The 56,566-nt window shown below is 62.4% G+C and carries 53 protein-coding genes (1 of these 53 cut by a window edge); 19 read left to right on the forward strand and 34 right to left on the reverse strand.

The features are described 5' to 3' along the window. Positions 1-217 precede the first annotated feature (217 nt). Positions 218-1,966 carry a cation:proton antiporter domain-containing protein gene (locus tag CKO42_RS04740; protein ID WP_200239966.1) on the forward strand — a complete coding sequence of 583 codons (1,749 nt, stop codon included), beginning with the start codon at positions 218-220 and terminating at the stop codon, positions 1,964-1,966. Here the strand turns inward: CKO42_RS04740 and ribD are convergent. The 12 genes from ribD to mobB form a co-directional block, all read right to left on the reverse strand. Next, positions 1,946-3,094 (reverse strand): bifunctional diaminohydroxyphosphoribosylaminopyrimidine deaminase/5-amino-6-(5-phosphoribosylamino)uracil reductase RibD, encoded by a 1,149-nt coding sequence (gene ribD, locus CKO42_RS04745; protein ID WP_242479136.1) that lies wholly within the window; start codon positions 3,092-3,094, stop codon positions 1,946-1,948. The two genes, CKO42_RS04740 and ribD, sit on opposite strands and share 21 nt — an antisense overlap. A 2-nt stretch (positions 3,095-3,096) precedes the next feature. Then, the gene (gene nrdR / locus CKO42_RS04750; protein WP_200239968.1) at positions 3,097-3,609 is read right to left on the reverse strand and encodes a transcriptional regulator NrdR; all 513 of its coding nucleotides are present in this window, start codon (positions 3,607-3,609) and stop codon (positions 3,097-3,099) included. A 55-nt stretch (positions 3,610-3,664) separates the two neighbouring features. Further along, the gene (gene glyA / locus CKO42_RS04755; protein WP_200239970.1) at positions 3,665-4,921 is read right to left on the reverse strand and encodes a serine hydroxymethyltransferase; all 1,257 of its coding nucleotides are present in this window, start codon (positions 4,919-4,921) and stop codon (positions 3,665-3,667) included. Positions 4,922-4,977: 56 nt separating this feature from the next. Further along, positions 4,978-5,394, reverse strand: coding sequence for a CBS domain-containing protein (locus tag CKO42_RS04760; protein ID WP_200239972.1), 417 nt, complete (start codon positions 5,392-5,394; stop codon positions 4,978-4,980). A 219-nt stretch (positions 5,395-5,613) separates the two neighbouring features. Beyond that, positions 5,614-5,835: a (Na+)-NQR maturation NqrM gene (locus tag CKO42_RS04765; RefSeq protein WP_200239974.1), complete on the reverse strand. Its 222-nt coding sequence runs from the start codon at positions 5,833-5,835 to the stop codon at positions 5,614-5,616. Between the two features lie 24 nt (positions 5,836-5,859). Then, positions 5,860-7,080, reverse strand: a complete 1,221-nt coding sequence (nqrF, locus tag CKO42_RS04770; RefSeq protein ID WP_200239976.1) for an NADH:ubiquinone reductase (Na(+)-transporting) subunit F — start codon at positions 7,078-7,080, stop codon at positions 5,860-5,862. 127 nt (positions 7,081-7,207) lie between these two features. Continuing rightward, a complete protein-coding gene (nqrE, locus tag CKO42_RS04775; RefSeq protein WP_200239978.1) occupies positions 7,208-7,816 on the reverse strand; it encodes an NADH:ubiquinone reductase (Na(+)-transporting) subunit E in 609 nt (202 codons plus the stop codon). 94 nt (positions 7,817-7,910) lie between these two features. Then, entirely contained in the window at positions 7,911-8,573 is a 663-nt protein-coding gene (locus CKO42_RS04780; protein ID WP_200239980.1) for an NADH:ubiquinone reductase (Na(+)-transporting) subunit D, read from the reverse strand. Positions 8,574-8,601: 28 nt separating this feature from the next. Beyond that, complete coding sequence (locus CKO42_RS04785) at positions 8,602-9,381, reverse strand: Na(+)-translocating NADH-quinone reductase subunit C (RefSeq protein WP_338034847.1); 780 nt, start codon at positions 9,379-9,381, stop codon at positions 8,602-8,604. Between the two features lie 58 nt (positions 9,382-9,439). Next, positions 9,440-10,660 carry an NADH:ubiquinone reductase (Na(+)-transporting) subunit B gene (locus CKO42_RS04790; RefSeq protein ID WP_200239982.1) on the reverse strand — a complete coding sequence of 407 codons (1,221 nt, stop codon included), beginning with the start codon at positions 10,658-10,660 and terminating at the stop codon, positions 9,440-9,442. A gap of 96 nt (positions 10,661-10,756) precedes the next feature. After that, entirely contained in the window at positions 10,757-12,202 is a 1,446-nt protein-coding gene (locus tag CKO42_RS04795) for a Na(+)-translocating NADH-quinone reductase subunit A (RefSeq protein WP_200239984.1), read from the reverse strand. Positions 12,203-12,327: 125 nt separating this feature from the next. After that, complete coding sequence (mobB, locus tag CKO42_RS28230; RefSeq protein ID WP_200239986.1) at positions 12,328-13,425, reverse strand: molybdopterin-guanine dinucleotide biosynthesis protein B; 1,098 nt, start codon at positions 13,423-13,425, stop codon at positions 12,328-12,330. Between the two features lie 140 nt (positions 13,426-13,565). On the opposite strand from mobB, the gene ettA reads away from it, so the two are divergent. The 3 genes from ettA (at position 13,566) to CKO42_RS04815 (ending at position 17,106) form a co-directional block, all read left to right on the forward strand. Next, positions 13,566-15,233: an energy-dependent translational throttle protein EttA gene (gene ettA, locus CKO42_RS04805; RefSeq protein WP_200239988.1), complete on the forward strand. Its 1,668-nt coding sequence runs from the start codon at positions 13,566-13,568 to the stop codon at positions 15,231-15,233. A gap of 183 nt (positions 15,234-15,416) precedes the next feature. Next, a complete protein-coding gene (locus CKO42_RS04810; RefSeq protein ID WP_200239990.1) occupies positions 15,417-16,025 on the forward strand; it encodes a hypothetical protein in 609 nt (202 codons plus the stop codon). 160 nt (positions 16,026-16,185) lie between these two features. Beyond that, complete coding sequence (locus CKO42_RS04815; RefSeq protein ID WP_200239992.1) at positions 16,186-17,106, forward strand: ATP-binding protein; 921 nt, start codon at positions 16,186-16,188, stop codon at positions 17,104-17,106. A 7-nt stretch (positions 17,107-17,113) separates the two neighbouring features. On the opposite strand, the gene CKO42_RS04820 is transcribed toward CKO42_RS04815, so the two are convergent. Beyond that, positions 17,114-18,730 carry an MFS transporter gene (locus CKO42_RS04820; protein ID WP_200239994.1) on the reverse strand — a complete coding sequence of 539 codons (1,617 nt, stop codon included), beginning with the start codon at positions 18,728-18,730 and terminating at the stop codon, positions 17,114-17,116. A 423-nt stretch (positions 18,731-19,153) separates the two neighbouring features. Here CKO42_RS04820 and CKO42_RS04825 point away from each other — a divergent pair, with 423 nt between their 5' ends. Next, positions 19,154-19,795 (forward strand): bacteriohemerythrin, encoded by a 642-nt coding sequence (locus CKO42_RS04825; RefSeq protein WP_207148655.1) that lies wholly within the window; start codon positions 19,154-19,156, stop codon positions 19,793-19,795. Positions 19,796-20,108: 313 nt separating this feature from the next. On the opposite strand, the gene CKO42_RS04830 is transcribed toward CKO42_RS04825, so the two are convergent. Together CKO42_RS04830 and CKO42_RS04835 are read right to left on the reverse strand one after the other, a co-directional pair. Further along, a complete protein-coding gene (locus tag CKO42_RS04830) occupies positions 20,109-20,744 on the reverse strand; it encodes a lasso peptide biosynthesis protein (protein ID WP_200239998.1) in 636 nt (211 codons plus the stop codon). Positions 20,745-20,820: 76 nt separating this feature from the next. Then, the gene (locus tag CKO42_RS04835) at positions 20,821-21,246 is read right to left on the reverse strand and encodes a hypothetical protein (protein WP_200240000.1); all 426 of its coding nucleotides are present in this window, start codon (positions 21,244-21,246) and stop codon (positions 20,821-20,823) included. Positions 21,247-21,493: 247 nt separating this feature from the next. On the opposite strand from CKO42_RS04835, the gene CKO42_RS04840 reads away from it, so the two are divergent. Beyond that, a complete protein-coding gene (locus CKO42_RS04840) occupies positions 21,494-22,705 on the forward strand; it encodes an AI-2E family transporter (RefSeq protein ID WP_200240002.1) in 1,212 nt (403 codons plus the stop codon). Between the two features lie 124 nt (positions 22,706-22,829). Here CKO42_RS04840 and CKO42_RS04845 read toward each other — a convergent pair whose 3' ends face one another. The 4 genes from CKO42_RS04845 to sufB all read right to left on the reverse strand — a co-directional run bounded on the left by CKO42_RS04845 (position 22,830) and on the right by sufB (position 27,185). Further along, positions 22,830-23,267 (reverse strand): SUF system Fe-S cluster assembly protein, encoded by a 438-nt coding sequence (locus CKO42_RS04845; protein WP_200240004.1) that lies wholly within the window; start codon positions 23,265-23,267, stop codon positions 22,830-22,832. 58 nt (positions 23,268-23,325) lie between these two features. After that, the gene (gene sufD / locus CKO42_RS04850; protein WP_200240006.1) at positions 23,326-24,696 is read right to left on the reverse strand and encodes a Fe-S cluster assembly protein SufD; all 1,371 of its coding nucleotides are present in this window, start codon (positions 24,694-24,696) and stop codon (positions 23,326-23,328) included. Next, positions 24,693-25,445: a Fe-S cluster assembly ATPase SufC gene (gene sufC, locus CKO42_RS04855; RefSeq protein ID WP_200240008.1), complete on the reverse strand. Its 753-nt coding sequence runs from the start codon at positions 25,443-25,445 to the stop codon at positions 24,693-24,695. The genes sufD and sufC overlap by 4 nt, the downstream gene beginning before the upstream one ends. A 255-nt stretch (positions 25,446-25,700) precedes the next feature. Then, entirely contained in the window at positions 25,701-27,185 is a 1,485-nt protein-coding gene (gene sufB, locus CKO42_RS04860) for a Fe-S cluster assembly protein SufB (protein WP_200240010.1), read from the reverse strand. Positions 27,186-27,524: 339 nt separating this feature from the next. Between sufB and CKO42_RS04865 the strand changes: the two genes are divergently transcribed. The 3 genes from CKO42_RS04865 (at position 27,525) to CKO42_RS04875 (ending at position 31,863) form a co-directional block, all read left to right on the forward strand. After that, positions 27,525-28,589, forward strand: coding sequence for a Fe(3+) ABC transporter substrate-binding protein (locus CKO42_RS04865; RefSeq protein WP_200240012.1), 1,065 nt, complete (start codon positions 27,525-27,527; stop codon positions 28,587-28,589). Positions 28,590-28,918: 329 nt separating this feature from the next. Further along, positions 28,919-30,598, forward strand: coding sequence for an ABC transporter permease (locus CKO42_RS04870; RefSeq protein ID WP_200240014.1), 1,680 nt, complete (start codon positions 28,919-28,921; stop codon positions 30,596-30,598). Positions 30,599-30,777: 179 nt separating this feature from the next. Next, on the forward strand, positions 30,778-31,863 hold the full coding sequence (locus tag CKO42_RS04875) for an ABC transporter ATP-binding protein (RefSeq protein ID WP_200240017.1): 1,086 nt from the start codon (positions 30,778-30,780) through the stop codon (positions 31,861-31,863). 166 nt (positions 31,864-32,029) lie between these two features. Here the strand turns inward: CKO42_RS04875 and CKO42_RS04880 are convergent, their stop codons facing one another. Both CKO42_RS04880 and CKO42_RS04885 read right to left on the reverse strand, forming a co-directional pair. Continuing rightward, positions 32,030-32,218: a hypothetical protein gene (locus tag CKO42_RS04880; RefSeq protein ID WP_200240019.1), complete on the reverse strand. Its 189-nt coding sequence runs from the start codon at positions 32,216-32,218 to the stop codon at positions 32,030-32,032. 94 nt (positions 32,219-32,312) lie between these two features. Next, entirely contained in the window at positions 32,313-32,963 is a 651-nt protein-coding gene (locus tag CKO42_RS04885) for a L,D-transpeptidase (RefSeq protein ID WP_242479137.1), read from the reverse strand. Positions 32,964-33,078: 115 nt separating this feature from the next. Between CKO42_RS04885 and CKO42_RS04890 the strand changes: the two genes are divergently transcribed. Continuing rightward, positions 33,079-33,471 (forward strand): nitrous oxide-stimulated promoter family protein, encoded by a 393-nt coding sequence (locus tag CKO42_RS04890; protein WP_242479138.1) that lies wholly within the window; start codon positions 33,079-33,081, stop codon positions 33,469-33,471. Positions 33,472-33,563: 92 nt separating this feature from the next. Here the strand turns inward: CKO42_RS04890 and CKO42_RS04895 are convergent, their stop codons facing one another. Then, positions 33,564-34,136, reverse strand: coding sequence for an NnrU family protein (locus tag CKO42_RS04895; RefSeq protein ID WP_200240022.1), 573 nt, complete (start codon positions 34,134-34,136; stop codon positions 33,564-33,566). A 334-nt stretch (positions 34,137-34,470) separates the two neighbouring features. On the opposite strand from CKO42_RS04895, the gene CKO42_RS04900 reads away from it, so the two are divergent. Then, the gene (locus tag CKO42_RS04900) at positions 34,471-35,517 is read left to right on the forward strand and encodes a M14 family metallopeptidase (RefSeq protein WP_200240023.1); all 1,047 of its coding nucleotides are present in this window, start codon (positions 34,471-34,473) and stop codon (positions 35,515-35,517) included. Positions 35,518-35,535: 18 nt separating this feature from the next. Here CKO42_RS04900 and CKO42_RS04905 read toward each other — a convergent pair whose 3' ends face one another. Further along, on the reverse strand, positions 35,536-36,081 hold the full coding sequence (locus tag CKO42_RS04905; RefSeq protein WP_200240244.1) for an NUDIX hydrolase: 546 nt from the start codon (positions 36,079-36,081) through the stop codon (positions 35,536-35,538). 310 nt (positions 36,082-36,391) lie between these two features. Between CKO42_RS04905 and phoB the strand changes: the two genes are divergently transcribed. Both phoB and phoR read left to right on the forward strand, forming a co-directional pair. Then, positions 36,392-37,072: a phosphate regulon transcriptional regulator PhoB gene (gene phoB / locus CKO42_RS04910; RefSeq protein ID WP_200240025.1), complete on the forward strand. Its 681-nt coding sequence runs from the start codon at positions 36,392-36,394 to the stop codon at positions 37,070-37,072. A 13-nt stretch (positions 37,073-37,085) separates the two neighbouring features. Next, entirely contained in the window at positions 37,086-38,456 is a 1,371-nt protein-coding gene (gene phoR / locus CKO42_RS04915) for a phosphate regulon sensor histidine kinase PhoR (protein ID WP_200240027.1), read from the forward strand. Here phoR and CKO42_RS04920 read toward each other — a convergent pair. The 4 genes from CKO42_RS04920 to CKO42_RS04935 form a co-directional block, all read right to left on the reverse strand. Then, positions 38,422-38,655 carry a BolA family protein gene (locus CKO42_RS04920; protein ID WP_200240029.1) on the reverse strand — a complete coding sequence of 78 codons (234 nt, stop codon included), beginning with the start codon at positions 38,653-38,655 and terminating at the stop codon, positions 38,422-38,424. The genes phoR and CKO42_RS04920 overlap by 35 nt on opposite strands. Positions 38,656-38,865: 210 nt before the next feature. Next, positions 38,866-40,182 (reverse strand): homoserine dehydrogenase, encoded by a 1,317-nt coding sequence (locus CKO42_RS04925; RefSeq protein ID WP_200240031.1) that lies wholly within the window; start codon positions 40,180-40,182, stop codon positions 38,866-38,868. A 51-nt stretch (positions 40,183-40,233) separates the two neighbouring features. Next, complete coding sequence (gene alaC / locus CKO42_RS04930) at positions 40,234-41,445, reverse strand: alanine transaminase (protein ID WP_338034848.1); 1,212 nt, start codon at positions 41,443-41,445, stop codon at positions 40,234-40,236. Positions 41,446-41,705: 260 nt separating this feature from the next. Next, complete coding sequence (locus tag CKO42_RS04935; RefSeq protein WP_200240035.1) at positions 41,706-42,767, reverse strand: Sfum_1244 family protein; 1,062 nt, start codon at positions 42,765-42,767, stop codon at positions 41,706-41,708. A gap of 174 nt (positions 42,768-42,941) precedes the next feature. On the opposite strand from CKO42_RS04935, the gene CKO42_RS04940 reads away from it, so the two are divergent. Further along, positions 42,942-43,496, forward strand: a complete 555-nt coding sequence (locus CKO42_RS04940) for a hypothetical protein (RefSeq protein WP_200240037.1) — start codon at positions 42,942-42,944, stop codon at positions 43,494-43,496. 104 nt (positions 43,497-43,600) lie between these two features. Here the strand turns inward: CKO42_RS04940 and CKO42_RS04945 are convergent, their stop codons facing one another. Next, entirely contained in the window at positions 43,601-44,398 is a 798-nt protein-coding gene (locus CKO42_RS04945; RefSeq protein ID WP_200240039.1) for a DNA-formamidopyrimidine glycosylase family protein, read from the reverse strand. Between the two features lie 70 nt (positions 44,399-44,468). Here CKO42_RS04945 and lpxD point away from each other — a divergent pair, with 70 nt between their 5' ends. Together lpxD and CKO42_RS04955 are read left to right on the forward strand one after the other, a co-directional pair. Continuing rightward, entirely contained in the window at positions 44,469-45,695 is a 1,227-nt protein-coding gene (gene lpxD / locus CKO42_RS04950; RefSeq protein ID WP_200240041.1) for a UDP-3-O-(3-hydroxymyristoyl)glucosamine N-acyltransferase, read from the forward strand. Positions 45,696-46,410: 715 nt separating this feature from the next. After that, positions 46,411-46,758, forward strand: coding sequence for a Fis family transcriptional regulator (locus tag CKO42_RS04955; RefSeq protein WP_200240044.1), 348 nt, complete (start codon positions 46,411-46,413; stop codon positions 46,756-46,758). 32 nt (positions 46,759-46,790) lie between these two features. On the opposite strand, the gene CKO42_RS04960 is transcribed toward CKO42_RS04955, so the two are convergent. Then, positions 46,791-47,492 (reverse strand): SDR family oxidoreductase, encoded by a 702-nt coding sequence (locus tag CKO42_RS04960; RefSeq protein WP_200240046.1) that lies wholly within the window; start codon positions 47,490-47,492, stop codon positions 46,791-46,793. A 286-nt stretch (positions 47,493-47,778) separates the two neighbouring features. On the opposite strand from CKO42_RS04960, the gene CKO42_RS04965 reads away from it, so the two are divergent. After that, a complete protein-coding gene (locus tag CKO42_RS04965; protein WP_200240048.1) occupies positions 47,779-48,714 on the forward strand; it encodes an NAD(P)H-binding protein in 936 nt (311 codons plus the stop codon). 31 nt (positions 48,715-48,745) lie between these two features. Here the strand turns inward: CKO42_RS04965 and CKO42_RS04970 are convergent, their stop codons facing one another. The 4 genes from CKO42_RS04970 to CKO42_RS04985 form a co-directional block, all read right to left on the reverse strand. Next, positions 48,746-49,222, reverse strand: coding sequence for a rhodanese-like domain-containing protein (locus CKO42_RS04970; RefSeq protein ID WP_200240050.1), 477 nt, complete (start codon positions 49,220-49,222; stop codon positions 48,746-48,748). 107 nt (positions 49,223-49,329) lie between these two features. Then, positions 49,330-49,977 carry a response regulator gene (locus tag CKO42_RS04975; protein ID WP_200240052.1) on the reverse strand — a complete coding sequence of 216 codons (648 nt, stop codon included), beginning with the start codon at positions 49,975-49,977 and terminating at the stop codon, positions 49,330-49,332. Then, positions 49,977-51,602: a GAF domain-containing sensor histidine kinase gene (locus CKO42_RS04980; protein ID WP_420844264.1), complete on the reverse strand. Its 1,626-nt coding sequence runs from the start codon at positions 51,600-51,602 to the stop codon at positions 49,977-49,979. Before CKO42_RS04980 ends, CKO42_RS04975 begins: the two co-directional genes overlap by 1 nt. Positions 51,603-51,865: 263 nt before the next feature. Beyond that, on the reverse strand, positions 51,866-53,677 hold the full coding sequence (locus tag CKO42_RS04985; protein WP_200240054.1) for an ABCB family ABC transporter ATP-binding protein/permease: 1,812 nt from the start codon (positions 53,675-53,677) through the stop codon (positions 51,866-51,868). 406 nt (positions 53,678-54,083) lie between these two features. On the opposite strand from CKO42_RS04985, the gene CKO42_RS04990 reads away from it, so the two are divergent. Both CKO42_RS04990 and CKO42_RS04995 read left to right on the forward strand, forming a co-directional pair. Beyond that, positions 54,084-54,494, forward strand: coding sequence for a S24 family peptidase (locus CKO42_RS04990; protein ID WP_420844265.1), 411 nt, complete (start codon positions 54,084-54,086; stop codon positions 54,492-54,494). An 80-nt stretch (positions 54,495-54,574) separates the two neighbouring features. Then, positions 54,575-55,612 (forward strand): efflux RND transporter periplasmic adaptor subunit, encoded by a 1,038-nt coding sequence (locus CKO42_RS04995; protein ID WP_200240248.1) that lies wholly within the window; start codon positions 54,575-54,577, stop codon positions 55,610-55,612. Positions 55,613-55,661: 49 nt separating this feature from the next. On the opposite strand, the gene pepN is transcribed toward CKO42_RS04995, so the two are convergent. Continuing rightward, positions 55,662-56,566, reverse strand: partial view of an aminopeptidase N gene (gene pepN, locus CKO42_RS27145; protein WP_242479139.1) — the 3' end only. Its footprint extends 2,038 nt past the window's final position; the window shows 905 of its 2,943 coding nt (coding positions 2,039-2,943); the start codon falls outside the window, past its right edge; it ends in the stop codon at positions 55,662-55,664.

Raw genomic sequence — 56,566 nt, forward strand, 5'->3', positions numbered from 1 at the left:
CTCGCGGGTCGCTGAGGGGAGCAAAGTGCTCGACAAGACTGGCAGACATGGGAAACTCCTAGGGTTCGTTTCCCGATAGACTGCCGCAACTGATTCTATTCGCAAAATTTTATACGCGCTCGCCCTGGCCATCGGCGGTGTCCGCAAGCCGACAGAAGATCACTGGTATATCATCAACGGGTGTAGACCTCGATCCCATTGGAGCCTTTGTTCGCGCATGGAACCCGAAGCCTTTGTCCAATCGTCCGTCCTCTTGCTGCTTGCCGCTGCAGCGGCTGTGACGCTGTTCAAACACTTCGGTCTTGGCTCGATCCTCGGTCTGCTGGTCGCTGGCATCTTGATTGGACCCTATACACCAGGTCCATCGGTGACGGGTAATGTCGATGACCTGCGCCACTTTACCGAGTTGGGCGTGGTGCTGCTGCTCTTCGTCATCGGCCTGGAGCTGCATCCGAGCCGACTGTGGGAAATGCGCCGCACGCTGTTTGGGCTCGGCTCCTCGCAGATCATCCTCTCGGGCCTGGCGTTGGCGCTCTATTTTCGCCTCTTTGTCGAGACCTGGCCGGTCGCGTTGTTGATCGGCCTAAGCCTGGCGCTGTCGTCGACGGCGCTGGTGATGCAAATGCTCTACGAGAAGGGCGAGATCGCCACGCCGCGTGGGCAAACCGCCTTCGCGGTCCTGCTGATGCAGGATATCGCCGTCGTGCCGATGTTGGCACTGTTGCCGCTGGCAGCCAGCACCGGCGCGAGCCTGCCGGGCCCGCCGCTGTGGGAGCAGCTCGGCCTCATCCTACTGATGCTCGCCGGAGTGATCGTCTCCGGTCGCTATCTGGTGCCGTTAGTCTTAGACCTGCTGGCGCGACAAGGCAACCGCGAGGCCTTCTTTCTGGTCACCCTGGCCTCGGTCTTCGTCGCCGCCTGGGCGATGAACCGCGCTGGAATGTCGATGGCGCTAGGCGGCTTTCTGATGGGCATGATGCTCTCCGGCTCGCGCTACAGCGTCCAGATCCACGCCAGCATCGAGCCGCACAAGGGTCTGTTGATGAGCGTGTTCTTCGTCACCGTGGGCATGTCGCTCGATTTGGGCGTGCTAACGACGCAGCCGCTGCTCTTCGGGCAGCACCTGTTGGCCCTAGTCGCCATCAAGGTATCACTCCTGTTTGTGCTCGCGCTTGGCTTCTGCAGCACGCGCAGTGGTGCGCTGCAGGTCGCCTTCATGCTCGGGCAGGCCGGCGAGTTCGGTTTCATTCTATTTGGGGCGGCGAAGCTGCTCGGCATCATCGATGCTGAGACCTTCACCATGGCGGCGGCGCTCATCTCCGGCAGCATGCTGATTACGCCCTTGCTCGTGCGTCTCGGCGGCTTCCTAGCCGATCGTTTCCCGAGCTCAGACCCGCAAGTCGACGACCGCTTCCGTTATCAGCCGAGCCAGGAGCAGGCACCGCAAGCGGTGATCGCTGGCTATGGGCGAGTCGGCCATACCATTGGCACAGTGCTGTCCAGCCATGGCATTCGCTTTATCGCCTTCGATCAAGATCCGGGGCTGGTTGCGCGCTGGCGCGCCGAGGGCCAGCCGGTGTTCTATGGCGACATCCGCAATCCAGCATTGCTCGCCGCGGCCAAGGTAGAGCAAGCCAAAGTGGTGGTGCTGACCATCGATGATCCGCACGCGAGTATTGAAGCGACAACCCTGGTCCGACACTATGCACCGGAGATCATCATCGTCGCGCGCGCGCGCGACCTGACCGCCTGCGATGCGCTGTTTCGAGCCGGCGCCAGCCGCGCCTTTCCAGAGGCGGTCGAGGCCAGCCTGCGCCTAGCAGCGGAGACCCTGGATGGGCTTGGCATCACCGACGAGGACGCCGAGCAGATGGTACAGCAGGCACGCGGCAAGGACTATGCGCTGGTGCGCTCGGAGATTACCGAGAAACCGCCAATGACGGACTCAGGAACCCCGAAGACCTGATTCGGCAACGCGGGCGCGTAACCGCAGATCAGGGCCGATTTGACGGACATCGAGGAGGTCTAGCGGCACGCGCTCGCTCATGCTCGCGAGGGGCCCGAGCTGGAACAGGCCACGCGCATCACTGCCCATCAGATGCGGCGCCAGGTAGAGCACCAGCTCATCGACCAGGCGTTGCTGAACCACTGCGCCAGCCAGCGTTGGCCCCGACTCGATCAGCACCTCGTTGATCTCGCGTTTGGCCAGGTAGCGCAGCAGGGCCTCGAGATCGACCCGCCCGGACGCATCCGGCGGGCCGACCCAGACCTCAGCACCCGCGGAGGTGGCGGCAGCGATGCGCCTGGCATCTTGCACACAGGTTGCCACCAGGGTGGCGCCCGGCAGTGGCAACATCTTCGCTGCGAGTGGTAGGCGCAGCGCGCTGTCGAGGATCACACGCAGCGGTTGCCGCACTGGCTCGCCCACGTCCAGCGCAGGGATCAGTTCCGGTGCAAGCCGCACATTGAGCGAGGGATCATCGGCCAACAAGGTGCCGATACCTGTGACGATCGCCGAGGAGCGAGCACGCAGCCATTGCACATCGGTGCGCGCTGCCTCTGAGGTGATCCATCGACTCTCGCCGTTGGCGAGTGCCGTGCGTCCGTCGAGACTGGCCGCGAGCTTGACCCGCACAAACGGCAAGCCGAAACGCATCCGCTTATCGAAGCCGGGGTTCAGCGCGCGGCAGTCATCTTCGAGCACACCGGTGATGACCTCCACCCCACCCGCGCGCATCCGCTCTAGACCACGGCCATGCACGAGCGGATTTGGATCTTCCATGCCAACCACGACACGACTGACCCCGGCCTCGAGCAAAGCATCAGTACAGGGCGGTGTACGACCATGATGGCAGCAAGGCTCCAGGGTGACATAGGCGGTCGCGCCCCGAGCAGCCTCCCCCGCCGCATCGATCGCCAGACGCTCGGCGTGCGGCTCACCGGCGCGTCGGTGCCAACCTTCACCGACGATCTGCCCCGCCTTCGCCAGCACACAGCCAACGCGCGGATTCGGATCGGTCGTATAGAGACCGCGCTCGGCGAGCCGAATAGCGCGAGCCATCAGCGTCAGGCAAACCGCACCCTCGGCACCCATACTCAAGACTCTTTGTCGAGCGCGTCGAGCAGATCGAGCTGGGCGCGCCGAACCTCAGGCGCCTGATGGCGTTCGAGGCGCTCGATCTCCTCACGAAACGCCGCGACATCTTCGAACTTGCGATAGACCGAGGCAAAGCGCACATAGGCCACCTGATCGAGACCGCGCAGTTCCTCCATCACCAGTTCGCCGATCTTGCGCGCGCTGATCTCGCCCTCAGCGGTGCCGAGCAGCTGACGATGGATGCGGGCAATGGCGGCCTCGACCTGCTCGGTGCTAATCGGGCGCTTCTCAACCGCGCGCATCAAGCCAGTACGCAGCTTGCGCCCATCGAACGGAACCCGAGTGCCATCGCGCTTGATCACCCGCGGGAGGTTCAGCTCAGCGGCCTCATAGGTGGTAAAACGCTCGCCGCAGGCGCCACAGCGGCGCCGACGACGCACCTGATCGCCGTCGCCAGAGAGCCGGGAATCCATCACCTTGGTGTCTTGCGCACCACAGTAGGGACAGCGCATCTAGGGACTCGGCATCAGGAGCGGTGCCGGCCGCTGCGCCCAGCGGTCAACAGGCTCAACGCGCGTAAACCGGAAACCGCTTGCACAGCTCAAGCACCTTGGCCTTGGTCTGCTCGATCACCGCCTGATCGCCGCGGCCATCGATCACATCGCACATCCAGCCCGCCAGATCGCGTGCCTCGTCGAGGCCAAAGCCGCGGGTAGTGATCGCTGGGGTACCAACGCGGATTCCGCTGGTGACGAAGGGCGACTGCGGATCATTCGGCACCGCGTTCTTGTTGACGGTAATGTTGGCGGCACCCAGCCAGGCATCGACATCTTTACCGGTCAGGCCCTGCTCAATGAAGCTGACCAAATACAGGTGATCGTCAGTCCCGCCAGAGACCACATCGTAGCCGCGCGCGAGGAAGGTTTCGGCCATGGCTTGGGCATTGAGGATGACCTGCTTCTGGTAGTCCTTGAAGGCAGGCTCCATGGCCTCCTTGAAGGCGACGGCCTTAGCGGCGATGACATGCATCAGCGGGCCACCCTGGGTGCCAGGGAAGACCAGCGAATTGAACTTCTTCTCCAGCTCCGGATTGGACTTAGCCAGGATCAGGCCACCGCGCGGACCGCGCAGGGTCTTGTGTGTGGTGGTGGTGGTCACATCGGCGATCTGCACTGGGCTTGGGTAGACGCCGGCCGCGACCAATCCGGCGATATGGGCCATATCGACCAGCAGGTAGGCACCGACCTCGTCAGCGATATCACGGAAGCGCTGCCAGTCGACAACGCGTGAGTAGGCCGAGAAGCCGGCAATGATCATCTTCGGCTTGTGCTCGCGCGCCAGCGCTTCGACCTGGGCGTAGTCGATCTCGCCGGTGGCGGGATCGAGCCCATATTGGACCGCGTGGTAGAGCTTGCCAGAGAAATTGGGCTTGGCGCCGTGGGTGAGATGGCCGCCGTGGGCCAAGCTCATACCGAGCACGGTGTCGCCAGGCTGACAGAGCGCCATGAACACCGCGGCGTTGGCCTGCGAGCCCGAATGCGGCTGCACGTTGGCATAGTCAGCGCCAAACAGGTCCTTGGCGCGCTCGATCGCCAAACGCTCAGCCACATCGACGTACTCACAGCCGCCGTAGTAGCGCTTAGCGGGATACCCTTCGGCGTACTTGTTGGTCATCACCGAGCCCTGCGCCTCCATCACGCGCGGACTGGCGTAGTTCTCGGACGCAATCAGCTCGACATGCTCTTCCTGGCGGCGCTCCTCGTCGCGAATGGCCTGTGCGAGCTCGTCATCGTAGCCGGTGATCTGCATGCTGGCGTCGAACATAAGGAACACTCCCGGAAATCAAAAGCCGCTCAGTATAGCGCGGATCGTATTGGGTTTCAGATCCGATGCCGATCGGGCTGCCAGGCGGCTTCGAGCTGCTTGAGGACGTCGCGGCGGCTGATGATACCGATCAGGCGGCCCTGCTCCATCACCGGCAGGCGGCGGAAATTGCTGTTCGCGAAGCGCTCAGCGACCTCGGTGACGGGCGTATTGGCATCGATAGTGACCACCGAGCGGGTCATGAAGTTCTCGACACGGCCACCATCTTCGCTGTGGTAGCCAGCGCCGAGCGCAATCTGCATGCAGTCGCGCTCGGTCAGGATGCCAACCAGGTTGCCGATCTGATCCACCACTGGCGCCCCGGACAGCCGCCCTTCGACCAGGATGCGTAACGCCTCCAAGACATCCATTCCCGGCTGTAAGGTCACGAGTCCCCTAGACATCGCCTGCTTAGCCGTCTTGGTTTCTTTCATCGCTGCTGGCTCCTGACCGAAACGATCGGATCGTGTGGGTACCTCGCTCTGCCTTCAGCTTAGGCGATTGCCGGAAAAGATCATATCGAATTGCGCAGGATTTTCGTTTGCCTTCAAGGAGCGTCGCCGGGAGCTTAGCCGGGCTATGTGACCGGCGGCGCGACGCAGAAGGGGAGCGAAAAGACCAGCAAGGCGGTATGAGCTTTGACAGAAATCGCCTTAGGCCAAATCGCCGCTGTGCGTGGGCGTCTCCGCGTGCTCGGCCTGATTCGGACAGACCTGTCCGCGACTGCAGGCACCGCCGCAATCAGCGTGGAGCCCGGGAATCTGATTCAGACCGCCGCAGCTGCCCTTGAGCGCAGCGCGGCCGTTGAGCACGCCGAGCGCGAGGCCAACGAAGGCGAGCGAGAAGATCGTCAGCGCAAAGCCGAATTCAAGCATGCTTGCCTTCCAGAAACCTGATGGCTAGCCGCCAAAATCATCGAGCAGGATATTGTCGCGCTCGACACCGAGACTGTGCAGCATGCCAATCACCGCTGCTGACATCATCGGTGGTCCGCACATGTAGAACTCGCAATCCTCGGGCGCCGGATGATCCTTCAGGTAGCGCTCATAGAGCACGGTATGGATGAAGCCGACCTCGCCAGTCCAGTTATCCTCCGGCTGCGGCGATGAGAGCGCGATATGCCATTTGAAGTTATCGTGCTCGCGGGCCAAGGCATCGAACTCCTCTTGGTAGAAGATCTCGCGCTTGCTGCGGGCGCCATACCAGTAGGACATCTTGCGCTTGGTGTTCAAGCGCTTGAGCTGATCGAAGATGTGGCTGCGCATCGGCGCCATGCCCGCACCGCCACCGACGAAGATCATCTCAGCACCGGTCTCTTTGGCAAAGAACTCACCGAAGGGGCCAGAGATGCTGACCTCGTCGCCAGGCTTGAGGCCAAAGATGTAGCTCGACATGATGCCAGGCGGCACATCCGGATGATCCGGCGGCGGCGTCGCGATGCGCACGTTGAGCATGATGATCCCGGCCTCGCCGGGATAATTGGCCATCGAGTAGGCGCGTGTGACCGGATGCTTAGTCCCCGCCTTGAGGCTCCAGAGGTTGTACTGATCCCAGTCGCCGCGCAGATACTCGGGGATCTCGATATCGCCATAGTCGAGCTTGTAAGCCGGGCATTCGATCTGGATGTAACCGCCGGCGCGAAACGCCACGTCTTCCCCCGGCGGCAGCTCGAGCACCAGCTCCTTGATGAAGGTCGAGACACTGCGGTTGGAGCGCACCCGGCAGTTCCAGCGCCGCACGCCAAAGACCTCGCGCGGCACCTCGATGCGCAGATCCTCTTTGACCGCGACCTGACAGGAGAGACGATAGCCCTCCCCCGCCTCGCGCCGGTTGATCAGGCTCGACTCGGTCGGCAGCAGCTTGCCGCCGCCTTCGAGCACCTTGACCCGACACTGACCGCAGGTGCCACCGCCACCGCAGGCAGAGGGCACAAAGACATCGGCATCAGCCAAGGCGCCGAGCAGCTTACGCCCGGCGCTGGTGACGATGTCGCGCTCTTCATTGATGTCGATATGCACATCGCCGCTCGGCACCAGCAGGCGCCGCGCACTCAGGATCACTAACACCAGCGCCAGCACCACACCGGTGAAGACCAGGACGCCGAAGGTCAGGTCTAGCATGCGACAACCTCCTTCATCCCTTTAAACAGGTGCTTCATCGGCCTGGTCACAAAGAAACCCGCCAACAGAGACACAGACACAGCGCCACCAGCAACGCAGCTCGGCAGCGAGCAGTCAAGGGCGCCGTTCACAATTGGATACCTGAGAAGGACATGAAGGCCATGGCCATCAGCCCGGTCGTGATAAAGGTGATGCCGAGCCCTTGCAGCCCGTTCGGCACGTCGCTGTATTTGAGCTTCTCGCGGATGCCGGCCAGCAGCACTAGGGCGAGCGCCCAGCCGACGCCGGTACCGAAGCCGTAGACGGTACTCTCGGTCAGATCGTAACCACGCTCGACCATGAACAGGGAGCCGCCGAGGATCGCGCAATTCACCGTGATCAGCGGCAGGAAGATACCCAGGGCTTGGTAGAGCGCCGGGAAGTAGCGGTCGAGCAGCATCTCCAGCATCTGCACCATGGCCGCGATCACGCCGATATAGGTGATCAAGCCAAGGAACGAGAGATCCAGCTCCGGCAGGCCCAGCCAGGCCAGCGCCCCCTCCTGCAGCAGATGATGATAGATCAGGCCATTGACCGGCACGGTAATGGTCTGCACCACCACCACGGCAATGCCAAGCCCGATCGCGGTCTCGACCTTCTTCGACACTGCGAGAAAGGTGCACATGCCCAAGAAGAAGGCCAGCGCCAGGTTCTCGACGAAGATCGCCTTGAACAGCAGTGACAGATAATGCTCCATCAGCCGCGGCCCTCTGAGCAAACCACCGCAACCTGCCTCCTTGATGAGCGCTTACGCATAGGCATCGGCATTGGTATCGGCATCGGCATCAGCATCACTGCGCCTCCGTGCGATGGACGACGTGGATGCGGTATTCAGGCTTCTCGAGCTGATCCGGCTTCCAGGTGCGAATCGCCCAGATCATCAGACCGATGATGAAGAAGGCGCCGGGCGCCAACAGCATCAGCCCATTCGGCTCGTACCAGCCGCCCTCCTTCAGTAACGGCAAGATCTGCACGCCGAGCAGGCTACCAGAGCCCAATAGCTCGCGAATCACGGCGACACCGATCAGAATGACGCTGTAGCCGATGCCATGCCCGAGCGCGTCGATAAAGCTCGGCCAGGGCGGATTCTTCGACGCAAAGGCCTCGGCGCGGCCGAGCACGATACAGTTGGTGATGATCAGCCCAACGAAGACCGAGAGCTGTTTCGAGAGCTCATAGGCGAAGGCCTGCAGCACCTGATCGACGACGATCACCAGCGAGGCGATGATGGTCATCTGGATGATGATGCGAATGCTGCTCGGCATGTGCTGCCGGATCAGGCTGATGATGACACTCGAGCCGACCAGCACCACGGTCAAGGCGATGCTCATGGTGATGGCCGGCGCTAGCTTGGTGGTCACCGCCAAGGCCGAGCAGATGCCAAGGATCTGCAGGGTGATCGGATTCTTGTCGACGATCGGCTCGAGCAGCAGCCGGACGGATGTGTTTGCCATCGTGTGCGTACCCCTAGTCGTCCCGGCGTCAGCCGCGCTCACGACCGGACAATGTTGCCAGGAACGGACCATAGCCCTGTGGTCCAAGCCAGAACCGCATCAGGTTGGTGACACCATTGCTGGTCAAGGTGGCGCCAGAGAGGCCGTCGACGCGGTGTTCAGCATTCGGTGCATTCGGATCGACATCGCCTTTTGCCACCTCAATCACTGGCTTGCCTGATGCGTCCAGCACGACCTTGCCCGGCCATTCGGAGAGCCAACGCTCGCCGGCGACCTCACTGCCGAGTCCGGCGGTCTCGCGCTGCTCATAGAAGGTCAGGGCCTTCACCGTGCGTCCGTCCGGGGCCAGCGCCAGCAGCCCATGCATGGTCGACCAGAGTCCAGCCCCATAGATCGGCAGGATGATGGTGTCGAGCTGCCCAGCATCGCGCACCAGATAGACCGGCATGCGATCTGGGCGTCGGATGAGTCCGGCCGGATCAGCCTCGCTGAGCGAGGTGCTTGCCGCCGGGTCCTTCGCCGCATCGCGATAGGAGTAGCTCAGCGGGTCGGCACCCTCTACGAAGGCACCGCTGTCGAGATCGACCAGCCGTGTCTCGATCTGGGCGAAGGCCTCGTCGAGGTCAAGCTCACCCGAGTCGAGTCCAGCGACCTCAACGATCTCCGACTTGAGCGCCAGCGCCGCCTTACGCTCCTGCAGCGGCCGCAGACTCACCGCGGTGGCCGAGACCACCATCGAGCAGGCCAGGCAGAGCACGAGCGCAACGGCCAATGTCTTGCGCGGATCATCATTCGGCAGCTTAAACACCGCTTTGATCGAGGCGACAAGGCCTGTCAGGCCGGCTCCAGCAGCTTGCGATCGCGAATCAGCTGACACGGCGACGGGCCCTCCTGCGGACGTTGGCCTGAACCACGAACCAGTCGATCAGCGGCGCGAACAGATTGGCGAACAGGATCGCCAGCATCACACCCTCTGGATAGGCCGGGTTCAGCACCCGGATCAGCACCGTCATGAAGCCGATCAGCGCCCCGTAGACCCACTTCCCGGTATCGGTCATCGAGGCTGAGACCGGATCAGTGGCCATGAATACCAGTCCGAAGGCGACGCCGCCAAGCACAACGTGCCATTGCCAGGGGACGGAGAAGGCCGGGTTGGTCTCGCTGCCAATCACATTGAACAGGAGCGCTGTACCGATCACACCGATCAGCACCCCGAGCATGATTCGCCAGGAGGCAACGCCGGTAAACACCAGGAAGATCGCCCCGAGCATGATCAGCAGGGTCGAGGTCGACCCGATCGATCCTTGGACGGTGCCAAAGAAGGCGTCCCACCAGGTCACACCCACGGCCTGGATCGCACCCACTCCACCCTCAGCCGCCAACATCAGTGGGGTCGCACCGCTGAAGCCATCGACCGCGGTCCAGACCGCATCGCCGGAGATCTCGCTCGGATAGGCGAAGAACAGGAAGGCACGGCCGGTCAGCGCCGGGTTCAGGAAGTTCTTGCCGGTGCCGCCGAAGACCTCCTTGCCGATGACAATGCCAAACGAGATACCCAGCGCCACCTGCCACAGTGGGATATCGGGCGGCAGGGTCAGCGCGAACAGGATCGAGGTGACGAAGAAGCCCTCGTTGACCTCATGATTGCGCACGGTCGCGAACAGGATCTCCCAGAAGCCGCCCGCGGCCATGGTAACGATATAGATGGGCAGGAAATAGACCGCGCCATGCCAGAAATTGGCCCAAACGCTGTTGGCATCGTAACTGCCGGCCCCGACCAGCCAGAGCAGGCCACCACGCCAACCTTCGACCTGCTCCATGCCCATCGCGGCCATCGCGGTATTGGCCTGCAGACCGACATTGATCATCCCGAACAGGGCGCAAGGCAGCACCGCGATCCAGACGAAGATCATGACCCGTTTCAGGTCGATGCTATCGCGCAGATGCGGTGTCCCGGCGGTGACCGTCGAGGGTGTATAGAGGAAGGTATCGACCAGCTCGAACAGGGCGCCGAAACGCTCATAACGGCCGCCTGCCAGGAAGTGGCGCTCCTGCCGGTCTAGGTATTTACGCAATGCCTTACTCATGCGGGCCTCGAGTGCTGCGGAGTAGCCACCGCTGAGTGCCACGGAGACGTGCCACGGGGACGTGACCACTGACAGAGGTGGAAGAGCATCATCGGGTCAGTGATTCTCATGCCAGATCTTGTCAAGATTGCGCCGCAAGATCGGCCCGAAGTCATGCTTGCCGCAGTCGACAAAGCTGCAGAGCGCCAGGTCTTCCTCGTCCAACTCGAGCGCGCCAAGCGCCTCGGCCGTTTCGATGTCGTCGACGATCAGGGCGCGCAGCAGCTGGGTCGGCAGCAAGTCCAACGGCATCACACGCTCATAGGCGCCAATCGGGACCATGGCGCGTGGGCTGCCGTGTAATGAGGTGCCCAGTGCCAGCGTCTCGCCCTTCTCACGTCGAGACCAGAACATGTTCAGCGCCGAAAACTGGCCACGGCCCGGCTTGAGCCAGCCGAGCCATTCGCGCTCGCGGCCCTCGGCTAGCACCGTGATCTGATTGTGGAAACGCCCCAGGAAGGCACTGGTGCCGACCGCGTGCCGACCGCTCAGCGGAGAGCCCGAGATCACGCGCGCCTCATGGCGACCGCTCAGCTCGGCTTGCACCAGATCGTTGGTACTGGCCCCAAGCCGGGTACGAATCAGCCGCGGATTGGCAACCATCGGCCCGGCTAAGGAGATGATCCGCGTCGGATCGATGCGCCCGGTCCGAAACAATCGACCGATCGCAATCACGTCTTGATAACCGATCGACCAGACCGTTCGCTGCAGACTGGCTGGCGCGAGCAGGTGGATGTGGGTACCGGGCAGCCCTGCCGGATGCGGCCCCATGAACTCCGCCACCTGAAAGCCTGAGGCCGCCGGCACCGGCAGGCCCGCATCGGGCCGCTGGCAGCAGTAGCAAGGCCCATCAGACAGCTTGCTGATCACCCGCAGACCGTCGGCGAAGGCATCGCCGGCCGCGTCGATGATGAGCTTGGGGTCGGGCGCTAGCGGATGGCTATCGATCGCCGTCACGAACAGCGCGGCCGGCGCCGTCTCCGGCGACGGGATCATGCTGAAGGGTCGCGTTCGGAATGCCAGCCAGGCACCGGCCGCAAGCAGATTCTCGCGCACCTGATCGCGGCTCAGGCCATCGAGCTCGCTCGCCTGATAGGCATTGAAGGTCTCTTGCTCATCGGCCGGTGGCAGCGGGTCGTTGCCATCGCGCGGCCGATCGAGTCGGATCACAATGGTCTCGAGCACCCGCCGTGGTCCACGATGGATGGCCTCGACGACGCCGCTCCCAGGCGCGGTGGCGGCGACCTCTCGGTAGGCCTTGCGACGGCTGATGGGCTGACCGAGCCGTACCCGATCGCCAACCTCGATCTCAAGGGTTGGCAGGCGCTTGACGCCGACGCAGTCGTAGCCAATGTGGGCCACGCGGCTGACGACAGGGCTGGCATCGATCTGCGCACTGGGAGCACCCGCGAGCGGGATGTCCAGGCCTTTCTTGAGCCGAAAACGCCGTGGGCGACCGTCGTCTGACTGGCCCTGGGCTACAGAGGGTCGGAATAATGCCACTGCGAGTCGGAGCGTGCTGCTGAAGTATCTGCTGATTGACCTATACGATCCCTTGCTAGCCGGCAAGCGTCAAGGCCCAATATAAAGAAGGTGCTTGAAGATGACGGATGCGCTTGCGACCTGCTCTAGCGCGTGGACGCCGCGCGAGCAAGTACAGCAATGCGGGCCGAGAGTTCCAGCATCATGGTCCGGCGTTGGGCATCAGAGATCTTAGCGCCGCACGCATAGATCCCGTGCCCTGCAACGATGCAGATCGAATGCGAGGCCAAGGCCTCCGCGACCCGGGCGGGCGTATGGTCTCGATGCTGATCCGGGTCCAACCGCAAGACCGGAACAGTGCCAAGCAGCCGCGCACCGCCCAAATCTGGCGGCTCGAAGTCGCAACCAGCAAAGCTGATCGCCACCGAGTGCGGCCCATGCGAGTGCAGCACAGACCCAATCTCCGGCTGCTGCCGGTAAACCTCGCGATGGATCGGCGCATCCAAGGATGCGGCCTCGGCAAGCGGCGCATCGAGCGCACAGGCGACGAGGTCATCCGGCACCAGCGCACCGAGCGACGCACCGCTCGGGGTGATCCAGAAGCGTTTACCCTGCCGCACCGAGGCATTTCCGGCCAAACCGCCGATGTCACCCTCGGTAGGCAAGCGCTGGAGATGCTGGATCAGGGCGACGCGTGGATCTTCTGGAGCCACAGCGCTGTCACGCACCAACTTGCCGATGAAGTCGGCCAAGGCCTGCGGATCGCTGAGCGGCAAGACCGGTGGATGCGGCGCGACTGGGAGTGGGTCATCGCTGACCACGGCGACGATACCATCGTCATCCGGATAGAGCGGTGTCTTGCCGGTGGCGGCGCGAAAGACCTCGATCTTCGGCACCGCCGCCGAGCGGAAGCCCTCGATGAGCAGCAGATCCAGGCTACCGGCATCGAAGCGCGCGCGCAGCGCATCGAGCCCGGCGGGATGGTCTTCGGCGCGCTCGTTGGTGCGGCTGAGCAGTGCCCAATGCTCGCCGGAGACCAGCATCACCTGGCGCGCACCGGCCGCAGCTACCTCATAGCTATCCTTGCCGGGCCGATCCAGCGCGAAGCCATGGTGGGCATGCTTGAGATAGCCAATCCGCAGCCCGCGCTGACGCAGCAGGGGCACCAACTTGCGTAACAGGGTGGTCTTGCCGCTGCCGCTCGGCGCTACGAATCCGACGGCCGGGATCTGTTCTGCGCCCATGAAGCATGGCTCTCCAAATTAACTGCTGAGCTTGGTGCGGAGCTTGCGAATCTGCGCGCTCGCCTTGGACATTCTAGCCGAGAGGGGGCAGAATCGCGGCTCATTTCCTGACCAATATGGCTCAACGACATAGGATCGAGATGGCGCAATACATCTACACCATGAACCGCGTCGGCAAGATCGTGCCGCCGAAACGCGTGATCCTGCGCGACATCTCCCTCTCGTTCTTTCCCGGCGCCAAGATCGGCGTGCTCGGCCTCAACGGCTCCGGCAAGTCGACGCTGCTGCGCATCATGGCCGGCATCGACACCGACATTGAAGGCGAAGCGCGGCCACAGCCGGGCATCAACATTGGCTATCTGTCGCAGGAGCCGCAGCTCGACGAGAGCAAGGACGTGCGCGGTAACGTCGAGGAGGCCGTCGCGCCGATCAAGCAGGCGCTGGAGCGGCTGGATGCAGTCTATGCCGCCTACGCCGAGGAGGATGCCGACTTCGACGCCCTGGCCAAGGAGCAGGCGGAGCTGGAAGACCTGATCGAGGCCACCGATGGCCATAATCTCGACCGCACGCTCGACCAAGCCGCCGACGCGCTGCGGTTGCCACCTTGGGACGCCGCGGTCAGCACCCTCTCCGGTGGCGAGCGCCGCCGCGTCGCCCTCTGCCGGCTGCTGTTATCCAAGCCGGACATGCTGCTGCTCGACGAGCCGACCAACCATCTCGATGCCGAATCCGTCGCCTGGCTCGAGCGCTTCCTCAAGGATTACAGCGGCACCGTGGTGGCGGTCACTCATGATCGCTATTTCTTGGATAACGTCGCTGGCTGGATCTTGGAGCTCGACCGCGGCCACGGCATCCCCTGGCAGGGCAACTACTCGAGCTGGCTGGAGCAGAAGGAGAAGCGCCTGGAGCAGGAAGAGAAGTCCGAGCAGGCACGCATCAAGGCGATGAAACACGAGCTGGAATGGGTGCGCACCAACCCCAAGGGCCGGCAGTCGAAGAGCAAGGCGCGCTTGGCCCGGTTCGAAGAGCTGCAATCGCAGGACTTCCAGAGCCGCAACGAGACCAACGAGATCTACATCCCGCCTGGCCCCAGGCTTGGCGACCTGGTCATCGAAGCCAACGGGCTGCGTAAGGGCTATGGCGATCGGCTGCTCTACGACGATCTCTCATTCAACCTGCCCAGAGGCGGCATCGTCGGCGTCATCGGCCCGAACGGCGCCGGCAAGACGACCATGTTTCGCATCATCACCGGCCAGGAGCAGCCTGACGGCGGCGAGATGCGGGTCGGCGAGACGGTCGAGATCGCCTATGTCGATCAGAGCCGTGATGCGCTCGATGGCAAGAAGACGGTCTGGGAGGAGATCTCCGACGGTCTCGACACTATCGTGGTCGGTCGCTACGAGATGCCCTCGCGCGCCTATGTGAGCCGCTTCAACTTTAGGGGCTCCGATCAGCAGAAGCGCATCGGCGATCTCTCCGGCGGTGAACGCAACCGGGTGCATCTGGCCAAGCTGCTGAAGAGCGGCGGCAATCTGTTGTTGCTCGACGAGCCGACCAATGATCTGGATGTCGAGACCCTGCGCGCGTTGGAAGAGGCGGTGCTGAACTTCCCTGGCTGCGTGGTGGTGATCAGCCATGATCGCTGGTTCCTGGACCGCATTGCGACCCATATCCTGGCCTTTGAGGGTGAATCGCAGGTGACCTGGTTCGAGGGCAACTATGCGGACTATGAGGAGGATCGTCACCGGCGTCTGGGCACCGAAGCCGATCAGCCACATCGCATCCGTTACCGGCCGCTAAAGGCCTGAGGCTGCGGCTTATGGCGGAAACGCTGCGCTCAAGTACGCTGGCGCCCTTCCCTCATGCCCGAGCCGCTCGAAATCGACGCTATCCTCGGTGATGACGACTGAGGATCGCGTTAGAATCCCGTGATTGTTTTAGAAGCCTGCTAGTCTTATGGAACGGAAAGTCTCGCCCCCAGAGGTGATCTGATGCGGCATCTGTTACCTTTTTGTTGTGCGTCAGCGCTGTTCGTCACCAGCCTAGATGCTTTGGCGGTCGAGACCGCGCCGCGCATCTCGGACCGCGAGATCATCGAATCCCTCACTCGACTAGATGCTGGCCAATCGACCTTGGAGCAGCGCTTAACGGCACTGGAACAACGCATGGATCAGCGCTTCACTGCCATGGAGGAAACGATGAATCAGCGCTTTGCCGCGATGGAGAGCGCCATGGACCGGCGCTTTATCGCCATAGAGAAAGACATGGACCAACGCTTTGGCGCCATGGAAAACTTGATGGATCAGCGCTTTGCCGCCGTCGAGAAGCGCCTCGATGATCTCTTTGCGATGATGTTGACCATGTTCTCCGCGCTGGTGCTGCTGATCGTCTCGCTGTTTGGCTACATCGTTTGGGACCGTCGCACGGCGCTGCGTCCGCTCGAATCACGCCTCGCCAGGCTTGAGCAGGATCTGGAGCGCGACCTGCAGCTGCGCCATGAAGAAGGCTCATTGCTGACCCGCTTGCTGAAGGCGCTGCGCGAGTTGGCTCGCGAGGATGAAAGGCTCGCCAATGTGCTGCGCAGCTTTTCAGTGCTCTAATCAGCACAGCGAACGACCATAGCGCGGCGCGACCCCAGACAATGAATGGCGTGAGATTCAAATTAACGGTGGGCCGCCGCCGCTTCGCCATCGCCGCTTATGCACAGATGCCCAGCAGTCAGATCACGGCCTGTGACAGCTTGAATCGCCTTGCTGACTGATGAGCGCCAACCTCGAGCAACTGCTCTCCCGCATCGACGCCCTGCTCGACCGCGTCGAGCCCTGGCTGCCGGCGCCGACCGCGACCGACTGGACTGCAGTCGCCTGGCGCTGGCGCAAGGATCGCGCCCAGGGACCGCGAGGCAGGGGCTGGATGGAGCCGATCCGCCGGCCGCATCAGTTGCGGCTCGAAGATCTGCTCGGTATCGACGCACAGCGCGCTGAGATCGACCGCAACACGCGCCAGTTCCTCGCCGGCGGCGGCGCCAACAATGTGCTGCTCTCAGGCTCGCGCGGCACCGGCAAGTCGTCGCTGATCAAGGCGCTGCTCAATACCTATCAAGACCAAGGCCTGCGGCTGATCGAGGTCGACAAGGACGATCTCACCGACCTGCCCGAGATCATCGACCAGATCGGCGGCCGCAGCGAGCGCTTCATCCTCTACTGTGACGATCTATCCTTTGAAGCCTCCGAGTCCGGCTACAAGGCACTGAAGGCCGCGCTCGACGGCTCACTCAGCGCCCCACCAGACAACCTGTTGATCTACGCCACCTCCAACCGTCGTCACCTGCTGCCCGAGTATCAGCGCGAGAACCAGGACGCACGCATGATCGACGGCGAGATCCATCAAGGCGAAGGGGTCGAGGAGAAGATCTCGCTCTCGGATCGGTTCGGGATCTGGCTCTCGTTCTACCCGTTCAGCCAAGCCGAGTACCTCCGCGTTGTTCAGCACTGGCTCGCGCAGCTCGGCGCAACCAGCGCGGACCCTGCCGAGACCGAACGCCAGGCGCTGCAATGGGCCCTGCGGCGCGGCTCGCGCAGCGGTCGCACCGCTTGGCAATTCGCCCGCGACTGGGCTGGACGTAACGCGGTCCTGAGCCAAGCCTCGTCGCTGAGCCAGTCCGCGCCTTCTCTGGCCTAAACAGGCTTCAGGCGCTGCGGAGCCTCGATAAGCGAACGAAGATGATCGCGGCAAAAGGCAGCACAAGCCCGAGCGCCATCACCGTCCACAGCAGCCAGCCCAACTCCGAGTAGTCGGCTGGCACCGTCACAACGCCATCGACCCGAACCTCGCGCGTCACCGCATAGAGTTGATTCAGATACTTGGTGCCGAGCTGGCCCGCCGAGAGCGCCAAATTGGTGAACGAGGCCATCACCGCGAAAAAGGTCGCCTTGAGATGCGCCGGGGCGGAGTTGGCGATCCAGGCCAGCATCGGGATCATCGCGACCTGGCCGAGCGGCGACTCCAGCGCGGTGTCGATCAGCGCGATGAAGCGAGCGTCAACGATCCCGGCCGTGTGCGCTGCGCTCCACTCGTGGAAGCCGTAGTAGAGGGCCAGGTTCGGCAGCGAGAGCAAGGTGCTGAGGATGGTGAGGAAGGCGATGATAGTGACGATCGAGTGATCGGCCATGAACCGGCGGAAGATGAACATGGCGGCCAGCGCCATGCTGCTGCCAACGAGGGACAACACCGAGATGAACTGCTGATCGAAACCGAGATCATCGATCATCCACCAGGTGTTGCCGGCGCCGGGGCTGGGTACCGCGCGGAAGACAAAGATGACGATCGCGGTGCCGAGCAGCACCCGCCCGGCCTCGGGCGTGAGTTCCCGAAGCAACCGCCAGATGAGGAAACTGACGATCCCAAGCGAGCCGATAAACACGATCTCTTTGTTGTTCGGGACATCGCCAAGCCCGACCGCCAGTGTGAAGAGCACAAAGGCCAGGCTGCCACCGAGAATCCAAGGATTAGGCTTGGTCGGCTCGGTGCCACCCTGGACGAGCCGCGCTGCGGCCTCGGTTGCGCCAAGCGCCCGAAGCCGGTTCAGTTCGCGCCGCTTGAGCAGGCTGCCGAGGACGACCCCGGAGACGGAAACGACGGGGATCAGCAACGCCAGCGCGAAGATATCGATGTAGGTCGCTAGCTGTGCGGCCTGATCCATGGCGCCGACATCGCGGAACAGCCACACATTCAGCAAGGCCACCGCGACGCCGCCGCCGATGATGGCGACGCGCCCCAGCGTCTGCATGGTGGTGTGCATCAAGCGCCGCTGCTCGGCATCGATAGGCTGGCCCTGCTCGTCCAGGGTCGGCACGGCCTCGACCGTCATCGCGTCTGCGACCACGTCCTGGACGACGTAGCCCAAGGGCGCCAACAGCACGCTGAACACGAACCAGCTCTCGATCGGCATCAAACTCGCCATCGCGTCTGGCCGACTCAGCAAGCCCAACATCATCAGCAGACTCGCCGCAATCAAACCGGCACCCAGATAGACGAGAATCGCCTTCCAGCGCCAGATCAGGTCGACCAGGTGACCGAGGGGCATCTTCAAAGACCAAGGCAGCATCGCCCAAAAACCGAGCGCGGCCAGAAACTCGGCAGACAAGCCGAGATAATCTTTGACGAAGAAGGTGCCGACGATGGCCGTGAGCCCCTGAATACCGGCAGCGGCATAGATCATCAGCGGAGGCAGATAGGACAGCCGAAGCTGCCGCCCCAGATCGAGTACGATCCGATCGAACCAATTGCTGCTGACTCTCTGCATGGAGCCAAGATGCGGAGCCCTAGTCAAATCGCAATGGGCGAGGCGATCAGGTCAGGCGGCGAGCCCGCATCGCGGCCCGTAGTTTGAGCGTCGAAGCGGAAATGGACTGTCGGCGCGCCTGGTGTCCTTTTCGCATAAGCAGGCGCGGTCGCGCTCGGCAATAGCCTTTTCTGTTTTTAACGGTACGTCGTGAGCGCTTCCATAATTCGCAATCCTCGCCAACGGCTACCCTCCCCGCACTTGAGCATCGCTTGAGAAAGCCAGAAGGCTTGCATAACGACCCGAAGGAGACACCGGATTATTGAAAGCCGACGGTGGCAACGCGGAGTGCGTAAAGCCCTGATGTCATCGGACCGTAATAATGTTCTTGCATGAGGGCGCCAGCTGGATGTAAAACCGACTAGGACGATAAGGTATGGGGTTATGCCCATCACGACCAGGCAAACATTCCGTGGTCGCCAAGAACATGAAGGACAGGGAATGTTCTTATCCACCACCAAAGAGGATACGATGATGTATGAAGATGTTAGCCGGCGCGCCAACGCCCTCCAAGGGTTGGCATTTCACTCCCTCAAGCCCCTGCTCAGGTGGCACAATGACTTTGCCGTCGATGAGCCAACCATAGACGCTCAGCACGAGGCGATCTTCGAGATGGCCCTCGAGGCGTGCGAGCTCGCTCAAGAGAAGGCTAGTGATGAAACGCTGTTCAAGGTATTCGAGCGCTTTGGACGGACCTTGGCTTCGCATTTCCGCTTTGAAGAGAACATGCTGGAGGAAATCGACTATCCCGAGAGGGACGAGCACCGTGCCCAACATCAGGCCATGCTCGCGGAGTTTGACTTCGTTTGCCAGAGAGTTAAAGGCAACGAGAGCCAATGGGCCTTCCAACACCAGTCGCTAATCATGCTCAACTTCATGCTCGGCGTGACAGTCGGCCACATTCTCGGCTGTGACGTCGACTACGCCCAGTTCATGCAAAGAGAGCGCACGGCAAGCAGACGTAAGCATCCGGCGTTTGCTCGATCAGAATCGAGAGTCGCGCGCGCTCAAGCGCCCGCAACCTAATCTTGTGGTACGGGACCGAAGTCGTTGGTGGCGCGGAGCAGCCAAGACTGCTGTAGCTGTCGCCCTGAATCACATGGCGCCCAGTCGCCGGCCTCAGGCGCCGCCGCCCGACCTGCTCAAAGCCCGCATCGGGCGTGTCGGTCGACACTCAGACCTCGACTTCTCGCGGAAGGCTCTGCAGGCAAGCCTCGTTGCCGACACCGGACTGAGTCTCCATGACGACCGCTTTCAGCCGCGCCACGCGCTGGTCGGGGAAACCGAACTGCACAATGTTGATCCCCGACGGCGGCGCAGCCAGCTCACAGGCACCAGGTCACGGATGGTCAGCCCCGTAAGCTTGGCCATCGCCTCTTGCAGGGCTTTGTGGGCGATCACCCCTTGCTGGCAAACACAAACTCTGCGCAATCGGGTGCGACAATATCCGGCGACCAGCTGCAAGCCTCTCCTTTTCCGCACGAATGAACAGGGAGAAGCGCCGATAATGATCCTGTAGACACCACGTCAACGGGTCATCCGGGCCGGCGCTGAGGGTCAGCACCTGGGTCACACCCGGCATGACCAGGGACGGATCGGTGGCGACCAGCGCGTGAGGGATGACAGTGACTCGCCCCCAACGGGGCAGGGTCGCGTAGTCGATGAAGCCGACCTCAGTCGCCAACCATGCGTGGGGCGCAATCGGATGGGCATGAGCGGTGCCGGGAAAATAACTGACCTGTCCAACGTGCAGACAGGCGCTGATCCCGTGCCGAGCCAGCAGGGCTTGGCCCGCCAAGGCGTAGTAGAAACAGGCACGCCGCAGCGGCCAATGCGGAGGACGGCTGCTTGCGACCAATGCCTCCACCGAAGCCGAGAGCGCGCGGATGACGTTTGCAGCGGGTGACCTGTCGGCGGGGGCGGCAGCGAGGCCACTGGCCCATACAATCAACAGCGCTGCTGCGATGACGCGCAAGATGCTTGGCCTCTGGCCGGACACCTCTTGGCCGGACAGGATCACAGCTAGAAGCCCTACCCTGGGCAATCGGCGATCAGTTGCCGCCCACTTGCACGCCGTGGTCTGCCAACCATTGCACATCAAGCTCCCAATCGACGCGATCGACGCCCGGCTGCGCGAGCACGAGCCCTTGGGTGCGTTTCTGATGATCGATCAGGCCCTGCTGCGCCGCAATCATCTTAGGGTCATCTTGCGCGAGCCCAGCGAGTTCAGGATGGATCACCTCAAGAAAGCGAATCGCAGGAACTTGAAAGTTTCGCGGGGTTGAGATGGTCGCGACGCCATTTTCGAAGCGCTTGACGCGGAATTGGTAGGGATAGTCGGCGAGCTCGGGGTCGGTATCGAGGACATCGTTGATCTCCCAGACCTGAGGTTGCCAGCTCGAATTGATCCACCAAGCCAGCAGAGCGACCACGACGACGCCCAGAACAATGCTGTAATTGCGAGTAAACTTGTCCATCGATTGTTAAACCTATTTGATGCTGTGAGCTAATTGATGCTGTTCGCTGAAGTCGGCAACGGTTCTCAACCCACCTTGCCCGCCAGTTCGCTGGTCAGTCTGGCCAGCTCGTGACGCAGATCCTCTCAGGGCCGCACGCTGCTCAGTGCTGAGCCCCCAAGACCGCTGCTCATCGAATGACCTAGCATGGTCTCGCGAACAGGAATCGTTCTCCATGAAAATAGTCAAGTATTCTTAGGACCACCCAATGAAGCAGGAAACGATCAACAAAACCGTGTTGTTGGCCTTGGTTGCAGTGATCTCGCTGCTATTCCTGACCATGATCCAGCAATTTCTGGTCGCGATCTTCATGGCCGCAGTCTTCGCCGCGATGACGCATCCGGTCTATACGCGGCTCACGCACTGGCTCGGCGGCCGGCGTTACCTGGCCTCGCTGATCAGTCTACTTCTGCTGTTGATCGTGGTGCTGATCCCAATCGTGATCCTAACCATGGTCTTCATCGGACAGGCCGTGAACGTCGGCCAGTCACTCACGCCGATCGTGGTGAACTTCCTCAAAGAGCCGGGAAGCTTCCAAGAGGTGCTCGAGAAAATCCCGTTCTATGAGGAATTGATCCCGTACGAGGATCAGGTGACGACCCAGATCGCCGGCGCGGTCGAGGCGCTCGGCAAGCTCCTTGTCAGTCAGATCTCGACCATCGCACTCGGGACGGTGCAGTTCCTGTTCGTCACCATCGTCTTTTTCTACACCCTCTTCTTCTTCCTGATCGACGGCGGCAAGGTGGTAAACGCGGTGCTCTACTACTTGCCACTCCACGATCGCGACGAGCGCCTCATGCTGAGTAAATTCACCTCGGTGACCCAAGCGATGGTGGTTGGAACCCTGCTCATCGGCTTCCTTCAGGGGGCGCTCGCAGGCATTGCCTTTGCGATTGCTGGGGTCCCGAATGCGGTCTTCTGGGGCACAGTGATGGCCGTATTATCGATTATCCCTGGGATTGGCTCAGCGCTGGTCTGGGTACCTGCCGCTGTTATCCTAGTGGCTCAAGGCGCGTTTGGTGCAGGCATCGGACTCGCGATCTTCTGCATTATGGTGGTCGGCAGTATCGATAATCTGCTACGTCCAGTGCTGGTCGGAAAGCACACCGATATGCATGAGCTGATGATCTTCTTCGGCACCCTGGGCGGGTTGTTTATGTTTGGGATGGCAGGGCTTCTGATTGGCCCACTCATCGCCTCGCTTTTCATCACGATCTGGGAGATCTATGGCGAGGCCTTCAAGGACAGTCTCCCCGCAGTCCATAGTGACACTGATGAGGCGACGGAAGCACCGCCGCCACGGGAAACAATCGTGGCGTGCGATGACTCAGTGGATTGGCCCTCGCCCGACATCGCCAGCGAGGTCGAGGGTAATCAGAGATCGGCTCAGCCAGGTGAACTCGACCCAGAGCCCAAGTAGCCGGATGATCTGGCAGCGCACGATGCAACCGATTCAGCCGCTCACCAGGCACCAGCTGCGAACTGGGATCTGGCGAGTGCCCGACCGCTAGGACAGTCCCTAGCGAAAGGGCCTGCCGAAAGATCTAGAACATGCCGAGGGTGAGCTTGGCCTCATCGGACATGGTGTCTGGACTCCAGGGCGGGTCCCAGACCAGCTCGACGGCGACCTCACCAACGCCGTCGACCGTCTTCACTGCGTCCTTCACCATCACCGGCATCAGCCCAGCCACCGGGCATGCAGGCGCGGTGAGGGTCATATCGACATCGACATCGCCGTTATCGGCGATGTCGATCTTGTAGATCAAGCCTAAGTCGTAGATGTTGACCGGGATCTCTGGATCATGGACCTGCCGTAGGGCGGCAATGATCGGCTCCCGCAGCGACTCGGCATCATCAAGTGCCTGGGCTGCCTCAGCCCCCGCGTTGTCGCCTGCAGCAGCCCCGGCTGCCACTACGTCGTCCCGATCGACCATTCCATGATCGTCGGAGCCGAAGCCGGCGAATCTCGCTAACCTGTTCATCAGAGCGTTACCTCGACTGCAAAAGACTGTATCTGCGCTTCAATCCAGCGATCTGCGCTTAATCCAGCGGCGCCCGCTCGAGCCGCTCGCCGACCTGCTCGGTCACGTAGTCGCGCAGCGCCTCGGGGCCGAGGGCCTCGATGATCTCCCCAGCGAAACCGAGGCAGAGCATGCGCCGTGCGAGCGATGCCGAGATACCCCGCGAGCGCAGGTAGAACAGCATCTCGGGCTCGATCTGGCCGACCGTCGTGCCGTGACTACACTTGACATCGTCGGCATAGATCTCGAGCTGCGGCTTGGTATCAACCTCCGCATTCGCCGACAGGATCAGGTTGCGATTCGACATCGCGGCATCGGTCTTTTGCGCATCGCGCGCCACATAGACCAGGCCGTCGAAGACCGCCCTGCCCTTGCCATAAAGAATGCCCTTGAAGCGCTCGCGGCTGGTGCAATTCGGCAGGCCATGGCGGACGTCCATGTGGTAGTCGATCAACTGCTTGTCACCGGCTAGGTAGAGCCCCTGCAGATCGCACTCGGCATGCTCGCCACTGAAGCGGGTGACCAGATCCGTGCGCGCCCAAGTGCCACCGAGGCCGATATTGACGCCAGCATAGTGGCTATTGGCATCCTGGCTCAGGTAGAGGCCGGTAATATGAAAGGCATTCGGACTCTCCTGCTGCACCCGCGCATGCTTCAGCAGCGCATCGCGGCCGAGTGACAGCTCAAGGACGGAATTGGTGCAGTACAGCGCGTCACCAAGGCTCACATAGCGCTCGATGACCTGCGCCTGGGCACCGTCGCCGAGACTGATCAGGTGTCTGGGCTGAGCCACCCGTGGCTCCTCCATCCCAACCGACAGGTGGATGACCTCGATCGGCCGCTCGAGCAGCGCGCCCCGCTCCAGCAACAAGACCAGGCCGTCCTGCATCGCGGCGGTATTCAACGAGGCGAAGAGGTGGCTGCCCTCGCCCGCAATCCGTGTCAGCACCCCCTGGAGTGCGTCGGGGTCAGACTCGATCATGCGCTGCAAGCTGCCGACACGCACGCCCCGCGGCAACGTCCCGAGATCAGACAGCGCCTCGGAGTAGCGCCCATTCACCAGCACGGCACGATGCGCATCAAGCCCCGGCACGAGGACCTCTTCGATGTCATCCGGTGTCAGCGCTGTCAAGGGCTCGTCAACCTGGACGAAGCCCTGATCGATCAGCGAGCGCAGCCCGGTGTAGCGCCAACTCTCAGACTTGCCGGTTGGAACCGCCTGTGCGCGCACGCGCTCGGCGGCCTGCTGACGCTCAGCGGCGAGCCAGTCCTGCGCGGTGCCGGAGCTGGCGGCGTCGATCGCGGCGCCGCCACTAAGGCCCTGAAGCCAGCCCGCAAAGGCCTCGGCGGCCTCGGTCTGCTGTCGACTGCTGTTCGCTGCTGCGCTCATGCTGCCTCCCCGTCAACGATCCAGCCGTAACCCTTCTCCTCGAGCTCGAGCGCCAGCTCCTTGCCGCCGGAGCGGATGATCTGGCCCTTGGCGAGCACATGGACGTAGTCAGGCTCGATGTAATCGAGCAGACGCTGATAATGGGTGACGACGATCATCGAGCGCTCCGGGCTGCGCAGCGCGTTGACGCCGTCGGCGACGATGCGCAAGGCGTCGATGTCGAGGCCCGAGTCGGTCTCGTCCAAGATCGCCAGCTTTGGCTCGAGCATGGCCATCTGGAAGATCTCGTTACGCTTCTTCTCGCCGCCGGAGAAGCCGAAATTGACCGGACGTTTGAGCAGACTATCGTCTAGGTGCAGCACCTTCAGCTTTTCCTTCATCAAGCGCATGAAGGAGACCGCGTCGAACTCGTCCTCGCCGCGCGATTTGCGAATCGCATTCAACGCCGCCTTGAGGAAGTACATGTTGTTGACGCCGGGCAGCTCGACTGGGTACTGAAACGCCAGAAACAGGCCCAGACGAGCGCGCTCTTCGGGATCAAGCTCGAACAGGTCAGTGCCGTCGAGCATGGCGCTACCGGCGGTCACCTCATAGCCTTCGCGACCCGAGAGGACATGCGCAAAGGTGCTCTTGCCCGAGCCATTCGGCCCCATGATCGCATGAACCTCGCCGGGCGCGACCTCAAGGTCGAGGCCACGCAGAATCTCTTTGTCACCGACATTGGCCTTCAGGCCCTTCACAGACAACATGTTTGATGCTCCTAAGTCATGGTGGGCGCAGCGGCGAACGCTGTTCGCATCGACTCGCGCCCTCGTGTTCTTTAACTTGGCGACTCTATTCGGCCATTGCTTAGCCGTTGCTTCGCCATCGCTTGGCTATTCTTGGCCTTCAGGTGATCGCTGTTGCTGACCGGTGCTTGTGGCAGCCCAATGCCCTGCGGTCAGGCCTGGCAGAGGGTTATGCCACAGCTCGCGCTGGACCGCTAAACGCCTAGCGGTGCGTCATCAGCCAACCGCGCCTTCGAGACTGATGCTGAGCAGCTTCTGGGCCTCGACCGCAAACTCCATGGGCAGCTCATTGAAGACCTCTTTACAGAAGCCGTTGACGATCATCGAGACCGCATCCTCTTCAGAGAGCCCACGCGCGCGACAGTAGAAAAGCTGGTCGTCGCTGATCTTCGAGGTCGTCGCCTCGTGCTCCATCTTCGCGCTGGAGTTCTTGACTTCGATGTACGGGAAGGTGTGCGCGCTCGATTTATCACCGATCAGCAGGGAATCGCACTGCGTATGGTTGCGTGCCCCTTCAGCGCGAGCGGCGATACGCACCAGCCCACGGTAGGCCTGCTGACCATGCTGCGCGCTAATACCCTTACTGACGATGGTCGAGCTGGTGTTCTTACCCAAGTGGATCATCTTGGTGCCGGTATCGGCCTGTTGCCGGCCCTTGGTCACCGCCACCGAGTAGAACTCGCCGACTGAATCGTCGCCACGCAGAATACAGCTCGGATATTTCCAGGTGATCGCCGAGCCGGTTTCGACCTGGGTCCAGCTGATCTTCGATCGGTGGCCGCGGCAGTCTCCGCGCTTGGTGACGAAGTTGTAGATCCCGCCCTTGCCATTCTCGTCGCCCGGATACCAGTTCTGCACCGTCGAATACTTGATCTCGGCGTCATCAAGGGCGATCAGCTCGACCACGGCCGCGTGCAGCTGGTTCTCGTCGCGCTGCGGTGCGGTACAGCCTTCCAGATAGCTCACGTAGCTGCCCTCGTCGGCGACGATCAGGGTGCGCTCGAACTGCCCCGTATTCGGCGTGTTGATGCGGAAGTAGGTACTCAGCTCCATCGGGCAGCGGGTATTCTTCGGCACATAGACGAAGGTGCCATCGGTGAACACCGCCGAGTTGAGCCCGGTGTAGAAGTTATCGGTCGGCGGCACCACGGTGCCGAGGTACTTCTGCACCAGCTCGGGATAATCTTGTACCGCCTCCGAGATGGAGCAGAAGATGACGCCGGCCTCGTGCAGCTTCTCGCGGAAGGTGGTCGCCACCGAGACGCTGTCGAACACCGCATCGACGGCGATGCCAGCGAGCGCCTTTTGCTCTTCGATCGGGATACCGAGCTTCTGGTAGGTCTCCAACAGGATGGGATCGACCTCGTCGAGGCTCTTGGGACCCTCCTTTTTCTTCGGTGCCGAGAAGTAAGAGATCGCTTGGTAGTCGATCGGTGGATAGTGCACCGCGGCCCAGGTTGGGGTCGGCATCTCGAGCCACTTGCGATAGGCCGCTAGGCGCCACTCGGTCATCCACTCGGGCTCGCCCTTGCGCGCCGAGATCGCCCGAACTACACCCTCGTCAAGGCCGGGTGGCAGGGTGTCAGACTCGATCTCGGTCACAAATCCGTGCTCATAGCCGGCGTTGACGAGATCGTCGTACTGGCCGACGGTGTCGGCCTTGCTCTCGGCCGTGATGGCCTCTGCTGGGATAGCACTCATGGGTGTCCGCTCCGATACCTGAGTAGTTTACTAGGTTATAGTACGACGACAATGCAGGGTTTCAAGACCCTTGGCCATCGTTTTGTTGAAATCTGGCCGCGCGAAACGGGCTGCTCGGCCGCAGAGATCATTACGAGGGGCGGCACTTTCAAGCATCAGCGCACATTCATTCGCCTCGGCAACTTAATCGCAATTATTCTCATCCCTCTTGCTATCTCTGCTCAGTGCACACAAACTAGGCTCTGGCGCCCAGGTCTTCGGGCCAACGCCATTGACGATAGATCACACCACTAGCGATCCCGCTCGTTGCAATCACACCACTTGGAGCCTGTTCGACCCATGATACCGATCTGTTCTCGCGCCCACCTACTCTCCTTGCGGGCACCGTTCGCCGCGCTTTGCCTCGCAATCGCCGTTGCGCCAGCGCTCGCCGCTGCCGACGACGAGGTCAATCTCTACTCGGCGCGCAAGGAAGCCTTGATCAAACCCCTCCTCGACCGCTTCACCGAGGAGACCGGGATTACCGTCAACCTGGTCACGGGCAAGGCTGACGCTCTCCTCCAGCGTCTGAAGAACGAAGGCCCGAACAGCCCCGCCGACATCTTACTGACCGTCGACGCCGGCAACCTCCACCGCGCCAAGGCAGGTGGACTGACGCAGTCCTTTAGCTCCGAGGTCGTCGATGCAGCCGTGCCTACGACCTACCGCGACCCTGACGGTCATTGGACCGGACTCTCGCTGCGTGCGCGCCCGATCATGTACGTAAAGGGCAAGGTCGAGCCGTCCCAACTCTCGACCTACGAGGCGCTGGCCGATCCACAGTGGCAGGGCCGCATCTGCATCCGTTCGTCGAGCAATGTCTACAACCAGTCATTGGTGGCCTCGATCATCGCCGCCGACGGCACCGAGGCCGCACAAGCCTGGGCCGAAGCGATTGTCGCTAATATGGCGCGTCCACCCAAGGGCGGAGATCGTGACCAAATCAAGGCGGCCGCCGCAGGTCAATGCGATATCGCAATCGCCAATACCTACTACCTGGCAGGGATGCTGAAGTCCGACGACCCAGGCGAGAAGGAGCCCGCCGAGAAGGTCGCCGTCTTCTGGCCCAATCAGCCTGGTGCCGGTGACGGCCGCGGCACCCATGTCAATGTCAGTGGCGCAGCCCTCACTGCCGCGGCAAGCAACAAGGACGCTGCCGTCAAGCTGATCGAATACCTCGTCAGCCCGGAATCCCAGGCCTGGTACGCCGAGGTCAACGGCGAGTATCCGGTGCGCGAGGGGGTTGAGATCAGCCCCGTGCTCGCCGAATGGCGTACCTTTGAGGCCGACGATCTCGACCTGATCGAGCTCGGAGAACTCAACGGCGCGGCGCTCATGCTGATGGATCGCGCCGGCTGGAAGTAGCTACCCACGGCCGAAAAGGGCCCTTTCGATAGCCATGTGCCACCCCCTGCGTTACCCGTCTCGTGTGCTCTGTACCCGTCACGGGTCGCTTGGGCTGGCGCCGGTCGAACGAGAGCCCGCCTAGTGCTCATGGCGCGGTGCCACCCCGGCAGACGAATCGCGTGAGATTCACGTTAAGCGATTGACGTTAAGAGATTCACATTGAAAAGCGTCTGCCTTAAGCCAAGGCTGATGTCTCAAGCATCGATCCGGCTTATGATGTGCCCCCTCCCGACCGGGTCGGGGACTCGCCACTCGCCCTCGCTTCAGCCTGCTTCCGCTCCGCCTCCATGACTGCCTCTTCGTCCGCCCACTCCGGGCGCCTCGCCTTCATGACCCGTGCTCGGCCCCGCGCTTGGACCGGCTTGGTGGTCCTGGTAGCCACGCTGCTGGCACTCCCTATCTTGGTCGTCGTCGGCTTCGTCTTCGTGCCAGCCGGCGAGGTCTGGCGGCACCTGGTCGACACCGTGTTGGTCGACTATGTCTCGAATTCACTCTTGCTCATGCTCGGCGTCAGCGTCGGCACCGTCATTGGCGGCGTCGGCACCGCCTGGCTGACGAGCATGTGTCGATTCCCGGGCCGGGGCCTGTTCGAGTGGGCGCTGCTGCTACCGATGGCCATGCCGGCCTATATCATCGCCTACACCTACACCGGCATGCTCGACTTCGCTGGGCCGGTGCAAACCGCGATCCGGGATCTGACTGGTTGGGGCTGGGGCGATTATTGGTTTCCGCAGATTCGCTCGCTACCCGGCGCTGCGGTGATGCTGTCGCTGGTCCTCTATCCGTACGTCTATTTGTTGTCGCGGGCGGCGTTCTTGAGCCAGTCACTCTGCGTGCTTGATGTCAGCCGCACCCTCGGCAATGGCCCCTGGCGGACCTTCTTCACGGTCGCGCTGCCGCTGGCCCGACCGGCTATCGTCGCCGGCCTCTCGCTGGCGTTGATGGAAACGCTCGCGGACTATGGCACGGTCGAGTATTTTGGCGTCTCGACCTTCACCACCGGCATCTTCCGCACCTGGTTCGGTCTCGGCAATCCGGCCGCCGCGGCTCAGCTCTCGGCGCTCCTGCTCGGCTTCGTCTTCGCGCTGATCCTGCTCGAGCAGACCTCTCGCGGGCAAGCGCGCTACCACGACACCGGCCAGCGCCGGCAATCCATCCGACGCCTCGAGCTGACCGGTTGGCGCGCCCTCGCCGCCTTCGGCTTTTGCATGGCGCCGCTCGGCCTTGGCTTCCTGCTACCCGCTGGCCAGCTGACGGTGTGGTCGATCACCGTCGCCGATCAGCGTCTGGATGCTGAATTCGCCCGTCTCGCCCTCAACAGTCTCGGACTCGCCGCCGGCGCTGCCCTGCTTGCGCTCGCGCTCGCGCTGCTGCTCGGCTATGGCCGCCGCCTGCTGCCGACACGGCTGGTCCGCGCTGCGGTGCGTACGGCCGGGATGGGTTACGCGGTGCCTGGCACCGTAATCGCGGTCGGCGTCATGATCCCCTTCGCCTGGATCGACAATAGCGTCGATAGCTGGATGCGAGCGACCTTCGGTGTCTCCACCGGCCTGTTGCTGAGCGGATCGCTGATGGCGCTGATCTTTGCCTATCTGGTTCGCTTCCTGGCCGTCTCGCTGCAAACGGTTGAGTCAGGATTGGGAAAGATCCGCCCTTCGATGGATGAGGCAGGGCGCTCGATGGGCCTGCGACCGGCTCAGGTGCTGCGCCGCATCCACGTGCCGATGCTACAAGGCAGCCTGCTCACGGCGCTGCTGTTAGTCTTCGTCGACGTGCTGAAAGAGCTCCCGGCGACGCTGATCCTGCGCCCGTTCAATTTCAATACCCTTGCGGTCCGCGCCTATGAGCTGGCCTCCGATGAGCGCCTGGCCGACTCCGGTCCGGCGGCACTGACCATCGTCGTCGCCGGACTGATCCCGGTTATCATCCTGAGCCGTTCGATCACCCGCTCGCGCGCCAGTGTTTGAGCCACCGTCCTTGCCGCCAATTCGACCGGTGCCGATCCTGAGCCACGCGCTCGACCCCCGTCTAGGCCCAGCCATCTTGGCTCACCCGTCTTGGCCCACCCATGAGTGATCGTCGCAGAGCTTGACCACAGATGCCCTCACTAGCAGCAAATCACACAGGCGCCGCGCAACATCCAGAAATGACAGAGCGCGTGCAGCCAAACCCGACCGTTCGCTTAGCGGTCCGCGAGGTCGATATCGCTTACGGCGAGACCACCGTCGTGCGCAACGTCAGCTTCGTGCTTGAGACCGGTACCATCGGCTGCCTCCTCGGCCCCAGTGGTTGCGGCAAGACCACGCTGTTGCGCGCCATCGCCGGTTTCGAGCCGATCACCCAGGGCGAGATCCTGATCCGCGGCCAGCAGGTCGCACAGCCCGGTTGGATGCTGCCGCCTGAGCGCCGGCATATCGGCATGGTGTTCCAAGACTTCGCCCTCTTCCCGCACCTCTCGGTAGCCCGCAATATCGGCTTTGGTCTGCGCGCGATGAACAGCCACCAACGCCGCGAGCGCGTCAGCGAGCTGCTGGAGCTGGTTGGTCTGAGTCAGGCCGCAGACTTGTTCCCACACGAACTCTCAGGCGGCATGCAGCAGCGGGTCGCGCTGGCGCGAGCCATGGCCCCTCGCCCCGACATTCTGCTTCTCGATGAGCCCTTCTCGAGCATGGACGCAGAACTGCGCGAGCAATTAGCCCGCGAGGTGCGGGCGATGCTGAAACGCGAAGGGGTAACCGCCATCCTGGTGACCCACGATCAGCTCGAGGCCTTCGCCATGGCCGATATGATCGGGGTGCTGAATGCAGGCAGCGTGCATCAATGGGGCACCGGTTTCGGGCTCTACCACGAGCCGGCCGATCGCTTTGTCGCCGACTTTATCGGCCAGGGCGCCCTCCTGCCGGCGCGGGTGCTCGATGCGCATCAGGTGCGTACCGAGCTCGGCTCAATCAGCAGCGAGCAGCCACATGGAATCGACACCGACATCGCCGCTGAGGTGCTGATTCGCCCAGATGACGTCCTGTACGACGAATCCAGCCCGCGCCGAGCGACCATCGTCGAGCGCGCGTTCAGGGGCGCAGAGTTCCTCTACACCCTGCAGCTCGATAGCGGCTCAGAGGTGCTCTGCCTGGTACCGAGCCATCATCGCCATGCGGTCGGAGAGCGCATCGGCATTCGCCTCGAGGCCGACCACCTGGTGGTCTTCGCCTGCCCCTGCGCTAGCTCGCAATGAGACCTGAGCCAATCCAGCCAACGCGGTTCAGTGGCTCAAGGTTGGTTGCCTGAAGGTCAAGGCCCTGGCGGTCAAGGCCTAGCGGTCAAGGCAGAGCGTTCAAAGCTCGGCGACCCCTCGGCTCAAGCCTTGTTCAAGACTTTTCCAAGCCTTGTTCAAATTTTGCTCAACCCTTGTGTTCATCTGATGCCGAATCCGTCTCCGGAGCGTCGTCTGGAGACCGCGCGGCGTTGGGATCGGGCTTGCGCATGATGGCCGGTTGTGGTGCTGGCCCCTCGCCATCGCGAAAGAGCCAAACGAAACCCGCGATCATCGCGACGAAGGCGAGAATAAGAAAGACATTGGTCCAAAACATGATGGCATCCGGGCGATCAACACCTCAGTGGCGACCGCTTGCTAGGGTGAATGTTGACGTTTCGCGCAGTATAGACACAGGCTGCGGTCAACGCTCAATCGGCGACAACGATGCGATCACCGACCCGCATCCTCGAGTAAACGAACTTTGCGTCCTCATGCCGCAAACGCACGCAGCCATGGGACTCGGGTTGGCCGGTCACGTAGCCTTCGTGCACAAAGTAAGGGCCGGTGAATTGCAGCGAATAGGGCATCGGCGTCGGCCGGTCGAAGTAATTCGTGTAGCTACCCGAGCGCTTGTTGATGTCCTTCGACTGCACAAGGTACTTGCCCCTGGGGGTCGGATGCGCTGGAGTCCCGGATGAGATCGGCCCGGTCCAGACCAGCTGATCATCCTCGAAGTAGTTGAAGCGCTGCTCCGCCAAACGGATGTCGAGCTGGCGCTTTTCGGCGCTGGCTAAGCTGGCCGGGTCTGGCGGAAGCGGATTGACGACCTGAGACACAGGTGCCGAAGTCGAGGCTGCGACACCGGCTGGCTGCGGCTCGCCCTCCCGGCCGTCCGCGATGGACGCCTGCGCACTGGCACGGAGATTGCGCTTGTCCAGCGCCGACGCGGGCACCGATTGGCTCGCCCCGCCATCACCGCTGAGCTGCGGCATATCCGACGGCAGCGGGGGATAGGGCTGTGAAGCACAGCCCACCAGCAGGAATAGCCAAACACTGGCCAGTGTGACGACGTTGTACATCGGTGCAGAGATCTCGCGTAAGGCCCCAAGTGAGCTCGATTGTCAGTGACGGCGAGTGTCACAGTTAATTGACAATTATCAAACCGATTTGGTGCGGTTTTTCGATAATAACCGCATGCAGATGCCCGTCCAAGACCCAAATACACCGACCAAGCCCAGCACGCGAGCGCGGATGCGGCCGGCCAACAGTGGCCGTCGTATCCGACGCGAGAAGCGCACGATCACGGCGATGCTCAACCTCTATTGCCAGGATCATCATGCTGCTCGCGGCGTTTCGAGCCAACGCTGTGATGCGTGCGACGAACTCCTGCGCTATGCCCATCAGCGACTCGACAACTGCGTGTTTGGCGAGCTGAAGCAACCCTGCAATCAATGCACAGTGCACTGCTATAGCAAAAGCCTGCGCCCGCGTATCGTCGAGGTCATGCGCTACGCAGGGCCGCGCATGACCCTGCGCTATCCGCTCTTAAGCATCCTGCATCTGTGGGATAAGCTGCGGGCGCGCTAAGCAATCGACGACGGTTCGATCCACGACGTTTAGCCGACCGCCGGCCGCGACGTGTTGAAGACGCCAGCCGACACCGCTGGCCCATCGCGGGGTCAACCGATCGGCGCCACCCCAAACAGCGCTTTGTGTGCCCAGAGCAAGAACAGCACATAGAGCGCAAGGCCCGCACCAAGCGCAATCCAGTCGTTGAACCGTCCAGCAGGCGCTGCCGGCACCGGAACCGGCGCGCGACGTTTCAAGGAGATGCGATCCGCCACGGCCCAGGCCAGGAAGCCGCCGAACAGCAGCAGGTCGGCCAGGGTGCCATTGGCGAGCAGGTGGGCCAGGGCCCAGATCTTGGTTGCCAGCAGCATCGGATGCTTCGTCGTGCGCTGGATTCGACCAGGAAGATAGGCGGCAAGCAGCAGCACGAACACCGGCACCATCAGCAACAGCGTGATGTGGCGCATCCAGACCGGCGGCTGATAGAGGACGATAGGATCGACCGCAGCCTGCCCATACCCAATGACAATGAGATAAAGGCCGAGCAGCGAGATCAGCCCATAGATCGCCTTCCAAGGCACCTGCCCCAATCGAGCAGCGGTTCGATTGCGCCAGTCGGCATCGATGATCGACACCGAGTGCACGCCGAGAAACAAGATCAGCCCGATAATCAACCAGAACATAACTAAAATCCCGCATTAACAATGGTGTGGCGCTGCCGCTGAGCCCAAGCCGGGCTCCAACCAGCGCTTTGGACCGCGCTGATCGAACCGACATCGGATGCCCAAGAGCGCGCGAAGAACCTAGAATCCTTGGTCGGTGCTAGAGTATCGACGTGGCGGGCAGCCAGGGTGACGATGCCCGCCATGACTGATCAAGGCGAATAATGTCCATCGCGCGTCGCTACTCCAGAAGATGAAGCGCTTGTGAAGCGCTTGTTTCAAGGTAACGTCCACAGCGCATCGCCACCCCCGAACGATGAAGCGCTTGTTTCACGGTAACAGGACCTGCCAACGCATGACCGAGACCCCAATCACCTTGACCGAGTTGGACCGACTCCCGGAAGGGCTGGTCGAGCTTAACAGCGCCGAGCTGATCTCCCAACTCAAGGGTCCAACGCTGATCCATCTCGACGGCGAGCGCAAACCGCCTCTGTTCGTCTCAGTGCTGATGCACGGCAATGAGCCAGTCGGCTGGGACGCGGTGCGACTGATGCTGAGTCAGTGCCTCGAGCGCCACGGCCAATTGCGCCTCCCGCGCGCGATGAGCCTGTTTATTGGCAATGTCCATGCCGCAGCCGCCAATGCACGACATTTGCCCGACCAGCCCGATTTCAACCGCGTCTGGCCGGGGACTGACCAGCCGCCATCACCGACCCAGCAGCTGATGGCCGAGGTCGTAGCGCGGATGGCGCAGCGCGGGATCTTCGCCAGCATCGACCTACACAACAACACCGGCACCAATCCGCATTACGCCTGCGTCAACCGCATCGACAACCGGTATCTGCATCTCGCGCGTTTGTTCTCACGCACGGTGGTCTATTTCGTTCGGCCGACCGGCGTGCAGTCACAGGCCATGGCCAAGCTCTGCCCTGCCGTCACCCTTGAATGCGGGCGCGTCGGTGACCGGCACGGGATTGAGCACGCCCGGGAATTTATCGACGCCTGTCTGCACCTGTTGGAACTGCCTGAGCACGCCCTGCCAGCCCAAGATATCGACCTCTTTCACACCGTCGCCCGGGTGACGATCCCGGAGCAGATCAGCTTCGGCTTTCCTCCGCACCAGGCACAACTGGTGCTCTCGCCAGAGCTCGAGCGGTTCAACTTCCGCGAGCTACCCGCCGGTACCGCCTTTGCGCGCGTTCGTGAGGGTGGTTATCTCGAGGCTCGAGATGAGCATGGCCGCGTCGTCACCGACCGCTACTTCGGCACCGAGGAAGGCGAGCTGAAACTGCGTGAGCCAGCGATGCCTTCAATGCTCACCGCTGACGCGACGGTGATTCGCCAGGACTGCCTGTGCTATCTGATGGAGCGCTACAATCAGCACGTGCCGGCGCGGCACTAAGGCGATGTCTGTCAAAGCTCACTCAGCCACCACCGCCACCGGACCGTCCATCAGCTGCTCGCTGCCGTGGCGGAGAAAGGCCGCTGCTCGATAGAGCCCAACCAGCGTCTTGGCGTCTGTGATGGTGCCGTTGAAACACCATTCGAGCACCTGATCGAGCGCAACCCAGTGCACCTCGATCACCTCGTCAGCACCATGGCCGAGGTCGACCTCGCTCAGGCCGCGGGCCAAGAAGAGATGGATCACCTCAGCAAACACGCCGGGCGAGCTATGCAAGTGGCCAAGCGACTCCCAGGTCGCCGCCACCAGCCCAGCCTCCTCGGCAAGCTCACGCTCAGCGGTTGCGGCCGGGCCTTCGCCAGGATCGAGCTTGCCGGCAGGGAGCTCCCACAGCCAGCCCCCGGCAACGTACCGATACTGCCGCAGCAGACAGACGCGACGCCGATCGTCGATCGCCACCGCAGCCGCGCCGCCGGGGTGGCGGATGACTTCAAGATCGACACGACGACCGTTCGGTAGGCGCACACGCTCGATGCCGACGTCGATAATCTTGCCTTGGAACATCGGGCGTCGGATAACCTCGCCCACGTCATCGTTCGGTTCGTCAGCGCTCAATATCTGAACCTAGAGGCAGAACAACCAAGGTCACAGAATATTACCAGGCGACCACTTGAAGCAAAGGCCAAAGGCGAAAGCTTGCGGAAAAATCGCGCAGAACGCCTGTTTCCGCGCCTGGCTTGACGCGCAAGACATTGATTTCGGGCCAGACCGTTGATGGAGGCACTGAGGTTGCCTGCCGACACGGTAACGCTACCGTCATCACGCGGACATAGAATGCCGCATCGATCGAAGTGAAAGCCGCGGGATACTGCTTATGCCAACCGTAATGATCGTCGACGACGAGCCTGACATCCGCGAGGTGATGCGCTTTGCGCTCGAGGAAGGTGGATTCCGGGTGCTCGAGGCCGGCCATGCCGATGATGCGCGCAAGCTGCTCGCCGAAGGGCCTGACCTTGTGCTGCTCGATTGGATGCTGCCTGGACGCTCCGGACTCGAGCTCGCCGCACAACTCAAACAGAGCCCAAAGACGCGCAACATCCCGATTATCATGGTCAGCGCGCGCGGCGAGGAGGAGGACCGGGTCAAGGGACTGGATACCGGCGCCGACGACTACATCACCAAGCCCTTCTCGCCACGCGAGATGGTGGCACGGGTGAACGCGGTCTTGCGCCGCAGCAAGCCAGATGAGGTCAGTGATCAGACCGAGATCGGCGGCCTGGTCATCGACAATGTCAGTCATCGCGTCAGCGCCAACGGCATTGCGATCGATATCGCCCCAACCGAATATCGCCTGTTGCATTTCTTTATGACCCACGCCGACCGCGCCTTTAATCGCTCGCAGCTGCTCGATCAGGTCTGGGGCGACCAGGTCTACGTGGAAGAACGCACGGTCGATGTGCATGTCCGCCGCCTGCGCAAGGCGCTCGAAAAGACCGGCCATGAGCACCTGCTGCAAACCGTTCGCGGGGTCGGTTACCGGTTTTCGGACAAGTGAAGGCAGCCGCGCAATGAGAAACGGTGCAAGGTACGAGCTTGGGCTCCTGTTCGCCGCCGGACTTGGCGCTGCCCTGCTCATCGGTCTCGGCCTCGGCTGGGCGGAAGCGCTGCTCATCGCCCTCTGCCCGCTCCTCGCACGGCATGCTTGGAACCTGTTTCGACTGGCGCGCTTGATTCGACGCCAGCACCGCCTCGTCCCGCCTTTCCCAAGCGGCATCTGGGGCGACATCTATCGCGCCATCGGCCAATACCAACAGCGCGGCCGCAAGGGCCGTAAGCGTCAGTTGCGCTTCTTTCGCCGCTTTCGCGAAGCGGCCAATTCCGTGCCTGACGCCTTGGTGGTACTGGACAAGAACCGCCGCATCGAATGGGCCAACCCCGCGGCTCAGGTATTGATGGACGTGCATTGGCCACGCGACGATGGCAGAGCCTTGTCTGAGGTCTTCGAACACCCGGAACTTTCCAGCTACATCGTCGCTGGCGAGTACGCCCGGCCGCTCGAGGTCGCACCCGCCCACAACCGCTCCGTCATGCTCAGCATCCGCGTCGCCCCCTTCGGCGAACGCAAAAAGCAGCGCTTGGTGGTGGGCCGCGATATCACCAAGGTCTTCCATCTGAACCTGATCCGGCGTGACTTCGTCGCCAACGCCTCACACGAGCTGCGCACACCGCTGACGGTGATCACCGGGTTCTTAGAGACCCTGGCCGATTCGGCCTTGACCCCTGCCGGTCATCGCCGGCCACTCAACCGCATGCAGCATCAGGCCGAGCGCATGCGCAGCATCATCGAAGACCTGCTGACCCTGTCGCGGTTGGAGATGGACGAGCAGGCCTTGGAGGTTCATCCGGTCGATGTGGCCGAGGAGTTAGAGCAGATCGTCGCGGATGCCTCTGCGCTCAGCAGCGGCCGCCATCAGTTCCAGATCGAGATCGATCACGAGCTGATGCTGCTCGGGAAGGCCTCTGAGCTACGCAGCGCGTTTTCCAACATCCTGTTCAACGCAGTCAAACACACCCCGCCCGGCAGCCACATCCAGCTGAGTTGGTCACAAACGGCGAGTGGTCCGGTGTTGACCGTGACCGATGACGGCCCCGGGATCGCACCGAAGCATATCCCACGGCTGACCGAACGCTTCTATCGGGTGGACAAGGCACGCTCGCGTGAGTCCGGTGGCACCGGGCTCGGGCTCGCCATCGTCAAGCATGTCCTCAGCCGGCATCAAGCACGACTCGTGGTCGCCAGTGAGCCTGGCCAAGGAACCCAATTCAGCTGCCATTTCCCGCCAGAGCAGGGCCTGAGCGCGGCCCAGCTCGAGCACCATCGTCAGGCCAATCACCTTCCCCCCCTCAAGCCAAGCGCTGTTCCGGCGTCAGGGTCTTGATCGACAGCGCATGGAGTTCGCCGGAGGCGATCTGCGCCTTCACGGTATCCATCACCAGCCGCTGCTTCTTAATCGGGGTCAGACCACTAAACGCGTCGCTGACCACAACCGCCTCGAAGTGACTCCCGTCACCCGTCACCTCAACCTCAGACCCAGGAAGGCCATTGCGGATCAACTGTGCTACTGCTTCGATTTCCATCGTCTTGACTGCTCGCTTGTCGGTGGGCCATTGCGGCCCGGTTCTGCTTGTGACGGCTATGTTGGGTTGTGAGGCCAGTCGAGCAAGCCTTCGTTCTCTAGAGCGATTTCTAGCCAATCACAGATATCGTCTTACTGGACTTTTTGCGTCCACCTTCTGTGTCGCACTCCCGGTCTCTTGGAGTGGAACCGCAGATGGACGCGCAAGAACTCAGCCCTCGAGCCCTTCCATGCGGATGCGTACCACCTTGCCTGAAACCCCATCAAAGGCCTCGATGCGTGCGATGGCACGGTTCATCGCCGCCTCTTCGATGCGGTGGGTCAGCAGGATCAACGGCACCGTGGTCTCGCCCTCTGCCGGCTCCTTCTGCTTGATCGCCTCAATGCTGATCCCCTCCTCGCTCAAGATGCCGGCGATGCTCGCCATCACGCCTGGACGATCCAGCGCAGTGATGCGCAGGTAATAGGCGGTCTCAACGGCATCGATTGGCAACACTGGGGTATCGGCCAGTTCACCGGGCTGGAAGGCTAGATGTGGCACCCGGTTGGTCGGATCAGTGGTCAACGCGCGCACCAAATCGACCACATCGGCCACCACAGCCGAAGCCGTCGGCAGCGCGCCGGCGCCAGCGCCGTAGTACAGGGTTGGCCCAACGGCATCACCCTTGACCAGCACCGCGTTCATCACGCCATCGACATTGGCGATCAAGCGCCGATGCGGGATCAGCGTCGGATGCACGCGCATCTCGATGCCGGCGGCGGTGCGACGCGTGATCCCAAGATGCTTGATGCGATAGCCCAGTTCAGCGGCAAAGGCGACATCCTGTGGCTCGATCTTTGAGATACCCTCGGTGAAGGTCTTGTCGAACTGCAGCGGTATCCCAAAAGCCAGTGAGGCGAGGATGGTCAGCTTATGCGCTGCGTCGATGCCTTCGACGTCGAAGGTCGGGTCCGCCTCGGCATAGCCGAGCCGCTGCGCCTCCGCCAACACATCGGCAAAGTCGCGGCCCTTGTCACGCATCTCGGTGAGAATAAAATTGCCGGTGCCATTGATGATGCCGGCGATCCACTCGATCCGATTCGCGGCCAGGCCCTCGCGCACGGCCTTGATGATCGGGATACCGCCGGCGACCGCGGCCTCGAACCCGACCATCACACCCTTGGCCTGGGCCGCGGCGAAGATCTCGTTGCCATGCATCGCGATCAGTGCCTTGTTGGCAGTGACCACATGCTTGCCATTCTCGATCGCCTTCAGCACCAGCTCACGCGCCGGCGAGTAGCCGCCGATCAGCTCGATGACGATCTCGACTGCGAGATCATCGACGACCGCGAAGGCATCATCACTGATGCGCCCAATCTGCTCGAGCCCCTCGATCCGCTCCGGATCATACTGACGCGCGGCAGCGTGCGTGATCTGAATGGCTCGCCCGGCGCGGCGGGCGATCTCATCGGCGTTACGCGTCAGGACGGTGACACTGCCACCGCCAACGGTGCCCAAGCCCAGCAGACCGATCTTGACCGGTTCCATAGGTTCTCCTCGTGCTTATCGCTGATCGCGGCGACACCGCCGCGCATGATGTTAGGGTGGCGTCGAGCCAGCGCGCGCATCTTCACGGAACATCTGCTTGATGCCCCGAACCGCCTGGCGGGTGCGATGCTCGTTCTCGATCAGGCTGAAGCGCACATGGTCATCGCCATAGTCGCCAAAGCCAACGCCCGGCGAGACCGCAACCTTGGCATCGCTCAGCAGCTTCTTCGAGAACTCCAGCGAGCCCATCTCGCGATAGGCCTCCGGGATGCGCGCCCAGACGAACATGGTCGCCTTCGGGCGTTCAACGGCCCAGCCCGCCTCGTTCAAGCCATCACAGAGCACATCGCGGCGGCCCTGGTACATATCCCGGATCTCGGCGACACAGTCCTGTGGCGACTCCAAGGCATGGATGGCCGCAACCTGGATCGGCGTGAAGGTGCCGTAATCGAGGTACGACTTGATCCGCGCCAAGGCCGCGATCAGCTGCGGATTCCCGCACATGAAACCGATGCGCCAACCTGGCATGTTGTAGCTCTTCGACATCGAGAAGAACTCGACCGCGATCTCCTTCGCACCCGGAATCTGCAGGATCGAGGGGGCCTTGTAGCCGTCGAAGACGATGTCCGCGTAGGCGATATCGTGCACCACCCAGATACCGTGCTCACGCGCGATCTCGACCACCTGCTCGAAAAAGGCAAGGTCGACGCATTGCGTGGTGGGATTGCCGGGAAAATTCAGCACCAACATCTTCGGCCGCGGCCAGGAGTCGAGAATCGCGCGGCGCAGTTCCTCGAAGAAGTCGACCTCCGGGGTCAACCGGACATGGCGCACATCGGCGCCGGCGATGATGAAGCCGTAAGGATGAATCGGATAGGCTGGATTCGGCACCAGCACGGTATCGCCCGCGCCCATGGTCGCCAGCGCCAGATGCGCCAAGCCTTCCTTCGAGCCAATCGTCACGATCGCCTCGCTATCGGGGTCCAACTCGACATCGAAGCGATCCAGGTACCAGCGCGCGATCGCGCGGCGCAGGCGCGGGATGCCACGCGAGACCGAATAGCGATGCGTATCGCGTCGCTGAGAGGCCTCGACCAGTTTATCGACGATATGCTGCGGCGTCGGCTGATCGGGATTGCCCATCCCGAAGTCGATGATGTCCTCACCTCGTGCTCGTGCCGCAGCCTTCAACTCATTGACAATATTGAAGACATAGGGCGGAAGCCGCTCGATACGGCGGAAACTCGGCTGCGGGGCGACCACGGAGACCTCTAACGGTGGGAATGGATAATCCAGAGAGTGTACAGCTGAGCTGGGCGGATCAAAAGCAACGCGCATCGAACCACGCACGAACCACGCATCGAACGAGGCTCGCTCGAGCGCCGCAGACCACCAGCGGTCGGCCGATAGAGCACCGAGCAAGCAGGTTAGAGGCGCCTTGCGCTTGCCCTTGCTGACGTCGCCGGCCAGCCACTCAGCGGCGGCTCGCCCTCGGTCCTGGTCGGCAACAACCCGGTTCAGCGCTAAAGATGCCGCGCCGAGACCAGCTCGCGGATTGCACCAGCAGCATCGCCGCCCCGTTCCTGGTGGAGGGCAAGCATCGCGGCACCCAGGGTCTGCCAATGCTCACGACCACGCTCAGCCAACTGCCGCAGCTCGGCGAGATCACCATCCCGGCGCCAAGATTCATAGGCACCGGTCAATGACGGAAAGATGGACTTGCGCATGTTGGTCAGGTTGCCGACATAGAAGTGGAGTGCCGCGGGCTGCGCCGCTGTGTCGACGCTCTCAAGCAACCGCGGCAGGGTCACCAGAGAGTCTGCCAGATGGTCGCGCACCGCACGCGCCATCAGCTCCGCTGGGGTTTGCGCCAGGTCGAGCAGCATCTGACCCCAGTCGCTCTCCCCGAGCAGCAGTCCGGCCTGATGCTCGCCCTGCTCGTGCAGGAGCGCGTGATCGATCTCGCGGTCAGCCATCGCACTCAGAGCCGCCTCGAAGTCAGTGTCGAACGCGTAGCACGCAAAGGCCCGGCCAAGCGCGTTATCCGGACGGCTCCAGCGCCAGCTCTCGAGCTTCTCCCAGAGCATGCGGCGTAAGGACTCCCGGCGCAGAAAGATGGTCTTACCAAGCGACATCGCCGGCGGTGCGGTCAGATCGCGCGCATACTCCCCGGCTGAGACATAGACCGAACAGTCACCATTAACGGCGCAACGCTCGAGGTCGCCGAGAAAGAAATGCGGCTTTGCCTGATGACCGAGTCCACTGCTGTAGACCAGCCCTTGCGGCGCGAGCCGAGCATTGATGGCGTCGGCGTCGAACGGATCAAACGCCTCGCCCTCGATCTCAACCGGCGCCAGTTCGGCCTCGGCCAACGCGTCCCAAAGCGCCTCGCGCTCGGCCAGCCATTCCCCGACCGCATCCTTCTGTAACGGAGCCCCAAGGGGCAGACGCTTCTCCCAGCGATAGTACTCACGCATCTTCATCAGATAGATGCAGAGCGAGTAATCGCCTCCGTGGCGCGCATCGGAGATGTGGCAGTTACGCTGAACGGTCTCCGCCAACGTCTGTACCTGATGATGATTCATTGTTCGCTGACCTGTTCTGAGTCTGGATCAGGACCCATCTCCCGTCCTCAGAAGAACGCTTGAGCTGGCCCCGCTTTGCCTTCAATTTAGGTCGAGTTTACCCAGCAAAACAGTCAGAAATAAAGTCGAACCTTGGTGGCTCCTCAAGCCTCCGAGCACAACCTGGAGTCATGCATGGCGTTACGCATCAAGAGTCACTGGTGGAATGACGAGCAGCAACGCTCACTCAGCGAGATCGGCGGGGCACTGGCCTTTATCGGCTGGCGAATCGCAGTCGACAAGGCGATCTCGCTGCACTGTGAGCGCTTCGTCTATCGCGACGACGCCCAACGCTTGGAGGTGATCCAAGAATACCTGGTGTTCCTGATCCAGATTGCCGACCGTCTCAGTCACGATCTCGTCGACGACGCGCAACGCCGCGACCTGATCACGGCCTTCGCCAAAAAGCTTGTCGAGCATATTCAAGACAACAGTCAGGACCTGCTCGGCCCCGGCGACTACGGCTCGCCCTTCCTGAGTCGGCTAAATCAACGCTCCGAGGAGTACGCCGAGTTCCAGCTCGACGACGAAGGCCCGACCTACCCCTTCCTGCGCCACCTCGGCTTCGAGATCCAGCAACTCATGGGCCGCGAAGAAGAAAACCGCTGGATCATCGACCAGATCATGGACAAAGACGGCTGGGATGCTTACAAGCGCTTCGCCAAGGCGTTCCGCGATCTGTTCGAGTGACGGGCCTTCACAGGTACTCGCTTGCCCAACCCGCCCTGACGTCCTGGTGTCCTGGTGCAAAAGCTCCTGATCCGCATCCAATCGGTGGTTCATGTTAGCGGCCATCACGCGGAGCCCTGCGACTGGCAGCTCTCGCACCAGTAGGTCGAGCGCGGCTGTGCCCCAAGAATGGAACGCCTGATCGGCGTGACGCAGCGTAGGCAAGGCAGATCGCGGCGGCCATAGACCCACAGATGGCCGCGGCGATCCTGCGCAAAACGCGTTGTACGCGGACCACCACCAAGATTGGCCTTCAGCAGCTCGGACGCTTGCTGATAAAACCCGACCAAGGTCTCATCGCTAACACTGCCCAAGGTAGCCAACGGGGAATATCGCTGAAGAAAGAGAAGCTCGGACTTGTAGACGTTGCCGATCCCGGCCGCCACCCGTTGGTCCAAAAGCACATCCACCATCAGGGTCGCGGGCGAGAGCAGCTGCCGAGCGCGAGCCAGCAGCGCTGCTGGCTCGATCTGCTCGCTGATGAGATCGATGCCGAGCCGATGTTGTTGATCCGCCAATCGGAAACCTCCCTGCTCGAGCCACTCGGCCTCCTTGGCGTTAAAACACACATAGTCCCACTCCGCGGCCTGGACCAGAATCGAGGCCTGCCGACGTGGTCGACGCCAAGGTTCGCCGGACCGGTAACGATGCCAACTGCCGTAAAGCCCCAGATGGCTGCGTAGCAGTCGACCGTTGTCCAAGGCAATATAGAGATGCTTACCCTGAGCGCTGACGCGCTCGACCTGTGCCGGACCGGCAGAGGCACCAAACGCCGGATGCAACCGTAGCGCCTGGATCGGTTGCCCAGCCAACGCCTGATCCAGAAACCGCGCCAGCTTGGTGATGGTGTCGCCCTCGGGCATCTGCTGTTATCTCGGGTCTCTTCTGGGCCGCAGTCGGCCTTCGCTTGATCCACAGACAAAGGAAATCATCATGGTCCTCGATTTCGCTCAGCTCTGCGCGCTCCTCGAGATCGCACCGCCGGTCGCGGCCACAAAGGCTGCTGCAACAAAGACTGCTGCAATAAAGGCCGCGGCAACACAGGCCGCGGCAACACAGGCCGCGGCAACACAGGCCGCGGCAACACAGGCTAGCCGAACCGATGTCGAAGCCTCCGCAGCGAACGCAGCGCCGAGCCAGCCCAGAACCGCAGACCAGGCCAGGATCAGCGGCTTTACCGGCGTCAACAGCCTGGCCCTTGCCGGACCAAGCGACCTCTGCTTCGCCGAGCAGAGAGATCAGGCCGAGGCGGTGAGCAGGAGCCGTGCCGGTGCCGTCATCGTTCCGCTTGACTTCCCGACCATCGATGGCCCGGAGCTGCTCCGCACCACGCGCCCGAGAGAGCGCTTCTTCAGCATCGCCGAGCGCTTCGTTCCGCGGCCAGCCGCCGCAGGCATCCATCCCAGCGCCGTTGTCGATCCCAGCGCCCAGCTGGGCGAAGCGGTCTCGATTGGGCCGAATGCCGTGGTCGGCGCAGACACCCACATCGGGCCGCGCTCGGTGATAGGCGCCGGCAGCGTCATCGAGCGCAATGTCAGCATTGGCGCCGACTGCACCCTAGAGGCCAATGTCACCATCCAACGCAATTGTGAGCTTGGCGCGCGCTGCATCCTGCACTCAGGCTGCGTCATCGGCGGTGACGGTTTCGGCTTCGTCTGGGACGGCAGCGCGCATCGCAAGGTTCCGCAGCTCGGGCGCGTCGTCATCGAAGACGAGGTCGACATTGGCTGCAACAGCTGCGTGGATCGCGCGACCCTCGGCGAGACCCGCATCCGCCGCGGCACCAAGATCGACAATCTGGTTCAGATTGCCCACAACACCGACATCGGCGCCCACGTCATCCTGGTCAGCCAGTCTGGCGTCGCTGGCAGCAGCCGCCTGGGCACGGGCACGGTCGTCGCCGGCCAGGTCGCCATCTCCGACCATCTCGAGATCGGTGCCGGTGCCCGCATCGGCGGGCAAGCGGGCGTGACCAAGGACGTTCCAGCCGGGGCCACCGTCTTCGGCACCCCGGCTCGACCGATGAAGCAGACCCTGCGCGAGCTTGCCGCCCTCGCCCAGCTGCCGGCGCTGCTCAAGACGATGAAGGGTTGGCGCGCCGAACTCATGGCGCTGAAGCTGCAACTCTCCGAGCTCGAGAGATCCTTGCGCAAACCCTGATGCGCAAAACCTTGGACGCAAAACCAGAGCCGGATACGCAAAGCCTCAGCCAAAAAAAACCCCGCCAACGGCGGGGGAACACGACAAGGAGTCAGAGAGCTTCACTGAAGCTCGCTGAGTTCGAGCGCCGGCCGGCCGCAAAGTTCGCGCCTCACACCGCATCAACACCCGATGAAAATTATGGGATTGTGAAGCAGTGGGTCATCACCAAATCGTCGAACGCGTAGTCGAGCGCACACTAGAATTTCAGGTGTGTAAACGCAAACTTTATGGTATTGTCCCAACGTCAATGGAGAGGTCTAAACGCGCCGCCGCCCCACCCCTTTCGCGGTACCGGCCCCAATAAGGACTCATCACTTCGGTGAAACCTCCGGCAACATCGCTCCACTAGAGCCAGTATTGTCCGCTGAACCGGCATTACCGGACTCAGGAAGATGAACGAAAAGGCCGAAGGCCACTCCAGGATTCATGCGGTGTCGCAGTGCTGAGTGCGCGAATCGCCATATCCAGACCCCTTGATACCGCAATCCTCTGTGATGAGCAGTTCCTTTAAAAGCGTAGCCACGCTTGAGCGGACCCGTAGCCAATTCATCGGGCCCCTGTCAAAGCCAGAGCCCTATCGCTGAGCGATCACATCGCCAGAACCGGGCTCGGCGACCAATGCAACCTATCGCAGCCGCGAGCAATGCACTGGTCACATGCAATGAGGTAGTGAATGAGCGTTAGAATTTCTGGAGACTTTCTTGCGTTGGACAATCGCATCAAGCGCCTGATCAATCAGCAGGCACAGGCGATTCAAGCCAGCTTCCCTGGCCGCGACTACGAGATCGGGGCACGTATCGCCGAAGAGTTCGACCAACTCAACGGCCACCGAGTCCGCTTCGAGCTCGTCGTCACCTCGCCAGAACGGCAGCAAATCATCGTCCGCGAGGCGCAGAAGAAGGCCGAAGAATCGATCAAGTCCGCATTTTCGAGCCTCAAATCGAAGTTACGCCGAATCGGCGCGCGACGACCTCAGCGGACAGCCTCCGCCCCAGCCTCACTCCCCGCTGCGAGCACCTAGCGCCATCCACATCCGCGCCTCCCTCAGCGTTCTCAAAGCATCCGCAGTGAAGACAGTCCCGCATCAACCCTGACAACCTGGCCAGTGACGAGGCTTGCGTCGGTCAATAGCCAACGCGCCACCTCAGCCAACTCCTTCGCCGAGCCGATGCGCTTCAAGGGATGCCGCTCCGCAGCCGCCTGCTGTTTGTCCTCAGTGCTCAGCAGGCGGCTTGCCAATGGCGTGTCAGTGATCGTGGGCGCGATGACGTTGACCCGGATCGCTGGCGCCCATTCAGCAGCCAGCGATCGCATCAACCCTTCGACCGCCCCTTTCGCTGCCGCGACTGATGCATGAAAGGGCATGCCGGTGCCCACAGCCACGGTACTGAATAGCACCACAGAGGCTTGATCGCTGCGCTTGAGCGCCTCGTGCGAGGCCTGCAAGGCGCGCACCGCACCCATGAGGTTGAGCTCGAAGTCGTCGCGCAGCTCTTGTTCGCGCAGTCGAGCGAAGGGCTTCAGACGGATGCTGCCCGGACAGTAGACCAAGCCATCAAGCCGCTCAGGAAGACAGTCGCGGGGAAACGGCTCGCTGAGTGCATCCCAGCGGACGCCGCGTGCCGCGACGACGTCTGGCCCCTTCTCCGGCTCACGCGAGAGATGGGTGACCCGATGGCCATGCTCGACGAGGGAGGCGACCAGCGCTGCGCCAATACCAGAACTGCCGCCGATGATAAGACTGTTGTTTGCCACTTCGGGCCTCCGAGTCGATGTAAGAACATTACGAACATAGACAGTCTTGACTCTTCAATACCTTTACAAGTCTCGCTTATTTGCCGTAAAGGACCTACATTGCATGGACAGCGGCGAGCGCTCCACCGACGCTCTCGCAACCCGGGTTGCGTTTTGGCAGTTCCTACCTCAGCTTCTCTGTGGGAGTTTCGTCGGATCACCCGAGCGCTCCACGGCGGGATCAGTCATCGCCTCCAACCGCCGGCCCGGACCATCAATCTCAACCATTTCCTCTCGGAGAACCACGATGAAGATTGGAATCATTGGCGGCACCGGCTTCGTCGGCAGCTACATCATCGATGCCTTGTTGCAGGCTAACCATGAGCTGCGCGTACTGACGCGACCTGGCAGCGAGCACAAACTGAGCTCAAACCCAAACTGCACGCCGGTGCGCGGCGATGTCGCCAACGAGGCCGATATTCGCGAGTGCTTGAGCGGCACTGAGGCCGCGATCTACCTGATTGGCATCCTGCGGGAACAGCCGCAGCAAGGGATCACTTTCGACGCGATGCAGCGGCGCGGTGCCGAGCGCAGCATCGCATTGGCCGAGGAGCTGGGGGTCCAGCGTTTCCTATTGATGAGCGCGAACGGCGTCGATGCCGATCAGCCAGAGGATCAGACCCCTTATCAATCCACCAAGCTGGCCGCCGAAGAGCGACTCAAGCACTCGACCCTGCAGTGGACCATCTTCCGTCCCTCGGTGATCTTCGGCCCGCCGCGTGGCCGCATGGAATTCTGCACACAGCTGAAGGCTGAGTTGATCGATAGTCCGGTGCCCGCGCCCCTCTTCTTCGCCGGTCTTTCAGTGCTGGATGCAGGGGGGTTTCGACTCGCGCCGGTGCATGTCGAAGATGTTGCCAACGCCTTCGCAACGGCCCTGACGCGCGAGGACGCGATCGGACAGACCTATGCGCTCTGCGGACCGGACAGCCCGAGTTGGAAGGAGATCCTGAAAGCCCTAGCGACCGCGAGCGGTAAGTCAAAGCTGATGTTGCCAGCGCCGGCGCTGGTGCTCGAGCCGGTCGCGGCGGTCCTTGGCCGCTTCAGCTGGTTCCCGGTCACCCGCGATCAGCTTCGCATGCTGCTGGCCGGGAATACCTGTAGCGACGATGGGCTCGCACGGCTTGGAATCGCCGGACGCCCATTCGATCAGCACAGTCTGAGCTACCTGGCTAGCCCATAGCGACTGCACTTCAGCGATACTCCGCGGCGGGTCAGCCCTGCTCCGCGGCGGGGCGATGCTGGTCCGGGCGCAGCTTGGGTGTGAAGTAGACGTCGGCATCGTCGAGATCAACATCCTGGCCCTCGCCGTCGACCAAGGGCTGGTCATAATCCTTCCAACCCCGCACACCGCTCTGTAGCGAGACGACATTGCTGTAACCCAGCACCTGCATCGCATGCGCGGCAAGGATGCTGCGATTGCCGGAGCGGCAAACGACGACGATCTCGCGCTCGCGTGCACGCACCAGCTCCGGCTCGGTCTCCTCGTAGTCCCACTCGCAAGCCGACTCCAAGATGCCACGCGGCACGTTCAGCGAGCCGGCAATATGCATGGCGTCAAACTCGCTCGGCTCACGTACATCGAGGATCAGGAGATCAGGGTTGGCCTCGAGACGCTCCTCGAGATCCCAGGGCATGATCTCGCGGACATCAGTCAGACAGTGGCTGATCAGTTCGAGAAAATTCTTCATTGCTACCTTAATTTTTTTGATTCCGGATTCAGTTTGATTCCAGCTTCAGTTTGATTCCAGCTTCAGTTTGATTCCGAATTCAGTGATCCTAGCCCTTTCCTGGCCATTCATTGGCGGTCGCAGAGCCCCTGCTCGACGGCGAGTACCGCGGCCTCGACGCGGGAGCGCATCTTCAGCTTGCGCAGAATGGATTTCACGTGCAGCTTCACGGTGCCCTCGGAGATCCCCAGCTCGTTGCCGATGACCTTGTTACTCTGGCCACCGGCCAAGTGACAAAGGATCTCCATCTCGCGCGGGGTCAGGTCCGAGAAGGTGACGGCAGGCTCGTCCGGCGCCGCTGTCTCCTGCCGAACCGCGCGCGCCAGCGCTCCGGTGAGTTCGGGCGCGACGATGGTCTGTCCGTTGAGAATCCCCTGCAATGCGGCCACTAGGTCATCCGGCTCCATGTCCTTGAGCAGGTAGCCGTTCACACCCGCTTGAAGTGCCTCAACGACATCGCGCTCGTCGGTGCTGGTGGTCAGCATCGCAACGCGGCGCTCGATCCCTTCGCGTTGCATCCTGCGCACCACATCGATCCCATTCTCACCCGGCATCCGCAGATCCATCAGCACCACGTCCGGCGCACAGTCACGCGCCAGCCGCAGCCCGACATCGCTGTCGCCCACCGCGTCGATCACCTCGATCCCACGCCGCTCCAGAAGCTCGAGCAGGCCAATACGAAACAACGCATGGTCATCAATTAGCAAGACGCGCATCAGCTGACCTGCTCAGTCGCGGCGCCACGCGCCGTCGGATTGAAGACCAGCTCGATGCGAGTGCCCTCGCCGGGCTCACTCTCGATATTCAGCGCCGCGCCGATCCGCCGGGCACGTTCCTCAAGGATCGACAGACCAATATGCTCACCCGGATGACCACTGCGCCTGGGGGTGCTGAAACCAACGCCATCGTCTTCGATCAGCAACACATATTCGCCAGTCTGTTCGCGGGTCAGCAGCACCCGCACCGTCTGCGCCTGCGCATGCTTGCGTACATTGGTTAAGGTTTCCTGGACAATCCGCATGATCTGCAGCTCCTCGGCGGCCGAGAGGTCAAACGGCCGACAGCCCATCTGAAAGGCGGCATGGATGCCGGTGCGCTGACCAAAACGGTGCGTAATGTCTTGCAGGGTCGGGATCAGCCCGCGCCGATCCAAGGGTGCGCGGAAGCTCCCGAGCAGTTCGCGCAGCTCGCCGTGAGCCTCGTCAATCCCGTTACGAATCCGCGTCAGGTCAGCCTGCGCCTCGGCCGGGATTTCATGTCCGTCCAGCGCATCCGCCAGCATCCGCACCTGCAGACGCAGGCTGGCCAGTGTCTGTGCCAGCGAGTCATGCAGCTCATGCGCGAGCGAGCTGCGCTCCTCCAAGATCGACAGACGCTGCGCCTCATGGTCGGAGCGATACTTGGCAATCGCCACGCCGATATGCTGGCCGATGGTGGCCAGCAGATCGAGGATGTCCTCGCGCCGGCTGATCCCAGAGCGCTCGATGAAGATCGAGTAGGCCCCAAGCAGCTCATCGTGGTGCTTGAGCGGCACCGTGACCACCTCCAGCGCATCGCTGTCGAACATCCGCCGACCATAGACCCGCGAACAGTAGCGCAGGTCATTGTCGCAGACGATCTCGCCGGGGCAGAGCACGGTGCCGCAGAGACAGAGGTCAACCGGCGCCATATCCTGCTCGCGCACCAGATCGTCATCCAGCCCGATCGAGCCAACCAGCCGTGGGCTGCCATCGGGCGCGACCAGCCGCGCGGTTGCCGCGCGGCCGTTGACCATCTCCTTCAAGGTGCGCAGAAAGCGCAGCAGAAGCGCATCCAGGCTCTCGGCACGGGCGATCTCCGCGGCGACATCGTAGAGGATCTTCAGCGACGCGGTCTTCTGTGCCAGGCGCATGGTTTGTCGCGCGACGCGCGTGTCCATGTCTTCATAGAGATCGGTCAGCTCGGCGTTCAAGGCGCCGATGTCGCGCGCCATACCGTCGAGTACGCCCACGTTCGACAACGAGCGGCTTGCACCCGGCTCGCCCTGACAGACCCGAGCCACGGTGTCTTCGAGGCTGACCAGCGGCATCAGCAGCTGCGTCTTGAGCCGCACCCCAGCCAGTACGGCGGCGGCGAACCCTGCCGACAGGAAACCAAGGCACAGCCATTTGGGCCAGGCCTGGCCCGGCATCAGTATATTCGTCAGCAACAGGGCCAAGGCCCCAAGCAATGCCAGTACGACTGTCGCCAGTGGCCAGGCGAGTCGCGCTGAGACCAGGATCTGGCAGATACGGTGCGACGTCTCAACGCGCGATGTCCTACCCCTCCTCTCCTTGGCGACGAGGCTCAGATCTGCCCGCACATTTGCCCGCGCATCTGAGTTCGCAACAGCGCCACGGACCCTCTTTGCGGCGGGCGCAGCGCTCGTGTCGCCCTGACTTGAGCAGCTCGCATTCCGTGCCGACCGATCCGGCCGTTCCCTCCCGCCCTCTGGATCTTGTCGCTTCGAGCCTCGAGCGTCGGCATCAGAGGAGACAGACGCTGATGGATCAGACGCATCCTGTAAGGCTGGATCAGAAGCAGAGGTGTCAGACGCATCCTGTAAGGCTGGCTCAAAACGCAGCGTCACGATGCCGCCTCCTGTCGATCCGCCTCACGCTCGCGCTGCTGCAGCTCCCACATCGCCGCGTAGGTGCCACCCTGTGACAGCAAGCTGCGATGCGCGCCCTGTTCAATGACACGCCCCTGATCCATCACCAGGATGCGATCGGCGTCGACCACGGTCGAGAGCCGGTGCGCGATCACCAGCGTGGTGTGATCCTCTGAGACCTCGGCCAGTGTCTGCTGGATCGCCTGCTCGGTGCGGCTATCCAGTGACGAGGTGGCCTCATCGAAGATCAGGATGCGCGGCCGTTTGAGGATGGCACGGGCGATGGCGACGCGCTGCTTCTCGCCACCAGAGAGCTTGAGACCGCGCTCGCCGACCACCGTATCCCAGCCATCCGGCAACCGAGCGATGAAATCGGCGATATGGGCCAGCTCAGCCGCACGCCGGACCTCATCCTCGGTGGCGTCGGTGCGACCATAGGCAATGTTGTAGCGGATGCTGTCGTTGAACAGCACCGTATCCTGGGGAACAACGCCGATCGCCGCGCGTAGGCTGTCTTGCAGAACCCCGCGGATATCCTGATCGTCGATCAAGATCCGTCCCTGCTGCGGGTCGTAGAAGCGGAACAGCAGTCGCGCCAGGGTCGACTTGCCCGCACCACTGTGCCCGACGACCGCCACCTTTTCGCCTGGGTCGATGCGAAAATCGACTGCCTGCAGGATCACGCGCTCCGGCTGGTAGTGGAAACCGACCTGCTCAAAACGGACAGCGCCTTTATGCAACACCAGCGGCGGTGCAGCCGGGGCATCAGTAATCTCCGGCGCGCGCTCGAGCAACTTGAACACCAGATCCATATCGGCCAGTGCGTATTTGATCTGCCGATAGACGATACCGAGGAAGCCAAGCGGAATGAACAGCTGCAGCATGAAGGCGTTGACCAGCACTAGGTCACCGATGCTCATGCTGCCGCTAACGACGCCCTGGGCGGCGTACGCCATGATCACCGTGACGCCGATGGCGATGATGCTGCCCTGGCCGAAGTTGAGCAGCGACATCGAGGACTGGCTCTTGACCGCGACGTCCTCCCACTGGGCCAGGGTATTGTCATAGCGATCGAGCTCGAGGCGCTCGTTACCGAAGTACTTGACCGTCTCGTAGTTGAGCAGGCTGTCGAAGGCGTGGGTATTCGCGCGCGAATCGAGCACATTCATCTGTCGGCGGTAGTCCATGCGCCACTCGGTGATCGCGAAGGTGAAGCCGATATACACCACCACGGTGCCAAAGGTCACCAGCGTAAAGATCAGCTCGTACTTGGTCAGTAGCACAGCGGCGACCAGCGTGAACTCGACCAGCACCGGGATCACGCTGAACACCAGATAGTTAAGAATGGTCGCGATCGAGCGCGTGCCGCGCTCCAGATCCCGACTCACCGCCCCACTCTGACGGCCGAGGTGATAGCTCAGCGACAGCTGATGCAGATGCGTCAGTACCCGCGTCGACAGGCGGCGCATGGCGCGGAAGCGCACCCGGGCGAAGACCACGTCACGCAGCTCGTTGAACAGCGAGCTGCTCAGCTTCAGCGCCCCATAGGCCAGCAGCAGGCCAATCGGCAGCACCAGGATCTGCTCGCGCGCCTGCTCGAAGGCATCAACGATGTTCTTGAGTACGATGGGTACGCCAACGTTGGCGAGCTTGGCGCAGATCAGGCAGGCTAACGCCAGCAGGGCGCGACCGCGAAACTCGGCCAGATAAGGCAAGATACCGCGCAGGTTGTGACGGTCACGCCGGTCTGAGTGGACGCGCTCGGTGGCAGCATGGATTCGAATCATGGGTGATGCGGTTCGGGCGAGGTGATGCGGTTCGGGCGAGATTAGTCGGGCGAGGTTATAAGGTCACTGAGCCGGTGAAGTTGGGTTTGGTCGAAGCGTTTGGTCGCAGCCGATTGAAGCCTCTGCACTCATCGGCGAAATCTGCCATTCCAGTGCTCTTATTGGGATCAGCCGACGGTCAAGGCCAGATCGCGCGGACAGCGACCGCGGGCGCGGGCGCGGGCGCGCTCAAGATCAGCACCCCGCATGCAAAGCCTGCACTAGACATTGACCTCTCCGCGCTCAATCCTACCTTGTGAGCAGTGAACTGGATTGTTGACGGACTTCGCCAGCAGCCGCGAAAGCGATCAACCCTCAGCCGGCTGCACTCACGCAGCCCTCTGCTTGTAACATTAGATGAGGTCTCATGATGTCAGAACCCATGCTGGAAGGCACCGGCTGCAGTATGCACGAGCCCTATGCACTACAGGTGCTCGGGCCGGATATGGAACCGGAGTTCCCAGACAAGTGCGTGGTGATCGTCGAGCCGACCGAGCAATGCCGCAGCGGCATGTATGTGTTCGTCGAGGTCGAGGGCGTGCGCTGGTTCCGCCAGTATCGGCGTGACGACCAGGGGCGCGAATGGCTGCTCGCGCTGAACGAGCGTTTCCCCGAAATCGAGCTGACGGGGCTGGAGTGGAAGGTGCTCGGCGTGATCATTCAGCGCAACATCCGTCGCCGAATCAAGCATTACGAGTATCGCGACGCCGAGGGCGGCTCGAGCAGCGCTCCAGCCACCCAGGTCAACGCCGTCGACATCACGCACCAAGGCGCGTGAGGCACGCCCATCAACTGCTGTGCGCGGGTCGCCACGGCGCTCGACCGCTCGCCTGGCTCACCCTTGCCCTGCTTTGGATCATGCTGCCAATCGCTGGCTGCAGCGATGCCCCGTTTGGGTCGAAGCCATCCGCCAACGACGGGCAGTCCAAGCCGTCGCGTCCAGCGAGCGAACATCTGGTCACAACCATCACCGCCGAGCGGGCCTCGGTCGCGGTACCGCATGAGCGCCCCGGGAGTCTTCGACTGCGACGCCTGGTGCGGCTGCACAGCCAAGAAGAGGGCCGTATCACCGAGCTCCAGGTCTTCGAGGGCGATGAAGTCGCGCCGGGGCAGACACTGATCCGGCTCGAAGATGACCTGCTGCGCGCCGAGCTGGATGCGGCACGCGCCACCGCCGCCCAGGAGCGGTTGGATCTGAAGCGCCTCGAGGGACTCGCCGGACGTGGCGGCGCATCGGAAGACGAGATCGCCCAGGCACGCACCGCAGTCGCCGTCGCCGAGGCCCAGGTGCGCGTGTTGGAGACGCGGCTGGCATTCACCGAGATCAGCGCCCCTTTCGCCGGGCTGGTCACCGCGCGGCTCGCCGAGCCCGGCGATTTTGTCACCAAGAACACCCACCTGCTCAGCATCGCCGACCCAGCATCATTGATCGCCGAGGTGCTGGTCTCCGAGCTGGTGCTGCCGCAGCTCAGCGTTGGTGATCCGGTGCAGATCCGCATCGACGCGCTCGGCGGGTTGATCGTGCCCGGCCGCATCCTGCGCATCCACCCCACGCTCTCCGAAACTGGCCGCCAAGCCATGGTCGAGATCGCCTTCGATCAGATCCCGGCCGGCGCGCGCGATGGCCAGTTCGTCCGCGTCCGGTTCGAGAGCAGAGGAATTCCGCGCCTGATGGTTCCTTTCCGCGCCCTGCGCCAGGATCGTGATGGCCCCTTCGTCTGGATCATCGATGAAGCCGGCGAGGCCCAACGCCAACCGGTCGAGATCGGCGTCCGGATCACAGACCAGGTCGAGATTGTCGACGGTCTCGAGCCCGGCACCCAAGTCATCACGCGCGGCTTCCTCGGCCTCGCGGCCGGCAAGGAGGTGCGCGCAATCGAGACCAGCCGGCTCTAAACCGTTGCCGCATGCCCGTAGACAAACGTCAGACTCCGGTCAATCTCGGCTAGCCCAGGCTCTTCGAGACCACCTCATAGACATCATTGGAGAGACCTACCACCTCAAGGATGCGCTCAAGCTGGATGCGCATCTGCTGCTGGCGGCCCTCATCGTAGCGGCGCCAGCGTGTCATCGGGTAGACCAGGCGCGAGGCGATCTGGGGATTGAGCGGATCGAGTTCGAGGATGCGGTCGGTGAGGAAGCGGTAGCCGGTTCCATCCGCGGCATGGAAGCGCACTGGGTTGCCGGCTGCGAAGGCGCCGATCAGGGCGCGCACTCGGTTCGGGTTGGTCAACGAGAAGTCCGGATGCCCGAGCAACCTCTCGACCCGTGCCAAGGTGTCGCTCCGGCTGCTTTGAGCCTGTAGCGCGAACCATTTGTCGATCACCAAGGGCTCATCCGACCAGCGCTGATAGAAGGCCGCAAGGGCCTGCTCGCCCGCATCGCTGGCTGGTGCTGCCCCAGCTCCAGCTCCAGCTCCAGCTCCAGCTCCAGCTCCAGCTCCAGCTCCAGCTCCAGCTCCAGCTCCAGCTCCAGCTCCAGCTCCCGACGAGCTTGCCCTCGATAGGGCGTCGGACTCAGCTCCGGTTACGGCTCCGCTAGCGGCTTCAGCTGATTCAACTCCAGACAGCTCGCTAGGCGCCTCGACCAGCATCCGCAGTGCGGCGATCACCTCGGTCATATTCTGCTGCGCCTCGAACTGGCGCTGCGCCAGGCTCAGCCCCTCGGCATCGCCAGCGCGCACCAGGTAGCTCAGGCAGAGGTTGCCGAGCGCGCGGCGGCCCATCGAGGCGTGGCTCAGGTCGAAGCCGGCATCGCTGCGGGTGCGCGCGTAGGCGGCCAGCAGCGGCTCGCGCAAGCGTCTGCCGATCTCGGCAGCGAGAGCTTGGCGGGCACGATGGATACCATCGA

Source organism: Lamprobacter modestohalophilus (assembly GCF_016583905.1).
Lineage (GTDB): Bacteria > Pseudomonadota > Gammaproteobacteria > Chromatiales > Chromatiaceae > Lamprobacter > Lamprobacter modestohalophilus.

Excerpts from the sequence above, each read along its gene's own strand:
- CKO42_RS04740 (WP_200239966.1), top strand. The coding sequence starts at position 218 with ATGGAACCCGAAGCCTTTGTCCAATCGTCCGTCCTCTTGCTGCTTGCC.
- ribD (WP_242479136.1), bottom strand. The coding sequence starts at position 3,094 with ATGGGTGCCGAGGGTGCGGTTTGCCTGACGCTGATGGCTCGCGCTATT.
- nrdR (WP_200239968.1), bottom strand. The coding sequence starts at position 3,609 with ATGCGCTGTCCCTACTGTGGTGCGCAAGACACCAAGGTGATGGATTCC.
- glyA (WP_200239970.1), bottom strand. The coding sequence starts at position 4,921 with ATGTTCGACGCCAGCATGCAGATCACCGGCTACGATGACGAGCTCGCA.
- CKO42_RS04760 (WP_200239972.1), bottom strand. The coding sequence starts at position 5,394 with ATGAAAGAAACCAAGACGGCTAAGCAGGCGATGTCTAGGGGACTCGTG.
- CKO42_RS04765 (WP_200239974.1), bottom strand. The coding sequence starts at position 5,835 with ATGCTTGAATTCGGCTTTGCGCTGACGATCTTCTCGCTCGCCTTCGTT.
- nqrF (WP_200239976.1), bottom strand. The coding sequence starts at position 7,080 with ATGCTAGACCTGACCTTCGGCGTCCTGGTCTTCACCGGTGTGGTGCTG.
- nqrE (WP_200239978.1), bottom strand. The coding sequence starts at position 7,816 with ATGGAGCATTATCTGTCACTGCTGTTCAAGGCGATCTTCGTCGAGAAC.
- CKO42_RS04780 (WP_200239980.1), bottom strand. The coding sequence starts at position 8,573 with ATGGCAAACACATCCGTCCGGCTGCTGCTCGAGCCGATCGTCGACAAG.
- CKO42_RS04790 (WP_200239982.1), bottom strand. The coding sequence starts at position 10,660 with ATGAGTAAGGCATTGCGTAAATACCTAGACCGGCAGGAGCGCCACTTC.
- mobB (WP_200239986.1), bottom strand. The coding sequence starts at position 13,425 with ATGGGCGCAGAACAGATCCCGGCCGTCGGATTCGTAGCGCCGAGCGGC.
- ettA (WP_200239988.1), top strand. The coding sequence starts at position 13,566 with ATGGCGCAATACATCTACACCATGAACCGCGTCGGCAAGATCGTGCCG.
- CKO42_RS04810 (WP_200239990.1), top strand. The coding sequence starts at position 15,417 with ATGCGGCATCTGTTACCTTTTTGTTGTGCGTCAGCGCTGTTCGTCACC.
- CKO42_RS04815 (WP_200239992.1), top strand. The coding sequence starts at position 16,186 with ATGAGCGCCAACCTCGAGCAACTGCTCTCCCGCATCGACGCCCTGCTC.
- CKO42_RS04820 (WP_200239994.1), bottom strand. The coding sequence starts at position 18,730 with ATGCAGAGAGTCAGCAGCAATTGGTTCGATCGGATCGTACTCGATCTG.
- CKO42_RS04825 (WP_207148655.1), top strand. The coding sequence starts at position 19,154 with ATGCCCATCACGACCAGGCAAACATTCCGTGGTCGCCAAGAACATGAA.
- CKO42_RS04835 (WP_200240000.1), bottom strand. The coding sequence starts at position 21,246 with ATGGACAAGTTTACTCGCAATTACAGCATTGTTCTGGGCGTCGTCGTG.
- CKO42_RS04840 (WP_200240002.1), top strand. The coding sequence starts at position 21,494 with ATGAAGCAGGAAACGATCAACAAAACCGTGTTGTTGGCCTTGGTTGCA.
- CKO42_RS04845 (WP_200240004.1), bottom strand. The coding sequence starts at position 23,267 with ATGAACAGGTTAGCGAGATTCGCCGGCTTCGGCTCCGACGATCATGGA.
- sufD (WP_200240006.1), bottom strand. The coding sequence starts at position 24,696 with ATGAGCGCAGCAGCGAACAGCAGTCGACAGCAGACCGAGGCCGCCGAG.
- sufC (WP_200240008.1), bottom strand. The coding sequence starts at position 25,445 with ATGTTGTCTGTGAAGGGCCTGAAGGCCAATGTCGGTGACAAAGAGATT.
- sufB (WP_200240010.1), bottom strand. The coding sequence starts at position 27,185 with ATGAGTGCTATCCCAGCAGAGGCCATCACGGCCGAGAGCAAGGCCGAC.
- CKO42_RS04865 (WP_200240012.1), top strand. The coding sequence starts at position 27,525 with ATGATACCGATCTGTTCTCGCGCCCACCTACTCTCCTTGCGGGCACCG.
- CKO42_RS04870 (WP_200240014.1), top strand. The coding sequence starts at position 28,919 with ATGACTGCCTCTTCGTCCGCCCACTCCGGGCGCCTCGCCTTCATGACC.
- CKO42_RS04875 (WP_200240017.1), top strand. The coding sequence starts at position 30,778 with ATGACAGAGCGCGTGCAGCCAAACCCGACCGTTCGCTTAGCGGTCCGC.
- CKO42_RS04880 (WP_200240019.1), bottom strand. The coding sequence starts at position 32,218 with ATGTTTTGGACCAATGTCTTTCTTATTCTCGCCTTCGTCGCGATGATC.
- CKO42_RS04885 (WP_242479137.1), bottom strand. The coding sequence starts at position 32,963 with ATGTACAACGTCGTCACACTGGCCAGTGTTTGGCTATTCCTGCTGGTG.
- CKO42_RS04890 (WP_242479138.1), top strand. The coding sequence starts at position 33,079 with ATGCAGATGCCCGTCCAAGACCCAAATACACCGACCAAGCCCAGCACG.
- CKO42_RS04895 (WP_200240022.1), bottom strand. The coding sequence starts at position 34,136 with ATGTTCTGGTTGATTATCGGGCTGATCTTGTTTCTCGGCGTGCACTCG.
- CKO42_RS04900 (WP_200240023.1), top strand. The coding sequence starts at position 34,471 with ATGACCGAGACCCCAATCACCTTGACCGAGTTGGACCGACTCCCGGAA.
- CKO42_RS04905 (WP_200240244.1), bottom strand. The coding sequence starts at position 36,081 with ATGTTCCAAGGCAAGATTATCGACGTCGGCATCGAGCGTGTGCGCCTA.
- phoB (WP_200240025.1), top strand. The coding sequence starts at position 36,392 with ATGCCAACCGTAATGATCGTCGACGACGAGCCTGACATCCGCGAGGTG.
- phoR (WP_200240027.1), top strand. The coding sequence starts at position 37,086 with ATGAGAAACGGTGCAAGGTACGAGCTTGGGCTCCTGTTCGCCGCCGGA.
- CKO42_RS04920 (WP_200240029.1), bottom strand. The coding sequence starts at position 38,655 with ATGGAAATCGAAGCAGTAGCACAGTTGATCCGCAATGGCCTTCCTGGG.
- CKO42_RS04925 (WP_200240031.1), bottom strand. The coding sequence starts at position 40,182 with ATGGAACCGGTCAAGATCGGTCTGCTGGGCTTGGGCACCGTTGGCGGT.
- CKO42_RS04935 (WP_200240035.1), bottom strand. The coding sequence starts at position 42,767 with ATGAATCATCATCAGGTACAGACGTTGGCGGAGACCGTTCAGCGTAAC.
- CKO42_RS04940 (WP_200240037.1), top strand. The coding sequence starts at position 42,942 with ATGGCGTTACGCATCAAGAGTCACTGGTGGAATGACGAGCAGCAACGC.
- CKO42_RS04945 (WP_200240039.1), bottom strand. The coding sequence starts at position 44,398 with ATGCCCGAGGGCGACACCATCACCAAGCTGGCGCGGTTTCTGGATCAG.
- lpxD (WP_200240041.1), top strand. The coding sequence starts at position 44,469 with ATGGTCCTCGATTTCGCTCAGCTCTGCGCGCTCCTCGAGATCGCACCG.
- CKO42_RS04955 (WP_200240044.1), top strand. The coding sequence starts at position 46,411 with ATGAGCGTTAGAATTTCTGGAGACTTTCTTGCGTTGGACAATCGCATC.
- CKO42_RS04965 (WP_200240048.1), top strand. The coding sequence starts at position 47,779 with ATGAAGATTGGAATCATTGGCGGCACCGGCTTCGTCGGCAGCTACATC.
- CKO42_RS04970 (WP_200240050.1), bottom strand. The coding sequence starts at position 49,222 with ATGAAGAATTTTCTCGAACTGATCAGCCACTGTCTGACTGATGTCCGC.
- CKO42_RS04975 (WP_200240052.1), bottom strand. The coding sequence starts at position 49,977 with ATGCGCGTCTTGCTAATTGATGACCATGCGTTGTTTCGTATTGGCCTG.
- CKO42_RS04985 (WP_200240054.1), bottom strand. The coding sequence starts at position 53,677 with ATGATTCGAATCCATGCTGCCACCGAGCGCGTCCACTCAGACCGGCGT.
- CKO42_RS04990 (WP_420844265.1), top strand. The coding sequence starts at position 54,084 with ATGATGTCAGAACCCATGCTGGAAGGCACCGGCTGCAGTATGCACGAG.
- CKO42_RS04995 (WP_200240248.1), top strand. The coding sequence starts at position 54,575 with ATGCTGCCAATCGCTGGCTGCAGCGATGCCCCGTTTGGGTCGAAGCCA.